The sequence below is a fragment of the Klebsiella sp. C349492 genome (assembly GCF_042055345.1).
Classification (GTDB): Bacteria; Pseudomonadota; Gammaproteobacteria; order Enterobacterales; family Enterobacteriaceae; genus Klebsiella; species Klebsiella scottii.
This window is the reverse complement of the sequence record NZ_JANQCE010000012.1, coordinates 1-56,906: the sequence shown is the minus strand read 5'-3', so window position 1 is coordinate 56,906 and position 56,906 is coordinate 1. Positions and strand designations below refer to the sequence as shown.

The 56,906-nt window shown below is 56.5% G+C and carries 52 protein-coding genes, 2 tRNA genes and 2 pseudogenes (1 of these 56 running past the window's edge); 22 read left to right on the top strand and 34 right to left on the bottom strand.

Annotation, left to right across the window (positions count from 1 at the left end):
- Window positions 1-233: the 5' portion of a DUF1294 domain-containing protein gene (locus NWP14_RS27085; RefSeq protein WP_095105435.1), read on the bottom strand. The gene continues 103 nt to the left of window position 1, outside the view; 233 of the gene's 336 nt are visible here — the first part of the coding sequence; its start codon is at window positions 231-233; its stop codon lies beyond the left edge, outside the window.
- Window positions 234-297: 64 nt separating this feature from the next.
- On the opposite strand from NWP14_RS27085, the pseudogene NWP14_RS27080 reads away from it, so the two are divergent.
- Window positions 298-746: pseudogene (locus NWP14_RS27080) on the top strand (Hcp family type VI secretion system effector); the annotation flags it as partial.
- 258 nt (window positions 747-1,004) lie between these two features.
- On the opposite strand, the gene NWP14_RS27075 reads toward NWP14_RS27080, so the two are convergent.
- The gene (locus tag NWP14_RS27075; RefSeq protein WP_375216260.1) at window positions 1,005-1,397 is read right to left on the bottom strand and encodes a nuclear transport factor 2 family protein; all 393 of its coding nucleotides are present in this window, start codon (window positions 1,395-1,397) and stop codon (window positions 1,005-1,007) included.
- A 111-nt stretch (window positions 1,398-1,508) separates the two neighbouring features.
- Here NWP14_RS27075 and NWP14_RS27070 point away from each other — a divergent pair, with 111 nt between their 5' ends.
- Entirely contained in the window at window positions 1,509-2,246 is a 738-nt protein-coding gene (locus NWP14_RS27070) for a helix-turn-helix transcriptional regulator (protein ID WP_331833640.1), read from the top strand.
- Between the two features lie 192 nt (window positions 2,247-2,438).
- Entirely contained in the window at window positions 2,439-3,506 is a 1,068-nt protein-coding gene (locus tag NWP14_RS27065; RefSeq protein ID WP_375216259.1) for a LacI family DNA-binding transcriptional regulator, read from the top strand.
- Window positions 3,507-3,561: 55 nt separating this feature from the next.
- Here the strand turns inward: NWP14_RS27065 and NWP14_RS27060 are convergent, their stop codons facing one another.
- From NWP14_RS27060 to NWP14_RS27040, 5 genes are all read right to left on the bottom strand, one after another.
- Window positions 3,562-3,981 (bottom strand): RbsD/FucU family protein, encoded by a 420-nt coding sequence (locus tag NWP14_RS27060; RefSeq protein ID WP_095105595.1) that lies wholly within the window; start codon window positions 3,979-3,981, stop codon window positions 3,562-3,564.
- 47 nt (window positions 3,982-4,028) lie between these two features.
- Window positions 4,029-4,793: an SDR family NAD(P)-dependent oxidoreductase gene (locus NWP14_RS27055; protein WP_095105593.1), complete on the bottom strand. Its 765-nt coding sequence runs from the start codon at window positions 4,791-4,793 to the stop codon at window positions 4,029-4,031.
- A 173-nt stretch (window positions 4,794-4,966) separates the two neighbouring features.
- The gene (locus NWP14_RS27050) at window positions 4,967-6,841 is read right to left on the bottom strand and encodes a TRAP transporter large permease subunit (protein WP_375216268.1); all 1,875 of its coding nucleotides are present in this window, start codon (window positions 6,839-6,841) and stop codon (window positions 4,967-4,969) included.
- 76 nt (window positions 6,842-6,917) lie between these two features.
- Window positions 6,918-7,958 (bottom strand): TRAP transporter substrate-binding protein, encoded by a 1,041-nt coding sequence (locus tag NWP14_RS27045; protein WP_095105589.1) that lies wholly within the window; start codon window positions 7,956-7,958, stop codon window positions 6,918-6,920.
- Window positions 7,959-8,279: 321 nt separating this feature from the next.
- Window positions 8,280-8,612, bottom strand: coding sequence for a nuclear transport factor 2 family protein (locus tag NWP14_RS27040; protein ID WP_375216258.1), 333 nt, complete (start codon window positions 8,610-8,612; stop codon window positions 8,280-8,282).
- Window positions 8,613-8,887: 275 nt separating this feature from the next.
- On the opposite strand from NWP14_RS27040, the pseudogene NWP14_RS27035 reads away from it, so the two are divergent.
- The 4 genes and pseudogenes from NWP14_RS27035 to csiR all read left to right on the top strand — a co-directional run bounded on the left by NWP14_RS27035 (window position 8,888) and on the right by csiR (window position 12,809).
- A pseudogene (locus tag NWP14_RS27035) lies at window positions 8,888-9,260 on the top strand (carbon starvation induced protein CsiD).
- A gap of 27 nt (window positions 9,261-9,287) precedes the next feature.
- A complete protein-coding gene (gene lhgO / locus NWP14_RS27030; protein ID WP_346432056.1) occupies window positions 9,288-10,556 on the top strand; it encodes an L-2-hydroxyglutarate oxidase in 1,269 nt (422 codons plus the stop codon).
- Window positions 10,557-10,579: 23 nt separating this feature from the next.
- Window positions 10,580-12,028, top strand: a complete 1,449-nt coding sequence (gabD, locus tag NWP14_RS27025) for an NADP-dependent succinate-semialdehyde dehydrogenase (RefSeq protein WP_375216257.1) — start codon at window positions 10,580-10,582, stop codon at window positions 12,026-12,028.
- Between the two features lie 88 nt (window positions 12,029-12,116).
- Entirely contained in the window at window positions 12,117-12,809 is a 693-nt protein-coding gene (gene csiR / locus NWP14_RS27020) for a DNA-binding transcriptional regulator CsiR (protein ID WP_095105581.1), read from the top strand.
- A 113-nt stretch (window positions 12,810-12,922) separates the two neighbouring features.
- Here csiR and NWP14_RS27015 read toward each other — a convergent pair whose 3' ends face one another.
- The 4 genes from NWP14_RS27015 to gpt form a co-directional block, all read right to left on the bottom strand.
- On the bottom strand, window positions 12,923-15,208 hold the full coding sequence (locus NWP14_RS27015) for an FdhF/YdeP family oxidoreductase (protein WP_375216256.1): 2,286 nt from the start codon (window positions 15,206-15,208) through the stop codon (window positions 12,923-12,925).
- Window positions 15,209-15,819: 611 nt separating this feature from the next.
- Window positions 15,820-16,218 carry a sigma factor-binding protein Crl gene (crl, locus tag NWP14_RS27010; protein WP_095105578.1) on the bottom strand — a complete coding sequence of 133 codons (399 nt, stop codon included), beginning with the start codon at window positions 16,216-16,218 and terminating at the stop codon, window positions 15,820-15,822.
- Between the two features lie 57 nt (window positions 16,219-16,275).
- Window positions 16,276-17,520 (bottom strand): esterase FrsA, encoded by a 1,245-nt coding sequence (gene frsA / locus NWP14_RS27005; RefSeq protein WP_095105577.1) that lies wholly within the window; start codon window positions 17,518-17,520, stop codon window positions 16,276-16,278.
- Window positions 17,521-17,626: 106 nt separating this feature from the next.
- A complete protein-coding gene (gpt, locus tag NWP14_RS27000; protein ID WP_041144180.1) occupies window positions 17,627-18,085 on the bottom strand; it encodes a xanthine phosphoribosyltransferase in 459 nt (152 codons plus the stop codon).
- A 257-nt stretch (window positions 18,086-18,342) separates the two neighbouring features.
- On the opposite strand from gpt, the gene pepD reads away from it, so the two are divergent.
- Complete coding sequence (pepD, locus tag NWP14_RS26995; RefSeq protein WP_375216255.1) at window positions 18,343-19,800, top strand: cytosol nonspecific dipeptidase; 1,458 nt, start codon at window positions 18,343-18,345, stop codon at window positions 19,798-19,800.
- 40 nt (window positions 19,801-19,840) lie between these two features.
- On the opposite strand, the gene NWP14_RS26990 is transcribed toward pepD, so the two are convergent.
- The 9 genes from NWP14_RS26990 to NWP14_RS26950 all read right to left on the bottom strand — a co-directional run bounded on the left by NWP14_RS26990 (window position 19,841) and on the right by NWP14_RS26950 (window position 27,554).
- Window positions 19,841-20,293 (bottom strand): GNAT family N-acetyltransferase, encoded by a 453-nt coding sequence (locus NWP14_RS26990; RefSeq protein ID WP_375216267.1) that lies wholly within the window; start codon window positions 20,291-20,293, stop codon window positions 19,841-19,843.
- A gap of 5 nt (window positions 20,294-20,298) precedes the next feature.
- Window positions 20,299-21,354, bottom strand: coding sequence for a DNA polymerase IV (gene dinB, locus NWP14_RS26985; RefSeq protein WP_095105573.1), 1,056 nt, complete (start codon window positions 21,352-21,354; stop codon window positions 20,299-20,301).
- A gap of 139 nt (window positions 21,355-21,493) precedes the next feature.
- On the bottom strand, window positions 21,494-21,709 hold the full coding sequence (nqrM, locus tag NWP14_RS26980; RefSeq protein ID WP_095105570.1) for a (Na+)-NQR maturation NqrM: 216 nt from the start codon (window positions 21,707-21,709) through the stop codon (window positions 21,494-21,496).
- Between the two features lie 3 nt (window positions 21,710-21,712).
- Window positions 21,713-22,936, bottom strand: coding sequence for an NADH:ubiquinone reductase (Na(+)-transporting) subunit F (gene nqrF, locus NWP14_RS26975; protein WP_095105565.1), 1,224 nt, complete (start codon window positions 22,934-22,936; stop codon window positions 21,713-21,715).
- An 11-nt stretch (window positions 22,937-22,947) separates the two neighbouring features.
- Window positions 22,948-23,547, bottom strand: coding sequence for an NADH:ubiquinone reductase (Na(+)-transporting) subunit E (gene nqrE, locus NWP14_RS26970; protein ID WP_095105563.1), 600 nt, complete (start codon window positions 23,545-23,547; stop codon window positions 22,948-22,950).
- Between the two features lie 3 nt (window positions 23,548-23,550).
- Window positions 23,551-24,189 (bottom strand): NADH:ubiquinone reductase (Na(+)-transporting) subunit D, encoded by a 639-nt coding sequence (locus NWP14_RS26965; RefSeq protein WP_095105562.1) that lies wholly within the window; start codon window positions 24,187-24,189, stop codon window positions 23,551-23,553.
- Entirely contained in the window at window positions 24,182-24,976 is a 795-nt protein-coding gene (locus NWP14_RS26960) for a Na(+)-translocating NADH-quinone reductase subunit C (RefSeq protein WP_346432062.1), read from the bottom strand. Before NWP14_RS26960 ends, NWP14_RS26965 begins: the two co-directional genes overlap by 8 nt.
- Entirely contained in the window at window positions 24,969-26,207 is a 1,239-nt protein-coding gene (locus NWP14_RS26955) for an NADH:ubiquinone reductase (Na(+)-transporting) subunit B (protein ID WP_331833656.1), read from the bottom strand. Before NWP14_RS26955 ends, NWP14_RS26960 begins: the two co-directional genes overlap by 8 nt.
- Before the next feature lie 3 nt (window positions 26,208-26,210).
- Window positions 26,211-27,554 carry a Na(+)-translocating NADH-quinone reductase subunit A gene (locus tag NWP14_RS26950; RefSeq protein ID WP_346432063.1) on the bottom strand — a complete coding sequence of 448 codons (1,344 nt, stop codon included), beginning with the start codon at window positions 27,552-27,554 and terminating at the stop codon, window positions 26,211-26,213.
- A gap of 412 nt (window positions 27,555-27,966) precedes the next feature.
- Here NWP14_RS26950 and dpaA point away from each other — a divergent pair, with 412 nt between their 5' ends.
- A complete protein-coding gene (gene dpaA, locus NWP14_RS26945; protein ID WP_095105556.1) occupies window positions 27,967-28,707 on the top strand; it encodes a peptidoglycan meso-diaminopimelic acid protein amidase in 741 nt (246 codons plus the stop codon).
- On the opposite strand, the gene NWP14_RS26940 is transcribed toward dpaA, so the two are convergent.
- The gene (locus tag NWP14_RS26940) at window positions 28,678-29,445 is read right to left on the bottom strand and encodes a class II glutamine amidotransferase (RefSeq protein ID WP_095105555.1); all 768 of its coding nucleotides are present in this window, start codon (window positions 29,443-29,445) and stop codon (window positions 28,678-28,680) included. The genes dpaA and NWP14_RS26940 overlap by 30 nt on opposite strands.
- Window positions 29,446-29,596: 151 nt before the next feature.
- Entirely contained in the window at window positions 29,597-30,178 is a 582-nt protein-coding gene (gene lpcA, locus NWP14_RS26935; protein ID WP_004099149.1) for a D-sedoheptulose 7-phosphate isomerase, read from the bottom strand.
- Window positions 30,179-30,416: 238 nt separating this feature from the next.
- On the opposite strand from lpcA, the gene fadE reads away from it, so the two are divergent.
- From fadE to NWP14_RS26905, 6 genes are all read left to right on the top strand, one after another.
- Window positions 30,417-32,861, top strand: coding sequence for an acyl-CoA dehydrogenase FadE (fadE, locus tag NWP14_RS26930; RefSeq protein WP_095105554.1), 2,445 nt, complete (start codon window positions 30,417-30,419; stop codon window positions 32,859-32,861).
- Between the two features lie 276 nt (window positions 32,862-33,137).
- On the top strand, window positions 33,138-33,926 hold the full coding sequence (locus NWP14_RS26925; protein WP_375216254.1) for an IclR family transcriptional regulator: 789 nt from the start codon (window positions 33,138-33,140) through the stop codon (window positions 33,924-33,926).
- A gap of 4 nt (window positions 33,927-33,930) precedes the next feature.
- Window positions 33,931-34,836: a dihydrodipicolinate synthase family protein gene (locus NWP14_RS26920; RefSeq protein ID WP_095105551.1), complete on the top strand. Its 906-nt coding sequence runs from the start codon at window positions 33,931-33,933 to the stop codon at window positions 34,834-34,836.
- An 11-nt stretch (window positions 34,837-34,847) separates the two neighbouring features.
- Window positions 34,848-36,815, top strand: coding sequence for a YjhG/YagF family D-xylonate dehydratase (locus NWP14_RS26915; protein ID WP_375216253.1), 1,968 nt, complete (start codon window positions 34,848-34,850; stop codon window positions 36,813-36,815).
- A gap of 44 nt (window positions 36,816-36,859) precedes the next feature.
- Complete coding sequence (locus tag NWP14_RS26910) at window positions 36,860-38,209, top strand: GntP family permease (protein ID WP_095105548.1); 1,350 nt, start codon at window positions 36,860-36,862, stop codon at window positions 38,207-38,209.
- Between the two features lie 270 nt (window positions 38,210-38,479).
- Window positions 38,480-39,250, top strand: coding sequence for an amidohydrolase (locus NWP14_RS26905; protein WP_331833657.1), 771 nt, complete (start codon window positions 38,480-38,482; stop codon window positions 39,248-39,250).
- Window positions 39,251-39,310: 60 nt separating this feature from the next.
- Here NWP14_RS26905 and NWP14_RS26900 read toward each other — a convergent pair whose 3' ends face one another.
- The 4 genes from NWP14_RS26900 to NWP14_RS26885 all read right to left on the bottom strand — a co-directional run bounded on the left by NWP14_RS26900 (window position 39,311) and on the right by NWP14_RS26885 (window position 42,361).
- Window positions 39,311-39,919 (bottom strand): prolyl oligopeptidase family serine peptidase, encoded by a 609-nt coding sequence (locus tag NWP14_RS26900; RefSeq protein WP_331833652.1) that lies wholly within the window; start codon window positions 39,917-39,919, stop codon window positions 39,311-39,313.
- A gap of 11 nt (window positions 39,920-39,930) precedes the next feature.
- Complete coding sequence (locus tag NWP14_RS26895; RefSeq protein WP_375216252.1) at window positions 39,931-40,887, bottom strand: glutathione S-transferase family protein; 957 nt, start codon at window positions 40,885-40,887, stop codon at window positions 39,931-39,933.
- A gap of 10 nt (window positions 40,888-40,897) precedes the next feature.
- Window positions 40,898-41,305: a DoxX family protein gene (locus NWP14_RS26890; protein WP_375216251.1), complete on the bottom strand. Its 408-nt coding sequence runs from the start codon at window positions 41,303-41,305 to the stop codon at window positions 40,898-40,900.
- Between the two features lie 147 nt (window positions 41,306-41,452).
- Entirely contained in the window at window positions 41,453-42,361 is a 909-nt protein-coding gene (locus NWP14_RS26885) for a LysR substrate-binding domain-containing protein (protein ID WP_346432067.1), read from the bottom strand.
- A 170-nt stretch (window positions 42,362-42,531) separates the two neighbouring features.
- Between NWP14_RS26885 and fdnG the strand changes: the two genes are divergently transcribed.
- From fdnG to fdoI, 3 genes are read left to right on the top strand one after another with little or no spacing between them, the layout of a single operon-like run.
- A complete protein-coding gene (gene fdnG, locus NWP14_RS26880) occupies window positions 42,532-45,582 on the top strand; it encodes a formate dehydrogenase-N subunit alpha (RefSeq protein WP_375216250.1) in 3,051 nt (1,016 codons plus the stop codon).
- 12 nt (window positions 45,583-45,594) lie between these two features.
- Window positions 45,595-46,497 (top strand): formate dehydrogenase subunit beta, encoded by a 903-nt coding sequence (gene fdxH / locus NWP14_RS26875; protein ID WP_375216249.1) that lies wholly within the window; start codon window positions 45,595-45,597, stop codon window positions 46,495-46,497.
- Complete coding sequence (fdoI, locus tag NWP14_RS26870; protein ID WP_346432069.1) at window positions 46,494-47,132, top strand: formate dehydrogenase cytochrome b556 subunit; 639 nt, start codon at window positions 46,494-46,496, stop codon at window positions 47,130-47,132. The genes fdxH and fdoI overlap by 4 nt, the downstream gene beginning before the upstream one ends.
- Window positions 47,133-47,357: 225 nt before the next feature.
- On the opposite strand, the gene NWP14_RS26865 is transcribed toward fdoI, so the two are convergent.
- A tRNA-Asp gene (locus tag NWP14_RS26865) sits at window positions 47,358-47,434 on the bottom strand.
- Between the two features lie 134 nt (window positions 47,435-47,568).
- A complete protein-coding gene (dnaQ, locus tag NWP14_RS26860) occupies window positions 47,569-48,300 on the bottom strand; it encodes a DNA polymerase III subunit epsilon (RefSeq protein WP_095105793.1) in 732 nt (243 codons plus the stop codon).
- Here dnaQ and rnhA point away from each other — a divergent pair.
- The gene (rnhA, locus tag NWP14_RS26855) at window positions 48,254-48,832 is read left to right on the top strand and encodes a ribonuclease HI (protein WP_331833423.1); all 579 of its coding nucleotides are present in this window, start codon (window positions 48,254-48,256) and stop codon (window positions 48,830-48,832) included. The two genes, dnaQ and rnhA, sit on opposite strands and share 47 nt — an antisense overlap.
- Here the strand turns inward: rnhA and NWP14_RS26850 are convergent.
- Window positions 48,829-49,551 (bottom strand): class I SAM-dependent methyltransferase, encoded by a 723-nt coding sequence (locus tag NWP14_RS26850; RefSeq protein WP_095105785.1) that lies wholly within the window; start codon window positions 49,549-49,551, stop codon window positions 48,829-48,831. The genes rnhA and NWP14_RS26850 overlap by 4 nt on opposite strands.
- Before the next feature lie 33 nt (window positions 49,552-49,584).
- Between NWP14_RS26850 and gloB the strand changes: the two genes are divergently transcribed.
- Window positions 49,585-50,340, top strand: coding sequence for a hydroxyacylglutathione hydrolase (gene gloB / locus NWP14_RS26845; RefSeq protein WP_375216248.1), 756 nt, complete (start codon window positions 49,585-49,587; stop codon window positions 50,338-50,340).
- 71 nt (window positions 50,341-50,411) lie between these two features.
- Window positions 50,412-51,779 carry a murein transglycosylase D gene (gene mltD, locus NWP14_RS26840; RefSeq protein WP_095105779.1) on the top strand — a complete coding sequence of 456 codons (1,368 nt, stop codon included), beginning with the start codon at window positions 50,412-50,414 and terminating at the stop codon, window positions 51,777-51,779.
- A 56-nt stretch (window positions 51,780-51,835) separates the two neighbouring features.
- Here mltD and NWP14_RS26835 read toward each other — a convergent pair whose 3' ends face one another.
- The 3 genes from NWP14_RS26835 to NWP14_RS26825 form a co-directional block, all read right to left on the bottom strand.
- Window positions 51,836-52,606, bottom strand: coding sequence for a class I SAM-dependent methyltransferase (locus NWP14_RS26835; RefSeq protein ID WP_375216247.1), 771 nt, complete (start codon window positions 52,604-52,606; stop codon window positions 51,836-51,838).
- An 84-nt stretch (window positions 52,607-52,690) separates the two neighbouring features.
- Window positions 52,691-53,488, bottom strand: coding sequence for an endonuclease/exonuclease/phosphatase family protein (locus NWP14_RS26830; RefSeq protein ID WP_095105790.1), 798 nt, complete (start codon window positions 53,486-53,488; stop codon window positions 52,691-52,693).
- Between the two features lie 103 nt (window positions 53,489-53,591).
- Window positions 53,592-54,779: an MFS transporter gene (locus tag NWP14_RS26825; protein ID WP_346432073.1), complete on the bottom strand. Its 1,188-nt coding sequence runs from the start codon at window positions 54,777-54,779 to the stop codon at window positions 53,592-53,594.
- Between the two features lie 104 nt (window positions 54,780-54,883).
- Here NWP14_RS26825 and yafC point away from each other — a divergent pair, with 104 nt between their 5' ends.
- Complete coding sequence (yafC, locus tag NWP14_RS26820) at window positions 54,884-55,786, top strand: DNA-binding transcriptional regulator YafC (protein WP_375216246.1); 903 nt, start codon at window positions 54,884-54,886, stop codon at window positions 55,784-55,786.
- Between the two features lie 33 nt (window positions 55,787-55,819).
- Here yafC and dkgB read toward each other — a convergent pair whose 3' ends face one another.
- Both dkgB and NWP14_RS26810 read right to left on the bottom strand, forming a co-directional pair.
- Window positions 55,820-56,623 (bottom strand): 2,5-didehydrogluconate reductase DkgB, encoded by an 804-nt coding sequence (dkgB, locus tag NWP14_RS26815; protein ID WP_375216245.1) that lies wholly within the window; start codon window positions 56,621-56,623, stop codon window positions 55,820-55,822.
- Between the two features lie 163 nt (window positions 56,624-56,786).
- Window positions 56,787-56,863, bottom strand: a tRNA-Asp gene (locus tag NWP14_RS26810).
- Window positions 56,864-56,906: the final 43 nt, after the last annotated feature.

The following is a 56,906-nucleotide window of genomic DNA, read 5'->3' as shown; positions in this document are numbered from 1 at the left end:
AAGAGCTGCTGGCCCATAATCGCCCCAGGCCATCCCCCCACCAGCCCAAAAACGAGCAACGTCAACTCGGGGACTCTGCGCCAGGCTTTGCGGGCCGCCATTTTATCGACGCCATAAATCGCCAGCGTCAGCGCGTTAACCAGTAAGAACCACATAGCCAAAGCATGGGGAAGAAATAAGCAGCCCAGAGCCGCTAAGCCGAGAAGAATGTAACAAAAGCGATTGAGGTTCATTAGCCAGAGGTAACATTTATAAGCTGAAACAGGAGGCCACTATACCTCTGGACGATGGCGATGTGCAGATCTCAAAGGATCTGTCGATGTTAAAGACCGTAAAGGAAGTACAGAGATCATCGGATTGAGTCACGGTATTAACTTACCTGTAGGCAGCGCCAAGGGTAAATCACTGGCACACGTCAGCATTCATCACTGATGATTGAAATGGAAGTTGATAGATCTACACTCTACCTTTGCAAAGCCGCTGCAGCTGGTCAGACGCTTAAAAGTGCTGAAATCAAGTTCTATCATATCAGCCATGCAGGGCAACAAGTGGCCTATTATTCCGTGTTGATGGAGAACGTAAAGATCACAGGCGTTAACTGTGGTGCGCCTAATTGCAAACTTTCAGCAAATGACCAAATGAACCACCTTGAAAGCATCAGCTTGCAGTATGAGAAAATTAGCCGGGAGATCCACGACGGGAATATTCAGTTTACAGACGCCAGGAATCAGCGACCAACAGCATAATAAAAAGGTTAATCGCAACGATCGGCAACCTGTTTTCCCGCATCCATTTTGCGCTGTTCAGGATAATACAGTTCATGAGTACTTTTTTAAGCCATCGGAAATAGCTTTGAGAGGCTGTTAAACCCTGGTGATTTAACGAGCCGAAAAAGTGTGATCTCTGTTATCGGTAAAAGATCGCTATTCTGCCTGCCGTGGGGCCAGGAATGGATAAGAGCGATCTTTACTTGCGGTACAGACTTCCTGAGCGCTGATGACGATCTACCCGCGGCTGCCTAAATCGCGATCCTCCGGCTCCCCAACGAGAAGGCGAGTAAGCTCATCGCAGCGCACGATGCGCCCGGACGCCAGGGTAAAGCGCGCCATCACGGCAATTTCGCTCTGCTGGCCGCTTTTTTTATCCACTTTGACATGGTGATGAGTGAACACCGTATTCTCATCGCCGGCTATGGCCAAAACCGAAAGGGTCATGCCTGTAGTCAGCGCCTTAAGTAAGGCCATATGCCCGACGAATCCTCGATAGTCGAGGCTCTTTCCATCCACCTGCTGCTGATAGTCAGGAGAGAAATAGAGGGCAATTTTGTCCTCCTCGTGCTGCGGGTTCGTAATGATTTCCCGCAGGGCGTCCATAACGATCTGACTTTGTTTGTTCATCTTATTCCTTAATTAATCTATGCGAAGCGTGGCGACAGGTTGAATTAAGGTTAGAGGATCGCGGTCGTGGTACGATAGCCGTATCTGGACATTATATACGGCCAATCAGCCATGATGATGCGCATCGAAACCTTTGATTATCAGCGCGGCCATGTCACAGAGTGGCATGAGCATAACAGCGGTCAGATCTACTGGCTTAAAGCCGGCATCATGGTAGTTGAGACCGGCCAGGCGCAGTGGACGGTCACGCCGGGCTCGGTGGGATGGTTTCCCGCCGGCCTGCGCCACAGGGCCCAGGTGCCGGGCAAGCTCAGCGGGACAAGCCTCTATCTTCATTTATCGACCTGCGCGAGACTCCCGCAAACGCCCGGGATCTATGGTAGCGATAGCTTTGTTCAGGCCCTGCTGGAGCGCCTGTGCGCCGGCCCCCGGCCGGGCTTTCCCGCTGATTACTCGTCCAGCCTGCTGTCGCTGCTGGCGGCTGAAATCGCCCACGCGGCCGAACTTCCGCTCCAGCTGCTTTTGCCGACCGATCGCCGCGCGCGTAACGTTGCCGACCAGCTACTGGCCCATCCGGATAACCTGCAGACCCAGGCGCAGCTGGCCCAGCGCTGGGGGATCAGCGTTCGCTCTCTCAGCCGCCTGTTCCGCGAACAAACCGGCCTGAGCTTTTGCCAGTGGCGACAGCAGGCTAAGGTGGTCACTTCGCTCCAGTGGGTGCTGGCAGGGGAGCCGATCGCCGAGGTCGCCGCGCGCAGCGGTTACGCCAACGTCAGCGCCTTTATCGAGGTATTTCGCGAGCGGTTTGGCCACACGCCCGGTCAGCTACAGCTCGGTATCGCTAAATAACCCTTTGTCGACGCAGAGCGCCCGCCCGTCCCGGCGGGATTCGCGCAGCAAAAAAGCCGGCTAAAGCGCCGGTTTGCCAGCCGCATTAGGCCATTGACAGCGCTAACTGTAACGTTACACTAAACCGTTGTAGTTTATGAATCCCATCAAAAAAGCGATGCTGAATGCGACGAAGACTCTGCCATTCACAAATTGCTGCAAAGGAGATGTATGGCAAATATTCGTGATGTCGCAAAGCACGCCGGCGTTTCGGTGAGTACCGTATCCAACGTGCTTAACGGGCGCACCGATCAGATGCGCGTTGAAACCCTGGCGCGTATCCAGCACAGCATGCAGGCGCTGAATTACCTGCCGAATCGGGTCGCCCAGCAGCTAAAAACGGGACAGGCAAAAATGATTGGGCTGCTGGTGCCCTCGATCGTTAACCCCAGCTTTGCCTCGCTGGTCCGCGAGGTCGATCTGGCCGCGAAAAAGCGCTTTTATCGGGTGCTGATCGGCAACACCTATCGGCAGATTGAAGAAGAAGAAGCCTTTATTGCCGATATGTTTGCCCACGGCGTGCGCGGGATTATCGTTGCCGCCTGCGACATTGAAAAACCGCATTTTGCCCAGGCCGCCGCGCAGGGCATGATGATGGTGAACTACGACAGCCGCATGCCTACCGGCGTTGAATCCGGCGGCCTGGCCCTCGACAGCGTCTCGATGGATAACATCGAAGCAGGCCGTATGGCCGCGGAGCATCTTATTGCCCGCGGATGTCGGCGCCTGATCTTCACCACCGTCGCCGGCATGACCTCCAGCCGGGCGCACAAAATTGAAGGTTTTCTTAGCGCGGTGCGCCGCCACGGTCTTTTTTACGACGGAATGATTGTCGAAGAGAAAACGATGGCGGCCTATGGCGACACGGAAATGACCGAGCTGGGTCGCTCGCTGGCGAAAAAGATCTGCCAGCAGTCGCAGCGTCCTGACGGAGTTGTCGCCATTAACGATGCCCTGGGCATTGGGCTGATGGCCGGCCTGCACGAGGCCGGGATCAGCGTCCCGGGGGAGATCTCGATTATTGGCATTGATAATATCCCGCTCTCCGGGCTGGTTTATCCCGGGCTGACCTCCATCATGCCGCCGCTGGCAGAGATGGCCGAGGTGATGGTCGAGCGGTTAATTGAGCGGATAGAGAACCCGACGCTTTCGCCGGCAGAGTTTCTGTTCCCTCCCGCGCTGGTCCGCCGGCAATCGGTACGCGAGGCGCCCGCTTCCTGAAGCTGGCGCGTTCCGTTGCGATAAAAAGAGAAGCCCCCAAGGCGCTTCTCTTTTTTCATACCAGCGTCGGCCCGACGGTAAGCAGAATATTGGCAAAACGTCGGGTTTCGCCAGAAGCGATGGCTAACAGCGTATCCGACGATTTTGCCTGGGCGTAAAAGGCGTTTCGCTCAATATATTCAAGCTCAGTCGCTTCTGTCAGAATGCGACGATATTCACGCGCAATAGTATTATCAAACTCAGGCGGGCTGGTCATCAGCGTTGCTTTTTCAACATTAAGATAGCCAAGAATTTTTTGCAGGATCGTCACGCTGCCAATTAAGCCGGGAGAAAAGTTCAGGTACACAATCCGCGCCTGCGCTGCGGTGTTGGTCAAAATAGAATAATTAGCATCGGCAATAAGAATATTGGCCTTATGCCCGCACAGCGCCAGCGCCTGGAGTAAATCAGGATGGATAATATCGGACTTAATCATCAATATGCTCTCTTAAATACGGGCGGCGTTAACCGCCCGGCTCTCCGTTACGCCCGGTAAATACCGCCGTTAATATCAATTGTCGCCCCTGAAATAAAGCCATCGTACTCAGAGGCAAGGAAACAAATGGCTCTGGAGACATCTTCCGGGGTGCCCGCTCGTCCCAGAGGGATTTCCTGGATCGTGCGATCGGCAGAAGCCTGGGTGGTGTGCTGATTATGGAAACGCGTTCCCAGAATCAGGCCTGGGGCGACCGCATTGACCCGAATGCCAAACTCCCCGAGCTCCGCGGCAAGCGATCGCGTCCACGTCAGCACGGCGCCTTTTGTGGTGGAGTAAACCAGCGACCCCGAGTGGCCGCCGGAGCGCCCGGCCAGCGAGGCCAGATTCACGATGCTGGCGCCGTCCGGGGCGGATTTCAGCCACGGCAGCGCCTGCTGGGTCACGTTGAGCATGGTGGTCATATTGACGTCAATCACGGTCCGCCAGAAGCGGGCGTCGATCTCGCCGAGCCACTTACGGCCGATGATGCCGCCGACGTTATTGATCAAAATATCGATACCGCCTAAAAACTCTGCCGCCGCCGCCACGCAGCGGGCCGCTTCCGCTTCATCCGTTAAATCGGCATGGCCGCAGGCCGCTTTGCGTCCTTTTTGTTCGGCAATAGCCATCAGCTCTTTGGGCCCGTCTTCGCCGCTGAAATAGTGAATATAAATATCGCATCCCGCCTCAATTAATTTTCTTGCGGTCTCTTTTCCAATACCTTGTTCAGCACCGGTAATAAATACTTTTTTTCCCGTTAACGATCCCATTTCAGACTCCTGTTATTCAGACTCAACGCCACCAGAGAATAATATTTATCGCCAGGGCCAATTTCGGAACGTGGACGTCCCTACCCCCTGGCATAGTAAATTTCAGCTTCTGGGCAGTGATTCCGGCGGCATAGCCATCATGCCACCGCCTTGTACTACGATTAACGCAACGCTTAGTAACCCGCCAGGCCCGGCAGCCAGGTGGTTAACGGTGGCACCATCGCCACGATAATAATGCCGACCAGGACCACCGCCAGATATTTCGCCATTGGCCGGATAACGTGCTTCATCTCCACGCCGCAAATGGCGCAGGTGGTATATAAGCCCAGCCCAATGGGAGGTGAAAATAACCCAAAGCCCATTGCCAGAATCATGATGATGCCGAAATGTAATGGATTAAATCCAAGCTGAACGGCAATCGGAACCAGAATCGGGGCAAAGATAATAAGGGCCGGCGCGCCTTCCAGCACTGCGCCGAATATAATCAAAATCACGATGGTGAGCAGCAGGAATAGCCAGGCCCCCTGCTCAACGCCAATACCGACCAGCAGCCCGGCGATTTGCTGCGGGATCATCTGAATGGTCAGCGCATAGGAGAGGCTGGTGGCGCAGGCGACGATAAACAGCAGCACTCCGGACATCGCGGCGATATCAATAAACATCTTCACCGTGGCTTTAAACGTCAGCTCGCGAAAAGCCAGCCGCCCGACCACGATGGCGTAGATCACCGCAAAGGCGGAGATCTCGGTCGACGTGGCGATCCCCATCATCACGCCACGGCCGATCATAAAGATCATCACCAGACCGACGGCGGCGCCCAGATAAAGCTGGGTGCGCGGGCGCAGAACGGGGTAGGCCTCGCTGACGTTAATTTTGCCGCCAAAGCGGTTGGCGGCAATCATCAGCAGCACCAGCAGACAGGCCGCAGGCACCAGGCCGGCAATAAACAGCGCCCCGATCGAGATATTGGCCACGAAGCCCATCACGATCAGGTTTACGCACGGTGGGATGGTTTCAGCCATTACCGCCGAGGCGGCGAAAACGCCAGCCGCTTCCTCTCCATCCTGCTTCGCCCGCCGTACCGCCGGCATCAGCACGCCGCCAACCGCGGCGACGTCCGCCAGCTTGGAGCCTGAGATGCCCGAGAAGAAAGCCATCGACAGGACGGTGGTCATGTTTAACCCCCCGCGAAAGCGCCCCATTCCCCGCACGATGAGCTCAACGAGGCGCGTGGACATGCCGTTGATCTCCATTGCCGCTCCGGCGAGCAAAAAGAAGGGGATCGCCAGCAGGACGAAGTGATCGACCCCGGCCGCAACCTGCTGAGAGAAGAAGACAAACGGCAGCGACGGATCGCAGATAAAGAACACCATCGCCGACATGCCGAGGGTGAAGGCAATCGGCACGCCGGCGAGAATACCGAGGACGAAGCAGATAAGCATCAGCCCCGCCGCCGCGCTGGCCGGATCGGCCATCAGCGAAAGCTTCACGTAGCCAAGCGCGGCAAGAGCGAGGATCCCGACGCCGCTGAGCAGCACGACCCTGGCGCGTTCGCGTAAGGCAAGCTCTAGGGCGGCGACCATCATCACCACCGATCCAATCAGCACCGGAATAACGTAGATAATCTGCGGTAAACCGGTTTCGGTAGTCTGCACGCGCGCGGCCTGGACCAGGTCATAGCTGGAAATCACCAGCCCGACGGAAACCAGAAACAGGACCCAGCGGCTGGCGTGCACCACGTACGGCCGGACGTGCGGCGGAAGAAAGCGCAGGAACAAATCGACGCCAATATGTCCCCCTCTTGCCGTCGATGTCGCAACGCCAAAAAAGACCAGCGCAATCATCAGCGCGCGCGCCACCTCTTCCGCCCAGTGAATGGGGGAATGCAGCGCATAGCGCCAGATAACGGATGCGAAAACCACCAGCACGTTGATAAACAGCACCAATGCCCCGGCCCAGGAGGTCAGGGTCGTCAAAAATCGACTCAACCTGCCGAGTAGCGCCAGCGCGACGCACCCATCCTTTGCTTTAATCGAGATATCAGCCATCTTGAACTCTCTGTGTAAGGTCATGGATATCACCGCCGTTCACCCGCGAGGGCGGGCAAGCCGGCGGTTCCCACAGCTACTGGTTGTCCGACGCGGCGGCGGCGATCTCGTCAACGATAGGTTTCATATCCGGATACTGGTCAAGGAACGCCTGCCAAACTGGCTGCACCTGCTGATAGAAATAGTGGCGATCGGTTTCGCGGAACGTCACGCCTTTCGCCTGCAGGTTCTTAATGGCCTCCTGCTCTTTTTTAGCGGCCTGCTGGCGTTCGTAATCGGTCGCCTCCTTTGCCGCAGCCAGCACTTCGCCGCGCAGCTCCGCCGGGATTTGCTCGAAGCTTTTCTTATTCATGGCGATCATCAGCGGGTTGTAGCTATGGCGGGTCAGGGTGCCATTTTTGACGATTTCATAATATTTACTCGAGTAGATCGTCGGGGCGTCATGCTCTACGCCGTCAATCACCCCCATCTGCAGGCTCGAATAGACCTCCCCGCCCGGCATAGGAATGGCCACCGCCCCCATATGGTTGAGGGTGGCGATGAAGTTAGGCACCGGTAAAACGCGAATTTTCAGATTCTTTAAATCTTCAGGTTTTTCAATAACCTTCTTGGTATAAATATTACGCGCGCCGAGGTTATAGCCGTAGCCCAGCACCATCACGTTAGCCTTATCCAGCATTAAAGCCGCCAGCTTTTCACCCGCTTTTCCGTCGAGGGTTTTACCGACCTGAGCGTAATCTTTAAATAAATAGCCGAGATCCAGAACGCCAATTTCAGGCACCAGCGTTGCCCAGATAGATGTCCCGGAGATCATCATATTAATTGCGCCAATACGTACCTGCTGGGTGGCGTCGGCCTCTTTACCCAGCATACCGTTGGCGAAATAGTTGAGCTTGATCTGTCCCTTCAGCTTCGGGTTGTTGTTGAGGTTTTCCTGAAAACGGCTGTACCAAATGTAGTGGGCGGAGGAGTCGTCCCCCGGCAGCGAAGAGTAGACTCGAAAGTTAAGCGCCGCGTGGGCCAAAGAGGTCACGGTGCTGCCGGCTAACAGGGCCGCGCCCAAACATGCAAAAGCAAAAATACGACTTACTGAACAAAACGGTTTCATTTTCATCATCGTTATCCTTTCACGTCCCGTTGAGATAGATGTCACCCTCTCAGGCCTTGCTGAATCGGCGGGGGAGTTAAACAAAAAAGTAGCTTCACGCTTCTACTGTAACGTTTTAGTGTAACGTTACAGAAACTATCCGGCGCCTTATCTAAAAGCAAGGTACTTAACGGGCTCATGGCGGATGAGATGTGAATTTTGTGGCGGACATCGCTAATTTGCGGGCGGGCGTTACACAATAAAAACCGGGGCGTCGCTGTTTAGTCACTGTTTAGCGCAGAGAGGGAGGAAGCGGCAGAGCGTTAGCCCCCGCCGCGCTGGCGATGGGCCTCAGGCGGCAAAGAAAAACCATGCGGTCTTAATAAGCTGATTCTCAACCTCAAAAACCGCCATGCTCTCAATCGGCTCTGCGGAGAGTCCGTAAATCAGCTCATGGTCGAAAATCTTATTCCCGAGAACGGTACGGAAAATAACCTCCGCGCGCAGTTCTGCGATATTAAAACGCTGGTTGACGTAAAACTCTCTTAACGCCGGAATGCCGATCAGGGAGGGGGTTTCCGCAGGCATGCGATACGCTTTGAAATCTTCGGAAAAGCAGGCAATAAATTCATCAATATCGTGGGCGTTGTAGGCCTTAAACTGCTTCTCAACCGGGCATTCCATGACGCTTTCCTTTCCACCAAAAATAATTATAAATTCACAATAACTGAATTTATATTCAAAGACCAACCCCTATTTTTGTCAGTCATTCCCCGACAATCCTCCCCTTTACGCCCGATAGCCATATACAACAAGCGGCTCTGTTTTATCGCCTCAGATCACAAAAAAATAAACAATCAGCGCAATTATTGCGCACTTTATAAAAATGTCGATATTTTTAATTTATGGCGACGAAATCAACATCGCTGTGCCTGAGCCCACCGCGAGGATCGATTCTGATGAATACTTTCACTGCCGTAAAACCCAATGCCGATGAGAGCGCCCGCGGCGACAGCGGGTTCACCATCGCCCCCTCCTCCCGGTCGCCGCGTCTGCAGGATCTCACCTTTTCCGCGCAGATCGCCCAACGGTTTATGCAGCAGACCGCGCAGTGGCCGGTACAGGCGCTGGAGTATAAATCCTTCCTGCGCTTTAAAATCGCGAAGACCCTCGACGATCTCTGCGCCGGTCGGCAAACTGCTGTTAATTAACAATCTGTTCTGGCTGCACGGCCGCGACCGCTTTATCGCGCATCCGGATCTGCGCCGGGAGCTGATGCGTCAACGCGGCTATATCAGCGATGCCGCCCGCCACGAGCGGCCCCATCAATAAGCGCTATCAGGGGAAGGAACCGAGCGGATGTATGATTTTGTGATTATTGGCGGCGGCATTATCGGCATGTCGACCGCCATGCAGCTGCTGGAGGTCTACCCGGACGCCAGAATTGCGCTGCTGGAAAAAGAGTCCGGCCCGGCCTGTCATCAGAGCGGCCACAATAGCGGCGTGATTCATGCCGGGGTCTACTACACTCCCGGGAGCCTCAAAGCGCAGTTCTGCCTTGCCGGAAATCGGGCGACCAAAGCTTTTTGCGATCGGCACGGTATCCGCTATGACCGCTGCGGAAAAATGCTGGTCGCCACCTCGCCGCTGGAGATGTCGCGGATGCGGGCGCTGTGGGATCGCACCGCGGCCAACGGGCTGGATCGCGAATGGCTCAGCGCGGAGGCGCTGGGGGAGCGGGAGCCGAATATTACCGGCATCGGCGGCATCTTTGTCCCCTCCAGCGGAATTGTCAGCTATCGCGAGGTCACCGAGGCGATGGCGAAAACCTTCGTCGCCGGCGGCGGCGAAATCGTCTACGCCGCCGAGGTTAGCGCCCTGAAAGAGCACGCCGCCGGCGTGGTCGTCTACACTAAACAGGGACAGGTGTTTGAAGCCGCCACATTAGTGAGCTGCAGCGGGCTGATGGCCGACAGGGTGGTCAAAATGCTCGGCGTCGATCCCGGTTTTATTATCTGCCCGTTTCGTGGGGAGTATTTCCGCCTGGCGCCTCGGCATAACCAGATAGTGAAACATCTGATCTATCCGATCCCCGACCCGGCCATGCCGTTCCTCGGGGTCCACCTCACGCGCATGATCGACGGCAGCGTGACCGTGGGCCCGAATGCGGTACTCGCCTTGAAGCGTGAAGGCTATCGCAAACGCGATTTTTCACTCTCCGATACGCTGGAAATCCTCGGCTCGCCCGGTATTCGTCGCGTGCTGCAGGGCAACCTGCGCTCGGGATTACGCGAAATGAAAAACTCCCTGTGCAAAGACGGCTACCTGCGGCTGGTGCAAAAGTACTGCCCGAGCCTCGTTCTGCAGGATCTCCAGCCGTGGCCTGCGGGCGTTCGTGCACAGGCGGTTTCTCCGCACGGCAGGCTGATCGACGATTTTCTGTTCGTCACCACGGCGCGCTCCATTCATACCTGCAATGCGCCCTCCCCGGCGGCCACATCGGCTATCCCCATCGGGGCGCATATCGTCGGCAAAGTACAGACGCTGCTGGCCAGCCAGCATAATCCCGGCCGCAGCCTGCGCGCCGCCCGTAGCGCGGACTCTCTGCTTGCCGCATACACTCGTTAAACGTTTTGAAACAGGAAACCATCATGCAACTCAACGACCCAACTTTGTTCCGCCAGCAGGCATTTATCGACGGCCAGTGGCGCGATGCCCTCAGCGGCGAGGTGATTACGGTCACCAACCCGGCTAACGACCAGCGGCTGGGCAGCGTGCCGAAAATGGGCGCCGATGAGACCCACGAGGCCATTGATGCCGCCAACCGGGCGCTCCCTGCCTGGCGGGCCTTAACGGCTAAAGAGCGGGCCACGATCCTGCGCCGCTGGTTCGATCTGATCATGGCGAACCAGGACGACCTCGCCCGCCTGATGACGCTGGAGCAGGGGAAACCGCTGGCGGAAGCCAGGGGCGAAATTAGCTACGCCGCCTCGTTTATCGAATGGTTTGCTGAAGAGGGTAAGCGAGTCTACGGCGATACCATTCCCGGCCATCAGGCGGATAAGCGCCTGATCGTTATCAAGCAGCCAATTGGCGTCACCGCGGCCATCACGCCGTGGAACTTCCCTGCCGCCATGATCACCCGTAAGGCCGGCCCGGCGCTGGCCGCAGGCTGTACCATGGTGCTCAAACCCGCCAGCCAGACCCCCTTCTCCGCCCTGGCGCTGGCCGAGCTGGCCCAGCGGGCCGGCATTCCTGACGGCGTATTCAGCGTGGTGACCGGCTCCGCCGGAGCGGTAGGCAATGCGCTGACCAGCAACCCGCTGGTACGCAAGCTGTCGTTTACCGGCTCGACGGAAATCGGCCGCCAGCTGATGGCGCAGTGTGCGCAAGATATTAAGAAAGTCTCCCTCGAGCTGGGCGGCAACGCGCCGTTTATCGTATTTGACGATGCCGATCTCGATAAAGCGGTTGAGGGCGCGCTGGCCTCCAAGTTCCGTAACGCCGGGCAGACCTGCGTTTGCGCCAATCGCCTGTACGTGCAGGAGGGCGTTTACGGACGCTTTGCCGCGAAGCTACAGCAGGCGGTGGAAAAGCTGCAGCTCGGCGATGGCCTGCAAAGCGGCGTCACCACCGGGCCGCTGATTGATGACAAGGCGGTCGCCAAAGTGCAGGAGCATATTGCCGATGCCGTCGCCAAAGGCGCGCGGATCGTGACCGGCGGAAAGGTGCACGAGCTTGGCGGTAACTTCTTCCAGCCGACGATCCTGCTGGACGTTCCCGACAGCGCGAAGGTTGCCAAAGAGGAGACCTTTGGCCCACTGGCCCCGCTGTTCCGCTTTAAAGATGAGGAGGACGTTATCCGTCAGGCCAACGATACCGAATTCGGCCTGGCGGCCTATTTCTATGCCCGCGACATAAGCCGCGTCTTCCGCGTCGGCGAGGCGCTGGAGTACGGTATCGTCGGGATCAACACCGGCCTTATCTCCAATGAAGTGGCGCCTTTTGGCGGCGTCAAAGCCTCCGGGCTCGGCCGCGAAGGGTCGAAGTATGGAATAGATGATTACTTAGAAATCAAATATATGTGCATTGGTCTGTAGGGCCGCGCCGGCGGCGATGCCGTAAATCCCCCCTTAATACGCGTATCCCGGTGCGGGAAGGCCGGGATAGCCGTTCAGGAGTAAGCCCATGACCGCCACCTCCCAGCCGACGGCCATAGACGGATACCGCTGGCTTAAAAACGACATCATTCGCGGCCGCTATCAGCCGGATGAAAAGCTGCGTATGAGCCTGTTGACCTCGCGCTATGCGCTTGGCGTCGGGCCGCTGCGCGAAGCGCTCTCCCGGCTGGTTGCCGAGCGCCTGGTTACCGTGATTAATCAAAAAGGCTATCGGGTTGCCTCGATGTCAGAGCAGGAGCTGCTCGATATCTTCGACGCCCGGGCCAATATGGAGGCGATGCTGGTGCGTCTCGCCATTGAGCGCGGCGGCGACGAGTGGGAAGCGGAGCTGCTCGCCCGGGCGCATCTGCTCAATAAGCTGGAGTCCAGCGACGCCAGCGAGAAGCTGCTGGATGAGTGGGACAGGCGCCATCAGGCGTTCCATTCCGCCATTGTTGCCGGCTGCGGTTCACAATATCTGCTGCAAATGCGCGAACGTCTTTTCGACCTCGCCGCGCGCTACCGGTTTATCTGGCTGCGCACGACGGTGCTGTCGGTTGCCATGCTGGAAGATAAACGGCGCCAGCATCGGAGGCTAACCGAGGCTATTCTGGCGCGTGACGCCCCGCTTGCCGGTGAACTGATGCGCCAGCATCTGCTGACGCCAATTCCGGTGATTCAGCGGGCGATGGCGGGAAAACTGCAGCAGAAAGCCTCCTGAAAAGATCGGCACGTCGCCGTTTTGAAAGCGGGCGATCCGACACGGTGCCCTGCTTTTACTCTGCTAAAGTCGCGAAGACGGCAGCGCGCTATCCCCCGCGCCCTCCGGCGCGGTCAGGACCTGTAGATCCGCACCGGGGCGCTCTTATAGGCCGGCGTCAGGCTCTGTTTATCAACCGAGTCCAGCGACAGTAAAATGTTGGCCTCCGGCAGATAGGCGGCAATAGACGATGCGGCCATCGGCACAATATAAACCGTCTGGTTGCGCATCACCTTCTCTTCGCAGGCATTGCCCTCATCATCCAACGCCACAATATTGACCACATCGCCCTGCGCCAGCTGGCGCTTTTGCGCTTCCTGACGGCTCAGGAAAATGACGTCGCGGCGTCCGGTAACGCCGCGGTAGCGGTCGTCCATACCGTAAATCGTCGTATTGTACTGGTCGTGGCTGCGAATCGTGGTGAGCACCAGGCAATCTGACGGCATAGCCGCGCTATCAAGCGCCTCGGTATCGCAGACGTGGAAGGTCGCCTTGCCCGACGCCGTACGGTATTCGCCGCGCGAGGCCGGGTTATCGAGACGGAACCCGCCGGGGGCAGCGATGCGTTCGTTGAATTGATGGAACTCCGGTATCACGGCTTCAATCGCCTCGCGAATCAGTCGATAGTCCGCCACCAGCTTCTCCCAGGCGACCGGGCTGCGCGGCAACGTGGCGCGCGCCAGCCCCGCCACAATGGCGGGTTCGGACAGCAGCCACGGCGAGGCCGGCTTCAGCGAGCCGGTTGAAGCGTGCACCATGCTCATCGAGTCCTCTACGGTGACGGACTGCACGCCCGCGCGTTGCACATCGCGCTCGCTGCGTCCTAAGGTCGGGAACAGATAGGTGTTTTTACCCGCCAGCAGGTGGGAACGGTTGAGTTTGGTCGCAACGTGGACCTGGAGATCCAGCCGACGCATCGCCGGGAATGTCCGCAGCGGGTCGGGCATCGCCACGGCGAGGTTGCCGCCCATGCAGATAAGCCCGCGGGAAACCCGGTTTTCGATAGCCTTAATGCTGTCGATGGAGGATCGTCCGTGCGCCCGCGGGACCGTAATGCCGAAATAGTTTTCCAGCCGCAGGTTAAACGCTTCGTCCGGCGCTTCGTTTATCCCCACCGTCCTGTCGCCCTGGACGTTAGAATGGCCGCGTAGCGGACAAATACCGGCGCCTTCACGCCCCATGTTCCCGCGCATCAGCAGCAGATTAATCAGCTGCTGGACGTTCTGCGTGCCGTTACGATGCTGGGTAATTCCCAGGCCATAGCTCACGATAACCCGCCGGTGGCGGCTATAAATATCGGCGAAATATTCGATAGCGCTGCGCTCTACCCCCGCCCCACGCTCAATGTCCGCCCAGTCGAGGCCGTTCAGGTCGTCAACCAACGCCTGATATCCCGACGTTTGCGAGGCGATAAATTCGCTATCAATGACCGGCTCCTGCTGCTGGACCCGACGCTGCGCATCCATCTCCAGCAGCGCTTTCATGGCGCCGCGGAAAAACCACGCATCGCCCCCAACGCGGATCTGGAAGTAATCGCTGGAGAGATCCGTGTGCCCGCCCATAAGCATATCCGTCGGCGATTGGGGGAAGCTAAACCGCTCCAGGCCGCGCTCGCGTAGTGGATTCACCGAGATGATCTTCGCTCCACGCCTGGCAACTTCGCGCAGGGTCGTCAGCATCCGCGGGTGGTTGGTGCCCGGGTTATGCCCGACGCAAATCACCAGGTCCGCGGCGGCAAAATCGCTTAGCTCAACGGTGCCCTTGCCGATGCCGATAGAAGATCCCAGCCCGGTGCCGGTCGGGCTGTGGCACATATTCGAACAGTCGGGGAAGTTGTTGCTGCCGTATTCGCGCGCATACAGCTGATAGAGAAACGCCGCTTCATTTGAGGTGCGCCCGGAGGTGTAAAACTCCATCTCATCGGGGGAGAACCCGCGCATGATGTCGCCGATTTCGGCAAACGCCTGCTCCCACGCGATGGGCTGATAGGTATCGCTGATAATATCGTATTTCATCGGATGAGTGAGCCGGCCGTGGTTCTCCAGCTCAAAGTCACTTTGTCGCCAAAGCTGGCTCAGCGTGTGGCGAGCGAAGAATTCCGGCGAGGTTTTTTTCGCGGTGGTTTCCCATGAAACGGCCTTGACGCCGTTTTCACATAGCTCCATCGCAGAGCGATGGTCCGGATCGGGCCACGCGCAGCCGGGGCAATCAAACCCTTTAGCCTGATTCATTTTAAACAGCGCAATAGTGTCGCGTACCGGCGTTTTTTGTCCCAGTACGTGCGCAGTACAGGCTTTAACGGCTCCCCACCCTCCGGCGGCGCCCTGGTACTCTTTTAATCCACGGGTAGTATCAGTCATCAGATCGTATCAGTTATATTTTCAATGGTGCTTTATTAACACAGGCGCCCCGTCGCGCTGATTCCTATCAAGGGGTACGGCGCTAACAGAAAATAATAAGAAAGAAGTATTTCGCTTACGTGGGAATAAAGTTCAGCGGGTATTTATGGCGAGATGAGCATCAGCGCTGGCGAGACAATCACGCCTCTGCGGGCAAGCTTAAAAGAATTTTACTCTTTCATAACAGCAGGATATCTATTTATTTTTTTGGTAAAGCTACCCTTAACGGGTCACATCGCATCGGGAATAATGAGTAAAGAAGCCGCCTGCGCATTCACCTGGCAGGAGCTGGTTGCCCGCCCAGGATGCCGCTACAGGTTAAAAAAACGGCCGATACGCATCCTAAAATAAACCCGCAGCCGGACCAGAATATTGACCGCCGTTTAATAAACGAATTCGTAGGCGGCTATTTTCCAGCCGCAAAAAATATCTACCCACTTTAATCCGGGTTATTAAAACAGGGTGATGAAACGGGCCAGCAGAATTTACAATTAGTAAAAGATTTTCTACGCAAAAAAATCCATGCCGTAGGGCATGGACATTTTCGCTCGGTGCGGACTACGGACGAGGCGTCAGGCTCTCAGCCTGACGGGCTCGCTAAAGTCATCAGCCGGTTCAAGCTTCAGGCTGAACGTCGCCAGCAGCGCGTTGGCCCTGTTGTGGAAATCACGTAGCGTTTTTTCAAGCCGTTCGCTAACTTCAGGATCGTCGATGACCACCGACTGCCATACCCCTTCTTTATCGAACAAACCAAAATGATAGCTGTAAGTAAAGCGCGATGCCTGTGCTTCCATCTCCATCCACCATCCCCAAAACTCTCGTTTTTCCGGCGCCGGTTTAACGTTGACGCAAACTGCCAGGCAATCGAAAAAGAAGCGGTTGTCTTCACACTGCTCTTCGCGGATATAGGGGCCAAGAGCCGTGAATTTCTTAATCAGCTTACTCTTCAGGTGTCCACTCGGTAACGTCATTGCGATCTCCTTTAGTGATGCAACTGTTTTACCAAATCAATAAAATTTAGCAATAAATTAACTAAATCTCTGGTTGATCCACCGGCTAATCTGTCGCAATGCGTGATCAAAATTGCGATAAATCGGCTTCGTTGGGATCTCAAGCAGCTTGCCATCGGCAGATGACGAGGTAATTAAACGCGACTCCTCTTCCGGACTGAAAGGATCGTTTTTCCAGTAGCCTGAGAACATCGGCGTCGGACAGCGGCGGCCCAGAAGTCCCTGCGTTTTTAACGAGTAGCGGTTCAGCTCAATGCGCAATGCTTCGTCAGAGGCATCGTGCATTCCCAGACGCGACGCCAGGACATCAAGATACATTTCAGGCACTCGCCCCTGGTGCAAAGGGTCAACCAGCAGGTTGTGCACCACCGGCCCCAGACAGGCAACGGCCTTCAGGCGCTGCGACTCCAGATAGCCGAGTCGGACGGCAATATTGGCACCAAAGCGGAAGCCGAACGCCGCGACCCGGGTATGATCGACCCACGGGACGTTCTGCAGATGCCGCAGCGCGTGCTGGTGCAGCAGGCTGGAGTCCTGGGTTAGCTTCCATTTCGATGAAAAGCCGATGGAAGGCAGATCGAGGGTCAGCATCGCAATCCCCTGCGGGGCAAAATAGTCTTCATACAGGCTGTAGTAATCGGTCTGCAGCGAGTCCAGGCCGCCGCACATCATGACCACCGGGAACGGGCCTTCCCCTTTTGGCAGATGTAAAAAACCGCTGACCGGCGCGCCGCCGGGAACCGGGAACTCGATCTCACGTAGCCCGCCGGGCAGACGCTGCGCGGCCTCTTCATAGGCCCGGTTGGCCAGCGCCTGTGCCTGATCGGCAAGCTCATCGCCTTTAATATGCGGATATGCGGCAATGCTGTAGAGGTTGGACGCGTGCAGCCAGTGGCGGCCGCTGAGTTCGAGGTCCGTTTCCTGACCCGCCATTTGCTGCCAAATCATGGCCTGTTTAGACCATTCGAAAATCCAGTTGCCGCCGCGATACCCCACGACGGTGTCATACAGCTCCGGATTGGTGCGTTCCGCATCGCTCATGACGATGCGCGCCTGCACGTCAAGGATCTCCTGCGGCGTCACGCCGCGCCGGATCCACATCAGGCGATTGATCAGGCGATACCAGCGATCGACGTTGCTCCCATCGAGCGCAGAGTGGATCGGCTGCTGCGAGCCGGACGCGAACCGACGCACCAGCGTAGACGTTTCTGGATGTTTGAATCGAGGTTTAAACAGCGTTTCGCTAAGGTTAGCCTGTGACATGTGCAGTCTCCATCGTGTCGCCACTAAGGCTATTGTAACCTGCTAACAGGCAAAAAAAACCACGCCCGGCAAAACCGGGCGTGGTAAATAGCACTCGCCTTGAAAATTAACGGCCTGAGATAGGCGGTACGAAGACCACGCCCATATCCCACGGCTGTTCAATCCAGGTTTCCTGCGGAATATCAACCACGTAGTCATCAACCAGCGGACGACCGGCTGGTTTAGCGAAAATAGTGACGAAGTGTGCTTTTGGATACATTTCGCGGATGGCGACCGCGGTGCCGCCGGTATCAACCAGGTCATCAATCACGATGAACCCTTCACCATCACCTTCAGCACGCTTAAGGACGGTCAGCTCACGCTGGTTATCGTGGTCATAGCTGGAAATGCAAACGGTATCAACATGACGAATACCCAGCTCACGCGCCAGCAGCGCGCCCGGTACCAGACCACCGCGGCTAACGGCAATAATGCCTTTCCATTGTTCAGAAGGCATCAGGCGACTTGCCAGTTTGCGGGCGTGAATCTGCAACATGTCCCAGGTGACGACGTATTTTTCGCTCATGTGAAGTGTCCCAGCCTGTGTTATACGGCTTAAATGATGTTCGAGGGGGAAAATGGTTGCGCGAGATTATAGAGATCTGAAGCGCTAAAAACCAGTATTAAGCGGCCCTGGCGACGCTTTTTGCGTTGTTTCCACTACCCGTTAGCGTGGAAAGTGGTATTCTCAACCCCACCGCGCAAGCCCTCGCTTGACGTGTATTCTATTGCTAACCCTCGACCTGCAAAAGAATTTTGCAGGCGATCGTAAGGAGACTCATCGTGTCTGAACTGTCTCAATTATCCCCGCAGCCGCTGTGGGATATTTTTGCCAAAATCTGCTCCATTCCCCACCCTTCCTATCACGAAGAACAACTCGCTGAACACATCATGGGCTGGGCAAAAGAAAAAGGCTTACACGCAGAACGCGACCAGGTTGGCAACATTCTGATTCGTAAAGCCGCTACCGCCGGGATGGAAAACCGTAAACCGGTCGTGCTGCAGGCGCACCTCGATATGGTGCCGCAGAAAAACAACGATACCGTTCACGACTTTACTAAAGATCCGATTCAGCCGTACATCGACGGCGAGTGGGTCAAGGCCCGCGGTACCACCCTGGGCGCGGATAACGGTATCGGTATGGCTTCCGCTCTGGCGGTGCTGGCTGATGACTCCGTCGAACACGGTCCGCTGGAAGTGCTGCTGACCATGACCGAAGAAGCCGGCATGGACGGCGCGTTTGGCCTGCAGGCCAACTGGCTGCAGGCAGATATCCTGATTAACACCGACTCGGAAGAAGAAGGCGAAATCTACATGGGTTGCGCCGGGGGGATCGACTTCACCTCCAACCTGCCGCTGGCGCGCGAAGCGATCCCGGCCGGTTTCCACAGCTTTAAGCTGACGCTAAAAGGGCTGAAAGGCGGCCACTCCGGCGGTGAAATCCACGTCGGTCTGGGGAATGCCAACAAGCTGCTGGCCCGCTTCCTCGCCGGTCACGTCGCTGAGCTGGATCTGCGCCTGGTTGATTTCAACGGCGGCACCCTGCGCAACGCCATTCCGCGTGAAGCCTTCGCCACCGTTGCGGTAGCCGCCGATAAGAGCGATACCCTGGCGGCGCTGGTGAATACCTATCAGGAAATTCTCCAAAACGAGCTGGCGGCCAAAGAGAAGAATCTGGTCCTGCTGCTGGAGTCCGCTGCGACGGATAAACCCGCGCTGACGGCGCAGTCTCGCGACGGCTTTGTTCGTCTGCTGAACGCCATGCCAAACGGCGTGATCCGTAACTCCGACGTAGCGAAGGGCGTGGTCGAAACCTCCCTCAACGTCGGCGTGGTAACCATGACCGATGATAACGTCGAAATCCACTGCCTGATCCGTTCCCTGATCGACAGCGGCAAAGACTACGTCGTCAGCATGCTGGATTCGTTAGGCAAACTGGCGGGAGCGAAAACCGAAGCCAAGGGCGCTTACCCGGGCTGGCAGCCGGATGCAAACTCACCGGTGATGCATCTGGTCCGCGAAACCTACCAGCGTCTGTTTAATAAAACGCCGAATATCCAGATTATTCACGCCGGTCTGGAATGCGGCCTGTTCAAAAAGCCGTACCCGGATATGGATATGGTTTCCATTGGGCCGACCATTACCGGGCCGCACTCCCCGGATGAGCAGGTTCATATCGAAAGCGTTGGCCAGTACTGGACGCTGCTGACTGAACTACTGAAAGCGATTCCGGCGAAGTAAGTTCCGCCGCGAAAAGAGCTCGGGTACGGCGCGTTACGCCCTATTCGGGCTCCCTCACCTTCTCCATGCGATAATTGATAAACCTCTCGCCGCGGACTTCCACCTGCTGTTCTTCCACCACCCTGAAGCCATGACGCGCAAAGCACGGTTTCGCCGTGATGCTGGCCGCAACCATCAGCGTCCCTTGCGGAATTTGCCTGAACAGCTCAGCGAGCAACGCGCCGGCAATCCCCTGACGGGAGCGTTCGGGAGCGACAAACAGGAGATCGATATAGCTGCCGATGGCGCTAATAAAGCCGACCGGCTGCCGCTCGATCGCCGCCACCAGCACCCGGGAGTCGCGCATTTTTTGCCGCCAGCGGGCCTCATCGACCTGCGCCCAGGCGGCAATTTGCGGCGCCGAATAGTCGCCGCTGGCGCTCTCCTGAATCGCGCGCATGAAAATGGCGCACAGCGCGGAAAAATCGTCATCCTGGTAATGTCTTATCTGCAGCATAGCTATAATCCCAGAACCAGCTGCCGCTCCAGCTGAGGGTCGAGTAACGTAACGTGCAGCCCCACCAGCCGCACCCCGCGGCCGCCGCGCCGCTCATGCCAGGCTTTGTAGGCCGTGGCGAGCAAATCATCTTTATTCAGGCGCGGCCAGACGTGCTCCTGCGTGGTCAGCTGAAAATCATTAAACTTGAGCTTTACTCCCTGGCGGGCAATCAGCAGATCCGGTTTAACCTTGATCAGCCGCCGCTCCAGCTCCTGGTAGAGGCTTTCAATAATCGCCTCACAGTCGCCCCACTGGTGAATATCCTCCACCAGCGTACGCTCGACGCCAACCGATTTACGCTGCCGCGTATTGTTGATTTCCCGCTCGTCGATGCCCTGGCTTCTCTCCCACAGGATCCGGCCAAATTTGCCAAAGCGCTTGAGCAGCATCGCCAGATCGCTTTTCTGCACATCTTCGCAGGTGCGCAGCCCCATATTTTCCAGCTTTGCCGCGGAGACTTTCCCCACGCCGGGTATTTTCGCCAGCGGCAGGGTTCTGACGAATTCTGCGACCTGATGCGGCGCAATCACAAACTGGCCGTTGGGTTTATTCAGATCGGAGGCGATTTTGGCGAGAAATTTCACCGGAGCGATGCCGGCGGAGGCGGTCAGCTGCAGCTCACGCTGAATGGTCTGGCGGATCTCCTCCGCCATCAGCGTCGCCGAGCCCTGGCAGTGGACGCTGTCGCTGACGTCAAGAAACGCCTCATCGAGCGAGAGAGGTTCGATCAGCGAGGTGTAGCGCGAGAAAATTTCCCGGATATGGGCCGACGCCTCTTTATAGGCGTCAAAGCGACCCGGAAGCAGCGTCAGATGCGGGCAAAGCTTAAGCGCCATCGCCGTTGGCATTGCGCTGCGCACGCCAAACTTACGCGCCGGATAGTTGGCGGTACTGATGACGCCCCGCTGTACCCGGCTGCCGCCGATCGCGATGGGAATATCCCGCAACGCCGGGTTATCGCGCATTTCGACCGCGGCAAAGAAGCAGTCCATATCAACATGGATGATTTTGCGCATAGCTAGCCCTCACTGACCACTGGACAAGTATACAGCATAATTCTGTTCAATGAGAAGAGAGGGAAGCCAAAATGCGCCGTAGCTGAACCCCGGCGTCGCTGAGTGCGGCCGGGGCGTTTATCAGGCTAGTCAGAAGTGATTACAGGATCCGGTCCTGCTGCCGCTGCGCTGCGCGCGCCAGGCGTTTTTTCCGCGCATCGCACGGTTCCGGACAGTCGCAGACCTTTTCCAGACCCAGCGAGGCGATCCCGCCGCAGCTCCCCTGCAGGCTTTTGCGCTTCACCAGATAGCCCACCGACATCCCCAGAATAACCAGGGCGAAAATCACAAAGGTCGCGAGAAACAGGGTCCACATCGATCAACCTCCAAAGTCATCCAGCATGATGTTTTCATCCTCAACGCCGAGATCTTTCAGCATCTTAATGACTGCCGCATTCATCACCGGCGGCCCGCACATATAAAACTCGCACTCCTCCGGTGCCGGATGATCGCGCAGGTAGTTCTCATATAGCACGTTGTGGATGAAGCCGGTGTGACCATTCCAGCTATCTTCCGGCAGCGGATCGGACAGCGCCACGTGGAAGGTAAAGTTAGGATTTTCCCGCGCCAGCTGTTCAAATTCATCGTCGTAGAACATTTCGCGCAGCGAGCGCGCGCCGTACCAGAAGCTGATTTTACGCCCGCTGTGCAGCCGCTTGAGCTGGTCGAAAATATGCGAACGCATCGGCGCCATGCCGGCCCCGCCGCCGATAAAGACCATTTCTGCATCGGTATCTTTGGCAAAAAATTCGCCGAACGGCCCGGAAATCGTCACCTCATCACCGGCTTTCAGCGACCAGATATAGGAAGACATAATGCCCGGCGGAGCGTCCGGCACCTTCGGCGGCGGCGTGGCAATACGCACGTTGAGCATGATAATGCCCTTCTCGTCCGGGTAGTTAGCCATCGAGTATGCGCGCAGGGTCGGCTCTTTTACCTCGGAGACGTAGCGGAACAGGTTAAACTTATCCCAGTCGGCGCGGTACTCGTCCGGCACGTCGAAGTCAGCATACGCCACCTTGTGCGACGGACACTCGATCTGGATATATCCCCCGGCGCGGAACGGCACAACTTCGCCGTCCGGCACGCGCAGCTTCAGCTCTTTGATAAACGTCGCTTTGTTATCATTGGAGATTACTTCGCATTGCCATTTTTTGACCCCGAAGATCTCTTCCGGCAGCTCGATCTTCATGTTTTGCTTCACCGCGACCTGACAGGCCAGCCGGCAGCCCTCTTTCGCCTCACGTTTGGTGATATGGGAAAGCTCGGTCGGCAGGATATCGCCGCCGCCCTCTTTCACCGTCACCCGACACTGGCCGCAGGAACCGCCGCCGCCGCAGGCGGAGGAGACAAAGATTCCGTTGCTGGACAGCGTATTCAACAGCTTATCGCCCGCCGATGTGCGGATCTGTTTATCCGCTTCGTTATTGATTTCAATAACCACATCACCGGCGTTGACCAGCTTCGAACGCGCCGCCAGAATCAATCCTGACAGCACCAGCACGATCAGCGTAAACATAACGACGCCAAGAATAATTTCCATACTTTCCGCCCTTATAGCTGCACACCGGAGAATGACATAAAGCCCAGCGCCATCAGACCCGTGGTAATAAAGGTGATCCCTAACCCGCGCAGGCCGGCGGGCACGTTGGCATATTTCATTCTTTCCCGGATGCCCGCCAGGGCGACAATCGCCAGCGTCCAGCCGATACCGGAACCGAAGCCATAAACAATGGATTCCGGGAAGTTGTAGTCACGCTGCACCATGAAGGAGACGCCGCCAAAAATCGCACAGTGCACGGCAATCAGCGGCAGGAAGATCCCCAGCGCGTGGTATAACGCCGGGAAATATTTATCGAGGATCATCTCAAGGATCTGCACCAGCGCGGCGATCACGCCGATAAAGGTAATAAAGTTGAGAAAACTTAAATCGACGCCCTCCGCCAGCGCCCCGTCGCGCAGCACCAGGTTATAGATCAGGTTATTGATCGGTACCGCCAGCCCAAGCACGATGGTGACCGTCAGGCCGAGACCAAAGGCGGTGGAAACCTTTTTCGACACCGCCAGGAAGGTACACATCCCGAGGAAGAAGGCCAGCGCCATGTTCTCTACGAATACGGCGCGGACAAACAGGCTGATATAGTGAGCCGTCATCGTTTACTCCTTTTCCTGCTGTTCCGGCTTCCAGCTGCGCAGCGCCCAAATCAGCAAACCGATAATAAAGAAGGCGCTCGGCGCCAGCAGAAACAGGCCGTTCGGCTGATACCAGCCGCCGTTCTGCACCGTCTCCAGCACGGTGACGCCGAACAGCTTGCCGCTGCCGATAAGCTCGCGCAGGAAGCCGACCACGATCAGAATGGCGCCATAGCCCAGTCCGTTGCCGATACCGTCCATAAAGCTGGCCAGCGGCGGCGACTTCATGGCGTACGCTTCCGCCCGCCCCATCACGATGCAGTTGGTGATGATCAGCCCGACAAATACCGACAGCTGCCGGGAGGTCTCATAGGCAAAGGCGCGCAGCAGCTGGTCCACCACAATCACCAGCGAGGCGACGATCGTCATCTGCACGATAATGCGCACGCTGTTGGGAATATGGTGGCGGATCATCGAGATAAACATGCTGGAGAAGGCCGTCACCAGCGTTACCGCGATGGTCATCACCAGCGCGGTTTCCAGTTTGGTGGTCACCGCCAGCGCCGAACAGACCCCCAGCACCTGCAGCGTAATGGGGTTATTGGCCAGCAGCGGCCCCACCAGCACGCGCTTCATCTCTTTCGTATCGCCTGCTTCAGCCATTATTCAGCTCTCCGTCACGCACTCTTTTCAGAAACGGGCCGAAGCCCAGCTCGCCCATCCAGAAATCAAAGCTATGCTGCACGCCATTCGCGGTCAGCGTCGCCCCGGACAGGCCGTCAACGGCGTGGATATCCCCCGGGTGCGCCCCGCCTTTCACCACCTTCAGCGCCGGATGGCCGCTATCGTCAAGCACCTGCTTGCCGATAAACTGCTGACGCCAGTTGGGGTTTTCCACCTCGCCGCCCAGCCCCGGCGTTTCGCCATGATCGTAATACGTCAGGCCCTTTATCGTACGACCATCGGTACCCAGCGCCACGAAGGCGTACATCATCGACCACAGACCGTTGCCGTAAATCGGCAGGATCACTTCCTGAATCTGCTGCTGCTCATCGCGCACCAGGTAAATTTCGACAATATTGCTCCGATGCTTGATGCCCGCCGGGTCCTGGCTGACGTCCAGCGAGATGCTTTGCGCAGGATCTTTCAGCGCCTGCGCCTGATTGAATTTGCCCGGGTCTTTATCCAGCAGCTCGCCGCTGGCTAAATCCACCAGCCGCGGGGAGATACGGGCGGCAAAAACGCTCTCCACCTCCTCGGCGCTCATCTTCGGCGTCACCAGCCCGGACACGGCGAGGATATTGCGCTGTTTATCCAGCTCGCGCTGCTCCTGCTGCCGTGACTTCAGACCCACGGCGGACCCGGCGACGATAATGGAGCAGACCAGGCAAAGCACCAGCACCACCAGCAGCGTTTTGCCGATGCTATCGTTACCTTTATTCTCAGCCACGCGACTTCCTCCGCTTAATATTGGCCTGCACCACCAGGTAATCGAACAGCGGCGCAAAGAGGTTGGCGAAAAGGATCGCCAGCATCATCCCTTCCGGATAGGCCGGGTTGACCACCCGAATCAGCACGCACATCACGCCGATCAGCAGGCCGTAGCCCCATTTCCCTTTATCGGTAAACGACGCGGACACCGGGTCCGTCGCCATAAACATCATGCCGAAGGCAAAACCGCCGAGCACCAGATGCCAGTACCACGGCATGGCGAACATCGGGTTGGTGTCCGAGCCGATGAAATTAAACAGCGTCGCGGTCGCCACCATGCCGATCATCACTCCGGCAACGATGCGCCACGAGGCAATGCGCCCGAAGATAATGATCGCGCCGCCGATCAGGATCATCAGCGTTGAAACTTCGCCGATGGAGCCGGGAATGTTGCCGAGGAAGGCGTCCATCCAGCTAACCGGCTGGCCGCTGGTAACGTTCACCAGCGCTTCACCGCCGCCGCTCGTCCACTGGGACAGCGGCGTCGCGCCGGAAAACCCGTCCGCGGCGGTCCATACCAGGTCGCCGGAAATCTGCGCCGGATAGGCAAAGAACAGGAACGCGCGCCCCGCCAGCGCCGGGTTAAGGAAGTTACGCCCGGTGCCGCCAAAAATCTCTTTGGCGATAACCACGCCGAAGGAGATGCCCAGCGCGGCCTGCCACAGCGGTAGCGTGGGAGGAACGATCAGCGCGAAGAGGATCGAGGTGACGAAAAATCCCTCGTTGATTTCATGCTTGCGCACGATGGCGAAGAGAACCTCCCAGAAACCACCGACGATAAACACGGTGATATAGACAGGCAGGAAGAACACCGCGCCGAGGGTCATCATGCTCAGCCAGCCCGCATCCGCGGCGAAGCTCACCCCCAGCCACTGCGCAAGGCTGTAGTGCCAGTCGTTGGCAATAATCTGCTGCAGCTGCTCCGCGCCGTACAGCTTGTGCAGCGCGGGGAGCGTTTGCAGGCCAACGTTATACATGCCCCAGAACATGGCCGGGAATACGGCGAGCCAGACCAGGATCATCATTCGCTTCAGATCGATGGCATCACGTACGTGAGCGGCTCCGCGCGTCACCTGACCGGGGGTGTAGAATAGCGTCGCCGTCGCTTCGAACAGCGGGTAGTATTTTTCCAGCCTGCCGCCGTGCGTAAAGTGCGGCTCAATTTTGTCAAACAGCTGCTTTAAGCCCATCACCTATCCTTCCTGCTCAATCTGGGTTAACACGCTGCGCAGCGCCGGGCCATATTCATACTTGCCGGGGCACACGTAGGTACAAAGCGCGAGATCTTCCTCATCCAGCTCCAGGCAGCCCAGCGCCTGCGCGCTTTCGCTATCGCCCGCCAGCAGATCGCGCAGCAGCAAGGTGGGGAGAATATCCAGTGGCATTACCCTTTCGTAGTTGCCAATCGGCACCATTGCCCGCTCGCCGCCGTGGGTATCGGTCGAAAAGTTGAAGACTTTACGCTTCAGGAAGTGCCCCAGGGTGGTACGCGTGATGGAGAATTTATCTTTCCCCGGCATCACCCAGCCAAACAGCTCTTTGTCGCGCCCCTCTTTAACCACGCTCACCTGCAGGTGGAAACGCCCGAGAAAAGCTCGCGGGCCAAAGGCGCGGGTACCGCTAAGCACCGAGCCGGAAATCACCCGATTTTCGCCGGCCATCAGCCCATCCGCCAGCAGCTCATCAAGGCTGGCGCCGCAGCAGGTTTGCACCAGCCGTGGCTCCTTGACCTGCGGGCCGCCAAGCGCAATAACGCGCTCGCTGTAGAGCTCCCCGTCGAGGAACAGTCGCCCGATGGCGATAACCTCCTGATAGTTCAGGTGCCAGACCTGTTTTGTCAGGCTCACCGGTTCGAGGAAGTGGATGTGGGTTCCCGCCAGCCCCGCCGGATGCGGACCGGAAAACTGGTTGAAGGTAACCTGCCCTGAACGATGGCCCCCCAGCTTACCGCCGCTGGCCTGGCACACGTGGATCTTGCCGTCGGTGAGGATGGTCAGCACCGTAAGACCGGCGTCAAAGGCCTCGCGCCGGGCGAGGATAATGGGCTGAGGATCGGCGGCCAGCGGGTTGGTATCCATTGCGGTGACGAAAATCGCGGCCGGCACGCTGCCCGGCGCCGGCGTTTTGCTGAACGGTCGGGTGCGCAGCGCCGTCCACTGGCCGGACGCCAGCAGCTGACGCTGTACGGTTTCACGCGACAGTCCGGCAAGGTCGTCCGGCGCGTAGCGGGGAAACTGCACGGCGTCATTGCCGTCTACGTCAATCACCACCGACTGCAGCACCCGGCGTTCGCCGCGGTGGATCGCGCTGATAACGCCGCTCGCAGGCGCGGTAAAGTGGACGCCGGGGTTCTTTTTATCTTCGAACAGAGGCTGGCCTTTCTGCACCCGGTCGCCTTCTTTAACCGCCATTGAGGGGCGCATACCGATGTACTCCTCGCCCAACAGCGCAACGCGTTTGACTGCAATCTGAGAAGTCGTCTGCTGTATTGGCATGCCAGCTATGGGCAGGTCCAGCCCTTTTTTGATTTTAATCATATTGTTAGCAGGTATCCGTAACCTAAACCCCGGCATCAGGCCGAGGCCAGCAACATTGATGGAAAGTCAGAGAAAGAAAGGAAAAACGAAGGTCCTGCTCATTCACAAGACGGGAGAGAAGCATCCTTTCTTACCCTGGTCACTAAGCGGTGTAAGTGTAACATTTTGTGAGCGGCGGCTGTAGGTAAACCCCATCAGGCGGCTCTAAAATGGGAGCTATTGCGCAAAGTTCTCACTGCGCTTTGCCGCCAGATTCGCTATAAAGGACAACTAAATTGTAAACGCGATACGCCGCGCTTGCGAAAAAATGCCGTGATGCTAATGTGAGCGCTCTAAATCCAGAAAACTCTGATTTTGGGTCTCTCTTGCCGTCCTGGCAATGTGGTTTTGGTTTTATCAAGGAACAAGCAGTATGCGCAAAATCGCATTATTTATTGCGATGCTTCTGTTGCCGTGCGTTTCGTTTGCTGGGCTTCTCAGCAATAACAGCTCGACGACGCCGGTTAGCAAACAATATAAACAGCAATTAATGGGTTCTCCGGTCTACATTGAGATCTTTAAAGAGGAGCGAACGCTCGATCTTTACGTCAAAATGGGCGAAACCTGGCAGCTCCTCGACAGCTACCGGATCTGTAACTACTCCGGCGGGCTGGGGCCGAAACAGCGCCAGGGCGACTTCAAGAGTCCGGAAGGGTTTTATAACGTTGCGCGCAACCAGCTAAAACCTGATAGCCGCTTCTATAAAGCCATTAATATCGGCTTCCCGAACGCCTACGACCGCGCGCACGGCTATGAAGGTAAATACCTGATGATCCACGGCGCCTGCGTATCTATCGGCTGCTATGCCATGACCGATACCGGTATTGATGAGATTTTCCAGTTCGTTACCGGCGCGCTGGTGTTTGGCCAGTCAAACGTACAGGTCAGCATTTATCCTTTCCGCATGACCAACGCCAATATGGAGCGCCACAAGTACTCCTACTACGCGGACTTCTGGAAACAGCTGAAACCAGGCTACGACTATTTCCAGCAAACCCACAAGCCCCCGGTTATCTCGGTAACGGACGGCCGCTATGTGGTCAGCAAGCCGCTTAGCCATGAACTTATTCAGCCGCAGCTGGCGTCAAACTACACGGTCCCCCAGGCAAAATAGCGCCCACTCGCCCGGCATGATTTTATTCCAGGTCTCATTGCCGGTTAAAGGCTGAGTGGCGATAACGGAGACCACATCGTTCGGTGTGGTCTCGCGTTGAAAGTCGATCTCCACATCCTGATCCAGCAGCGTCGCTACGCCAAACGGCGCCCTTCGCGTAATCCAGTACAAATTCGTCGAGCAGTACGCCATCACGTAACGCCCGTCAGACAGCAGCATGTTGAAGACGCCCTTCTCCCGCAGCTCGCCCGCCAGCTCAGCGATATAACCGAAGATTTCAGGTATCGAGTCAGGGGTGCCGGGATAGCGCTCGGTCAGGCGATGCAGCAGCCAGCAGAAGGCCTTTTCGCTGTCGGTTTCGCCGACCGGATGAAGATTTCCCGTATCAAGAGACTCATATCCTTCCAGCTGGCCGTTATGCGCGTAGGTCCAGTTGCGTCCCCACAGCTCACGGGTAAAGGGGTGGGTATTTTCCAGCGCCACTATGCCGCGATTAGCCTGGCGAATATGGGCGACGACCGAGCAGGATTTGATGGGATAGTCCTGTACCAGCTTAGCGATTGGCGACTGAAAGCTGGGTTGCGGATCTTTAAATGTGCGACAGCCTTTACCTTCATAAAAGGTGATACCCCAGCCGTCTTTATGCGGCCCGGTGCCGCCACCGCGCTGAACCAGCCCGGTAAAGCTAAAGCAAATATCTGTTGGCACATTAGCGCTCATCCCGAGCAGTTCGCACATATCTCACCTCATACCACACGGCTTAAATACCAAAGGCGTCATTGCGGCGGCCAGCCTGAACACGGCCAGCGCACAAAAACCGGATCGTACCTGACGTACGCGAGGAGATTGAGCGCTGCCCGGGGTTCAACACCGCCAGCAAAACGGCCTGTTAAGCTTTAACCATCTCTTTTTCGATCAGCATAATCAGAATATGAATCACTTTAATGTGAATTTCCTGAATACGGTCGGCATAGCCAAAATGCGGCACGCGGATTTCAACATCGGCGGAACCGGCCATTTTACCGCCGTCTTTACCGGTCAGGGTGATCACTTTCATCCCCTGCGCGCGGGCGGCTTCGATCGCTTTGATAACGTTACCTGAGTTGCCGGAGGTGGAAATCCCCAGCAGCACATCACCGGCACGGCCGACTGACTCAACGTAGCGGGAGAAAACGTACTCGTAGCCGAAATCATTGCTGACGCAGGAAAGGTGGCTGACGTCTGAAATCGCAATTGCCGGGTAGCCCGGACGGTTTTCACGATAGCGCCCGGTCAGTTCTTCGGCAAAATGCATCGCATCGCAGTGGGAACCGCCGTTACCGCAGGAAAGGACTTTACCGCCCGCCTTAAAGCTATCTGCCAGCAGCACCGCGGCACGCTGAATAGCGTGAATATTGGCTTCGTCCTGCAGAAAGTTAGCCAGCGTTTCCGCTGCTTCGTTCAGTTCGTTACGAATAAGATCCTGGTACATGAGGATAATCCTTCAGTATTGGTGGAATAACCCTGGCAGTGTACCGGATAGCCGCTAAAGCGAGAAGCAGCAGGCGCTGTTATCCCCTTAGGTTTTGCTTTTACGTGCCGCATTTACGTACAACAATGTGAGCAAGGTTGTAATTATTTTGTAAACACATTGCTAAAACAAATTACATCCACTACAACCATATCATCACAAGTGGTCAGACCTCCTACAAGACAGGGAGCATTTCGTTATGATGATTTTGAGTATTGTTGCAACCGTTGTTCTACTCGGTGCGCTCTTCTATCACCGAATCAATCTCCTGCTCAGCAGCGTGATTTTGCTCGCCTGGACCGCCGCCCTTAGCGTGGCCGGGCTGTGGAATATCTGGCTGCTACTGCCGTTAGCGATCGTTCTGCTGCCGTTTAACTTTGCGCCGATGCGTAAATCTATTTTTTCAGCGCCCGCGTTCCGCGCGTTCCGCAAGGTGATGCCGCCGATGTCGCGGACGGAAAAAGAAGCTATCGACGCGGGAACCACCTGGTGGGAAGGCGATCTGTTTCGCGGCAACCCGGACTGGCAAAAGCTGCATAACTATCCGCAGCCGCGCCTGACCGCCGAAGAGCAGGCGTTTATCGACGGCCCGGTGGAAGAAGCCTGCCGCATGGCGAACGATTTCGAAATTACCCACGAAATGGCAGACCTGCCTCCGCAGCTGTGGGCCTATCTGAAAGAGCATCGCTTCTTTGCGATGATCATTAAGAAAGAGTACGGCGGCCTGGAGTTCTCCGCCTACGCTCAGTCCCGCGTGCTGCAAAAAATGTCCGGCGTTTCCGGGATCCTGGCGATCACCGTGGGCGTGCCCAACTCTTTAGGCCCGGGCGAACTGCTGCAGCATTACGGTACCGATGAACAGAAAAATCACTATCTGCCGCGCCTCGCGCGTGGTCAGGAGATCCCCTGCTTTGCGCTGACCAGCCCGGAAGCGGGCTCCGACGCCGGCGCCATTCCGGATACCGGCGTGGTGTGCATGGGCGAATGGCAGGGCGAGCAGGTTCTGGGCATGCGCCTGACCTGGAACAAGCGCTACATTACGCTGGCGCCTATCGCGACCGTCCTGGGGCTGGCGTTTAAACTCTCCGACCCTGACCGCCTGCTGGGGGGAGAAGAGGAGCTGGGTATTACCTGTGCGCTGATCCCAACCTCGACTCCTGGCGTTGAAATTGGCCGCCGCCACTTCCCGCTTAACGTACCGTTCCAGAACGGACCGACCCAGGGTAAAGATATCTTTGTCCCTATCGACTACATCATCGGCGGCCCAACGATGGCTGGTCAGGGCTGGCGGATGCTGGTGGAGTGCCTGTCCGTCGGTCGCGGGATCACCCTGCCGTCAAACGCCACCGGCGGCCTGAAGTCCGTGGCGATGGCCACCGGCGCCTACGCCCATATCCGCCGCCAGTTCAAGATCTCCATCGGTAAAATGGAAGGCATCGAAGAGCCGCTGGCGCGTATCGCCGGTAACGCCTACGTGATGGACGCCGCCGCGTCGCTGATTACTTACGGCATCATGCTCGGTGAGAAGCCGGCGGTTCTGTCAGCTATCGTGAAGTACCACTGCACCCACCGCGGCCAGCGTTCAATCATCGACGCAATGGATATCACCGGCGGGAAAGGCATCATGCTTGGTGAAGGCAACTTCCTCGCCCGCGCCTATCAAGGGGCGCCGATCGCCATCACCGTCGAAGGCGCCAACATTCTGACCCGCAGCATGATGATCTTCGGTCAGGGCGCAATCCGCTGCCATCCGTACGTGCTGGACGAAATGGCCGCCGCGCAGAATAACGACGTTAACGCTTTCGACAAGCTGCTGTTCAAACACATCGGTCACGTCGGCAGCAATAAGGTCCGTAGCTTCTGGCTGGGCCTGACCCGTGGGCTGACCAGCGGCACGCCAACCCGCGACGCGACCCGCCGTTACTACCAGCATATGAACCGCCTGAGCGCGAACCTGGCGCTGCTGTCCGACGTCTCAATGGCCGTTCTTGGCGGCAGCCTGAAGCGCCGCGAGCGTATTTCCGCGCGGCTGGGCGATGTGTTAAGCCAGCTTTACCTCGCCTCTGCGGTGCTGAAACGCTATGACGATGAGGGGCGTAACGAAGCCGATCTGCCGCTGGTTCACTGGGGCGTTCAGGATGCGCTGTATCAGGCTGAGCAGGCCATCGACGACCTGCTGAAAAACTTCCCGAACCGCTTTGTCGCAGGCGTCCTGCGCGTTGCCATCTTCCCGACCGGCCGCCACTACGACGCGCCGTCCGATAAGCTGGACCATAAGGTCGCAAAAATCCTGCAGATCCCGAGCGCAACGCGTTCGCGTATTGGCCGTGGCCAGTACCTGACCCCGAGCGAGCACAACCCGGTCGGCCTGCTGGAAGAGGCGCTGCTGGACGTGATGGCCGCCGACCCGATTCACCAGCGTATCTGCAAAGAGCTGGGCAAAAACCTGCCGTTCACGCGCCTTGATGAACTGGCCGGCAATGCGCTGGCTAAAGGGTTAATCAATCAGGATGAAGCCGCTATTCTTACCCGAGCCGAAACCAGCCGCCTGCGCAGCATCAACGTTGACGACTTCGCCCCGGATGAGCTGGCCACCCGGCCGGTAAAGCTGCCGGAGAAAGTCCGCAAGATTGAAGCGGCCTGAAGAGTAAATTAATCACATCACGATCGGGGCGGGGGCTTTCCTCCGCCTCTTTTTTTTACTCCGCTTTGCCCTCCGGCTTCGCACAAATCATTTCCCGCATTAGCGCCATAGGCTGCCAATCGGCCAGCGCCACGCGCAGCAAATTCCCGCTCAATAATTAAAATACCTACGTGGATCACGTTTCCCCCCTGTAACTCGGTTCAGCCTGCTGAACAAGGCGTATTTTCCGCTTTCCAGAGTGGATAGGCTTTATATCAACGAGAAACGGGAGCCGTTATGGGCGGTAAAGGATGTAATTCATTAATCCGGGCAGAAAAAATTCTGACCTACATTGCATATGTCGGAGCGGCCAGTTTTATGGAGCTGCTAAAAGAATTTCATTACCCGAAAAGTAGCCTGCTGAATTTATTAAATGCCATGGTCGATTGCGGCTTTTTAATAAAAAGCGAGCGTAATCAATACTCGCTTGGCATAAAAAATTACGAGCTTGGATGCCAGTCGCTGCACCGGAAAAACATATTCGAGGTGACGAAGCGCCCGATGCAGGAGCTTTCGTTGAAAAGCGGACTGGTCTGCCATTTAGGGGCAATGGAGAGTTATTCCGCCATTTACCTGGATAAAGTCGAGAGCCCGGATTCCGTGCCGACTAAAAAAAGCTGGATCGGTAAAAAATTAGAATTGCATATCACCGCGCTCGGTAAGGCGCTGCTGGCCTGGAAGCCGCGAGAAGAGATGGATTATTTTCTCGATGCCTTAATTCTGAAAAAGCACACGCAAAATACCTTCACCGATAAAAAGTTATTTCGTGAAGAGCTACAGAAAACCCGCCTCAGGGGATGGGCGATAGATAATGAAGAATCAACCTACGGGGCGGTATGCCTGAGCATGCCTATTTTCGATATGTATCATCGCGTGAATTATGCAATTTCATTATCGGGAGACCCGATAGTTTATTCGGGAAAGAGGATCGATGGTTATCTCGAACTGCTCAGGCAATGCGCCGATCAGATCTCGCATGGTCTGGGTTATAGAAACGAAAATGAATATTTAAGAAAAGGAAATTGATCTAATGAAAAAATTCAGGGGAATTATTCCACCGGTCTCCACGACGCTCGATAGCGACGGCAACATTGATAAAACGGCCTTAACGCAAGTCGCCGATTTTCTTATTAAGAAAGGCGTCGACGGCTTGTTTTATCTGGGAACCGGCGGTGAATTTAGTCAGATGAACGCCGGGCAAAGGATGGACTTCGCCGAGGCGGCAATCGCGGCGGTTGGCGGACGCGTTCCGGTATTAATTGGCGTTGGCTCCCCCTCCACTGACGAAGCGGTCAAACTGGCAAAACACGCCGAAGCCTGCGGCGCGGACGGCATCGTTATTATTAACCCCTATTACTGGAAAGTTGCCGCCAGCAATCTGGACGACTATTACCATCGCATCGCCAGCAGCGTTCGCCTGCCGGCGATCGTTTATAACTTCCCGGACCTCACCGGCCAGGATCTCACCCCTGATATCGTCAAACGGCTGGTGCTGCAAAATGAAAACATCGTCGGTATTAAAGACACTATCGACAGCGTCGGCCACCTGCGGGCGATGATCAACACCGTCAAAGCCGTGCGCCCCGAGTTCTCCGTGTTCTGCGGCTTCGACGACCATTTACTCAATAACCTGCTGCTGGGCGGGGATGGCGCTATTACCGCCAGCGCAAACTTCGCGCCGGAACTGTCCGTAGGCATTTTTAGCGCCTGGCAAGATGGCGATCTCGCGACAGCGGCGACGCTCAATAAAAAATTGCTGCAGCTACCGGCTATTTACGCCCTGGAAACACCGTTTGTCTCCCTCATCAAATATGCCATGCAGCGTGTGGGGCTGCCGGTAAATACCTATTGCCTGCCGCCGATTCTGGATGCGTCGGAAGAGGCAAAGGCGCGGGTGCGCGAGCTGCTGGCCTCGCAGGGCATTTTAAAATCATGAGGAGGCATTCGATGTCCATTGACGATATTTTTGCTAGCGATAACCCGGATATCTACCGCGTCAGAACCCATGCGCCGGGTCCGCAGGGCGAGCTGCCGCTGACCCCGGATATGTTAATCAACCGCCCTAGCGGCGATATTTTTGGCATGACCATGAATGCCGGGATGGGCTGGTCGCCGGATGAGCTGAATCAGGACGGTATCCTGCTGCTTAGCACGCTGGGCGGGCTGCGCGGGCCGGACGGCAAACCCGTCGCGCTGGCGCTTCATCAGGGACATTACGAGCTGGATATCCAGATGAAAGCAGCGGCGGAGGTCATCAAAAACCATCACGCGCTGCCTTACGCGGTGTATGTCTCCGATCCCTGCGACGGACGCACGCAGGGCACCACCGGCATGTTCGATTCATTACCTTATCGCAATGATGCCTCTATGGTGATGCGCCGCCTGATCCGTTCCCTGCCGGGAGTTAAAGCGGTGATCGGCGTGGCAACCTGCGATAAAGGGCTGCCCGCCACCATGATGGCGCTGGCATCGCAGCATGATAAAGCGACGGTATTGATCCCCGGCGGGGCCACGCTGCCTGCTTTACATGGCGAAGATAACGGCAAGGTGCAGACTATCGGCGCGCGCTTTGCCAACGGCGAATTGTCGCTGCAGGGCGCTCGTCGGGCGGGCTGTCAGGCCTGCGCTTCGTCGGGTGGCGGCTGCCAGTTCCTCGGAACCGCAGGCACCTCGCAGGTCGTCGCTGAAGGCCTCGGCCTCGCTATTCCGCATTCTGCGCTGGCGCCTTCGGGCGAACCGGTCTGGACGGAGATCGCCAGGGCATCAGCGCGGGCCGCGCTGCTGCTGAGCCAGAAGGGCATCACGACGAAGGATATCCTCACCGATCGCGCTATTGAAAACGCCATGATGGTCCATGCGGCATTTGGCGGCTCCACCAATCTCCTGCTGCACATCCCGGCGATTGCCCATCAGGCGGGCTGCCATATTCCGACGGTGGAGGACTGGATACGCATTAATAAACAGGTGCCGCGCCTGGTCAGCGTACTGCCCAATGGCCCGGTTTATCACCCAACCGTACGGGCCTTTATGGCTGGCGGCGTACCTGAAGTGATGCTGCATCTGCGCCAGCTGGGTCTTCTGCATGAGGATGTCATTACCGTCACGGGCAAGACGCTAGGGGAAAATCTCGACTGGTGGGAGCGCTCCGAGCGTCGGCAGATATTTAAAAATCTGCTGCTCAGTCAGGAGCAGGTTGATCCCCAGGAGGTCATCATGTCTCCGCAGCAGGCGCAAAAACGCGGGTTAACCTCCACGATTACCTTCCCGGTCGGAAATATCGCTCCGGAGGGCTCGGTCATAAAATCCACGGCCATCGACCCCTCGGTCATTAATGAAGAGGGTATTTATTATCATCAGGGCGTGGCGAAAGTGTACCTCTCGGAGAAAACCGCCATTTATGATATCAAACACGACAAAATTAAAGCGGGCGATATTCTGGTTATTATCGGCGTAGGGCCATCCGGCACCGGAATGGAGGAAACGTATCAGGTTACCAGCGCGCTGAAGCATTTATCCTATGGGAAGCATGTTTCGCTTATTACCGACGCCCGGTTCTCCGGCGTTTCCACCGGCGCCTGTATTGGCCACGTTGGGCCGGAGGCACTGGCAGGCGGCGCCATCGGGAAATTACGCACCGGGGATCTCATTGAAATTAAAATTGACTGCAAACAACTCCAGGGAGAAGTCAATTTCCTGGGTCTCGCTAACGCTCAGGAACTCCCCTCACGCGAGGAGGCTAGCGTTATATTAAACGGCAGAAGCAGCCACCCTGATTTAATGCCCGATCCTGATTTACCAGATGATACCCAACTCTGGGCGATGCTCCAGGCGGTAAGCGGCGGAACCTGGCGCGGCTGCATCTATGACGTTAATAAAATAAGCGCTGCATTGCACCAGCAGATGACTAAATCCTGAAGAAATAATTAAAACCATTATTACATTATTAATGAGAGGACGTTATGCCACTATTAATTGTTGTGGCAGGTATCGCTGTACTCCTGCTTTTAACCATAAAAATAAAACTCAATACTTTTGTTTCATTAATTATTGTCTCGCTGGCCGTAGCTATTGCCAGCGGCATGGAGCTGAATAAGGTCGTCGCTTCTGTCGAATCCGGGCTGGGCGGCACCCTGGGTCATATCGGCTTGATATTCGGTTTTGGCGTAATGCTGGGACGGTTATTATCCGATGCCGGCGGCGCGCAGCGTATTGCATTGACCATGCTGAACTATTTTGGTGTCAAAAGGCTGGACTGGGCGGTAGTAACTTCGGCATTTATTGTCGGTATCGCGCTATTTTTCGAAGTCGGTTTAATTCTGCTGGTACCGATTTTATTCGCCATCGCCAGGGAAGCTAAAATATCACCGATGTATATGTGCGTACCGATGCTGTCGGGTTTGTTAGTGGCGCACGGTTTTCTGCCGCCGCATCCCGGCCCTACCGTCATCGCCAGAGAATATGGCGCAGATGTTGGCGTCGTGCTGATTTATGGCATCATCGTGGGCATTCCAACCTTTATTCTCTGTGGCCCGCTGCTGAATAAAGTATGCCAACGGCTGATCCCGGAGGCATTTACCAAAGAAGGCAACATTGCTTCCCTTGGGGCGACAAAGAGCTTTACCGAAAGCGAAATGCCGGGGTTTGGGATAAGTTTTCTGACCGCCATGCTGCCGGTGATCCTGATGGCTCTGGTCACCATTATGCAAATGGTCCGGCCAAAAGACGCAGGCGACCCCGGTATGCTCTATTCCGTGTTCCTGTTTTTGGGAAACTCGACGATCGCGATGCTGATTTCGCTGCTGTTCGCCATTTGGGCGATGGGTCTCGGGAGAGGAAAAACGATCCCGGAACTGATGGACTCCTGCGGGAAAGCAATTGCAGGCATTGCCGGTCTGTTATTGATTATCGGCGGCGGCGGCGCATTCAAACAGGTGCTGATTGATTCTGGCGTCGGCCAGTATATTTCGACGCTGGTGGCAGGCACGGATATCAACCCCATTCTGATGGCCTGGGGAGTGGCGGCCTTTCTGAGGATTTGTCTGGGCTCCGCAACGGTTGCCGCCATCTCCACCGCCGGCCTGGTGATCCCTTTGCTGTCTGCACACCCAAACACAAACCTGGCCTTGATTACTCTTGCGACGGGCGCAGGCTCCTGCATTTGCTCCCATGTCAATGACGCAAGCTTCTGGATGATAAAGGATTTCTTCGGCCTGACCATCAAGGAAACCCTACTGTCCTGGACGCTAATGTCTACAATGCTATCCCTTTGCGGCCTGATCTTTATTCTGCTGGCCAGCATGGCGATTTAAGCCACGCGGCCATGCTTCACGCAGTGCCCCTTAAACTCCCCCTCGCGGGCCAGGGTTTACGGGGTACGCCCCTGGCCGCGTGCATAAATCCGCGCCGGCCCGTCTTTGCGGCTTTCAGCCCCCCACGCCCTTGTAACTCTGGCGGCCTCTTTCCCGCACAAATCGTTTCCAGCATTAGCATTTTTTTAACAAAATATTCCGCTGACTATCCAGAGACTGATATGGTGTTAAAGTGACTATAACAGCCTAATGATAATGGAGTTCACCACCGTGCCTGGCCTGAAAATTACGCTATTGCAACAACCGCTGGTGTGGATGGACGGTCCCGCCAACCTGCGCCATTTCGATCGCCAGCTGGAAGGTGTCAGCGGGCGTGACCTGATTGTTTTGCCGGAAATGTTTACAACCGGTTTTGCCATGGAAGCCGCTAAACAGTCGCTGCCGCAGGAAGAGGTCATTGACTGGATGCTGGCGAAAGCGGTGCAGACCAATGCCCTTATTGCGGGTAGCGCTGCGCTACAAACCGAACGCGGCCCGGTTAACCGCTTCCTGCTGGTGGAGCCCGGCGGTAAAAGCCATTTTTATGATAAGCGGCACCTGTTCCGGATGGCCGAAGAGCATCATCATTATACGGCGGGCGACGAGCGGGTCGTTTTCGAGTGGCGCGGCTGGCGGATCCTGCCGCTGGTCTGCTACGACCTGCGCTTCCCGGTATGGTCACGCAACCATAACGACTACGATTTAGCGCTGTACGTGGCCAACTGGCCGGCGCCGCGCTCGCTGCACTGGCAGTCGCTGCTGGTAGCCCGGGCAATTGAAAACCAGGCCTACGTCGCCGGTTGCAATCGGGTCGGTACCGACGGTAATGGCCACCACTATCGGGGCGACAGCCGCATTATCAGCCCCCAGGGAGAGATTCTGGCAACGGCGGAACCTCACCAGGCCACGCGCCTCGACGCGGAGCTGTCGCTCACCGCGCTCAACGAGTATCGTGAAAAATTCCCCGCCTGGCAGGATGCCGATCCGTTTAGCCTGGATTAATTTCCACTCCCCCATCCGTTTTATTTCGCCGACGCAATCATTACGCAACGGCGTCTAGTTCTAGTGGTCAGAGTCCAGCAGCGGCGCTAAAAATTGCGCCGCTTTTCTGGCGCCATTCGCGGTAATGGTATGACCGACGCCGGGTTCGAAATAAGTATCGACATCGACACCGATAGCGGCGAGTTTTTGTGCGGCGGTTTCGCTTTCGCGGATAGCGATCGTCGGATCGTTGACGCCATGGACCAGCAAAGTCGGCGTCCCGTTATTGGCTTGCCACGGCGCCGGGGAGGCCAGACGGCCGGAAAACGAGATCGCGGCGGTGAGCGGAAACGCTCCGCTGACCAGCGCATCGAGGGTCATAATGGCCCCCTGAGAGAAGCCGGCAAGCACCAGCCGATCTTCGCCAGGCGAGAGCTGATGTTGGCTGATAATCGCCTCAATGCTGGCACGAAAGGCGCGGCGCGCGCCGGCAATCCGCTCCGGCCGCGTGGCGTCGCTGATGCCGTTGAGGCTGAACCACTGGTAGCCCGGCCCCATATCAAAGCTGGCCGTGCCGTTAGGGGTCGCGATCGTCACGCCGGGAAGCTGCTGACGCCAGAAGTGGCCGAGGCCCTCTAAATCGTCGCCGCTGCTGCCGACGCCGTGTAGCAAAATAATCAGTTTTTTCATCTCTGGCTCGCTTAAAGTCCGTAACCGCTCAGATCCGGCCCTGCAGGCACAATCCCGTTTGGGTTCAGCGCCTTGATGGAGTAGTAGCCCTGCTTAATATGGTCGATATTCACCGTTTCGCGAACGCCCGGAATGGCCAGCAGAGCGCCAAGATAACGATCGAGGTTGCGGTATTCCGCCAGCCGGCGAAGATTGCATTTGAACAGGCCGTGGTACGCCGCATCGAAACGAATCAGGGTGACGAAAAGACGAATATCCGCCTCGGTCAGCGTCTCGCCGCTCAAAAAATCGCGCGTCGATAGGTGCTGTTCGAGCCAGTCCAGCATCGAGAAAACATCATTGACCGCTTCCTGATAGCTCTCCTGGGTGGTGGCGAATCCGGCGCGATACACGCCGTTATTGAGCTTCGGATAAATATCGCTATTGAGCCGGTCGATCTCTTCGCGCAGCGCCTGCGGATATAGATCGATGCGGCTGTCCGCCAGTTCGCCGAAGCCGTTGTTAAACATCCGTACGATATCGGCGGACTCGTTGTTCACGATGGTGGCGGTCTTTTTGTCCCACAGCACCGGGACCGTGGCGCGCCCGGTAAAGGTCGGGTCCGCCCGGGTATAGAGCTGATGCAGCCACTCGACGTTATTCAGCGTATCGCGGTTAGCGCCGGGATAGTCGCCAAAATGCCAGCCTTCGTTGAGCAGCCAGGGCTCAACCACAGATACGCTGACCACCGCCTCCAGCCCTTTCAGCCGGCGGGCGATTAGCGTACGCGATGCCCACGGGCAGATCAGCGCAACGTACAGGTGGTAGCGATCCGGCTCGGCCTGAAACCCGCCGCTGCCGGTGATCCCCGGCTCACCGTTCGGCGTGACCCAGTGGCGAAAGCTCGAGGTCTGGCGCAGGAAACCGCCTTTTTTATCGGTCGCCTGCACCGGGTGCCAGTCGGCGGTCCATTTTCCATCAATCAGCATAAAACCCCCGTTACGATTTCAGCGGCGTCGGTTTTAACGCGTATTTACCGCCCCCGGTGAGCGCCAGCACGATCAGGCCAACGATCCAGAAAGCGGGGAATTCCCAGCCGCCGTTCGGGTTGGTAAAGAAAAACCCGGCCGAACCGTGCACCGTGAAGATCGCGCCGAGTAAAATGGGGATCAGCACCACGGCCACGATACGCGTATAGATGCCGAGGATCAGGGCGATAGCGCCAAAGAATTCAACGGCCATCGTGATATAGGCCAGCCAGCCCGGAAGGCCAAGCGAGGCGAAGAATTTTGCGGTGCCCGCGGGGGTGAAGGCGAAGAATTTCAGGCCGAAGTGCGCCAGAAACAGGATGCCGAGCGCCAGGCGCATGACCAGAGCGGCATAGGGAGTGGTACGTTGATCAATCATGGTGAAATCCTCTTGGGTGATTAGCATCTCTTCCTGCGCAACGATGGCGGCGGGGAAACGACCTTAAGTAAGAGGACTGTACAATATTTTGTGGGCCTGATTATCCCGTCAAAATGGGCATACTTATTTCCATAATGGAAATAATCATCAGCACCGCGCCCGTTCTTCCTCGGCAGAAAAGGCCTCGACGAGGAAATCGATCATCACCCGCGATTTGTGCGCCAGATAGCGGGCAGGCGGAAATACCGCAAACAGCGCCAGCGGCGGGGCTTCATATGGCGCCAGCAGCGAAACGACCCGCCGCTCATCCAGCGCTTTTCGGGCAATAAAGAACGGTAAACGGGCAATCCCCAATCCGGCGCAGGCGGCGGCAAGACAAACCTCGGCATTGGAGAATTTCAGCTTGCCGTACACCGGCTGCGTGTGGAGCTGCTGCTGTTCATCGAGGAAGGGCCAGTTCCAGGGATCGCGAAAGTTGGTATCGACAATCAGCGCGTGCTGGCTCAGAGCGTCCCAACGTTGGGGCTCGCCGTTAGCGGCCAGGTAATCCGGAGACGCCACCACCACGCTACGTATCGGGCACAGGCGACGGGCGAGCAGCGTGCTATCGGTCAAATTGCCGATACGCAAGGCGAGATCGAAACCTTCATCTACCACATTCACCAGGCGGTCGGAAAAACTGACATCCAGCTCGATATCCGGATAGCGACGGGCGAAGGTGACCAGGTGGGGAGCCAGCTGAGTGGAGCCAAAGCTCACCGGCGCGGAGATGCGCAGCTGCCCGGATGGGGCGTTGGAGAGCGTGCGCACCGAGTCGTTGAGCTCATCGTAGTCAATTAACAGCTGGCGGATACGTTGATAGTAGGCCAGCCCGACGTCGGTGGGGGTGAGCGAACGAGTGCTGCGCCTTAACAGCTGTACGCCAAGGTCGCTTTCAAGGCGGGAAATCAGCTTGGAGGCCTGGCCGTGGCTGGTTCCGCAGCGCTGGGCGGCATTGGTAAAACTGCTGGTTTCCATTACCGCAACGAACATTCGATCGCAATCCAGCCGTTCCATAAAGCGTTTCCCACTCTTTTTTGAAAACGCCACCATAGCAAAATGCCTCGGATGAGCCTAGCTGTGCTCGCGGTCACAGCATTAATACGCCGGTTTTCTGGCGCAGCCCCGCAAAATAACCTTATAATTGCTGCACCTTTTTCCTGTCTTAAGTTTAAGCTGGAGATACAATGGAGCTCAGTCGCAGGCAGTTCTTTCGCATCTGCGTGGGTGGGATGGCAGGGACAACCGTAGCATCGCTTGGTTTTCTCCCTGCGTTTTCCGCTAACGCCGAGACGCGTCAATATAAACTATTAAAATCCAAAGAAACCCGTAATAACTGCACCTACTGCTCGGTGGGCTGCGGCATCCTCATGTATAGCCTTGGGGATAACGCGAAGAACGTGCGTGAAAGTATTTACCACGTTGAAGGCGATCCCGATCATCCTGTGAGCCGCGGCTCTTTGTGCCCGAAAGGCGCCGGAGTGCTGGACTATATCCATAGCGAAAACCGTCTGCGTTATCCCGAATATCGGGCGCCGGGGGCGGATAAATGGACGCGCATCAGCTGGGACGAGGCGATTAATCGTATCGCGCGGTTAATGAAAGACGACCGCGACGCCCACTTTATCGAAAAGAACGCCCAGGGCGTCACCGTTAACCGCTGGACCTCAACCAGCATGCTGTGCTCTTCGGCGGCGAGTAATGAGACCGGGATCCTTGACGGCAAATTTACCCGCGCGCTGGGGATGGTGTCGATTGACTGCCAGGCGCGTCTTTGCCATGGCCCGACGGTCTCGGCGCTGGCGCCGACCTTTGGCCGCGGGGCGATGACCAACAACTGGGTGGATATTAAAAACGCCAACGTCGTGCTGATTATGGGCGGCAATGCGGCGGAAGCGCATCCGGTTGGCTTTAAATGGGTTATCGAAGCCAAAATTAAGAATAATGCGACGGTCATCGTCGTGGATCCGCGTTTTAACCGCAGCGCGGCGGTAGCCGACCTGTACGCGCCGATCCGCGCCGGTTCCGACAGCGCCTTCCTGCTTGGCGTCATTCGCTATCTGATCGCGCACGATCGGGTGCAGCACGAGTACGTGCGCCACTACACCAATGCCAGCATGATCGTGCGTGAAGACTATGCTTTCGATGCCGGGCTGTTCAGCGGTTTTGATCCTGAACAACGCCAGTACGATAAAACCAGCTGGAACTACGAGCTGGATGAGAACGGTTTCGCCAGACGCGATGAAACCTATCGCCACCCGCGGTGCGTCTGGAACCTGATGCGGCAGCATGTCGAGCGCTACACCCCGGAAATGGTCAACCGCCTGTGCGGAACGTCGATCGACGATTTCCTGCGTATTTGCCAGCTTTTGGCCAGCACCAGCGCGGCGAATCGCACCGCCACGATCTTATATGCCCTCGGCTGGACCCACCATACGGCGGGAGCGCAAACCATCCGCGCCGCGGCGATGCTGCAGCTGCTGCTGGGCAATATCGGCATGGCCGGCGGCGGGATTAACGCGCTGCGCGGGCACTCCAATATTCAGGGCTATACCGACCTGGGGCTACTCTCCACCAATCTGCCGGGATATATGCCGCTACCATCGGAAAAACAGCCCGATTATCAAACCTATATTGCGCAAATCACCCCTGCGGCCTTAGGGGCGGATGAAGTTAACTACTGGCAAAATACGCCGAAATTTTTCGTCAGCATGATGAAAAGCTTCTGGGGCGATGCTGCAACGGCGGAAAACAACTGGGGCTATGACTGGCTGCCGAAATGGGACCGGCTATACGATGTGATGACCCAGGCCGAGCTGATGACGCAGGGAAAAATCAATGGCTATATTGTCCAGGGATTTAACCCGCTGGCGGCGTTTCCCGACAAGAACAAGTCGTCCAGAGCGCTGGCAAAACTGAAATATATGGTGGTCATCGACCCGCTGGTGACGGAGTCAGCCAACTTCTGGCAAAACCACGGGGAAATGAACGATGTCCGCCCCGCCGATATCCAGACCGAAGTGTTCCGCCTGCCGTCCTCCTGCTTTGCGGAAGAGGACGGTTCGATTGCTAACTCAGGCCGCTGGCTGCAGTGGCACTGGGCGGCAGCGGAGCCGCCGGGAGAGGCGTTGCATGACGGCAAAATTCTGGGGCGGCTGTTTACCCGTCTGCGCGAACTGTATCAGCAGGAAGGCGGCGCCAACCCGGCGCCAGTCCTCAATATGTCGTGGGATTACCACGATCCCCGCGATCCGCTGCCGGAAGAGGTGGCCCGTGAGGCCAATGGTAAAGCGCTGCGCGATATTGTTGATGACCAGGGTCAGGTGATCGTCAAAAAAGGCCAGCAGCTCAGCAGCTTTGCACAATTGAAGGATGATGGTTCCACCAGCAGCTACTGCTGGGTCTATTGCGGCTGCTGGACCGAACAGGGCAACCAGATGGCGAATCGTGATAATAGCGATCCTTACGGGCTGGGCTGTACGCCCGGCTGGGCCTGGTCATGGCCGGCTAACCGCCGCATTCTCTATAACCGCGCGTCGGCCGACCCGGCAGGCAAGCCTTGGGATCCGCAGCGCGCGCTGCTGCACTGGGACGGTAAACGCTGGGCGGGAATGGATGTCGCCGACTATAACCAGGCGGCACCGGACAGCAACGTCGGGCCGTTTATCATGAACCCGGAAGGGGTCGGCCGTTTGTTCGCCTTGAACAAAATGAACGATGGCCCCTTCCCTGAGCACTATGAGCCGATAGAGTCCCCGATTGGCACTAACCCTCTCCACCCGAAGGTGGTCTCCAGCCCGGTGGCGCGGATCTTTAACGGCGATCTGGCGAATATGGGCCATGCGGATGAGTTCCCGTACGTGGCGACCACCTATTCGATCACCGAACTGTTCCGCCACTGGACCAAACATGCGCGTCTGAACGCAATCGCGCAGCCGGAGCAGTTCGTGGAAATCGGCGAGAAGCTGGCTGAAGAGAAAGGCATTTTGAGCGGTGACGTAGTCAAAATCGTCTCGAAACGCGGTTTTATCAAAGCCAAAGCGGTGGTGACGAAACGTCTGCAAACGCTGACCATCGACGGGCGTACGGTCAATACGATCGGCATCCCCTGTCACTGGGGTTTTGAGGGGGTGACCCGAAAAGGGTTCCTGGCGAACACGCTGACGCCTTCGGTGGGCGATGCGAATTCGCAGACTCCCGAATACAAGGCCTTCCTCGTGAACGTGGAAAAGGTGTAAGGGAGACGGCTTATGGCTTATCAATCGCAAGACATTATTCGTCGTTCCGCGACTAACGGTTTCACCCCCGCGCCTCAGGCGCGGGACCACCAGCAGGAGGTCGCAAAGCTTATCGACGTCACCACCTGTATCGGCTGTAAAGCCTGTCAGGTGGCCTGTTCAGAGTGGAACGATATCCGTGATGAGGTCGGTCACAACGTCGGGGTGTACGACAACCCGGCCGATCTGACCGCCAAATCCTGGACGGTGATGCGCTTCTCGGAAGTGGAGCAAAACGACAGGCTGGAGTGGCTGATCCGTAAGGATGGCTGTATGCACTGCGCCGACCCGGGCTGCCTGAAGGCCTGTCCGTCGGAAGGGGCTATCATTCAGTATGCCAACGGTATCGTCGACTTCCAGTCCGGGCAGTGCATCGGCTGCGGCTACTGCATCGCCGGCTGCCCGTTCGACGTCCCGCGCCTCAACCCGGAAGACAACCGCGTCTACAAGTGCACGCTGTGCGTCGACCGCGTTACCGTCGGCCAGGAGCCGGCCTGCGTGAAGACCTGCCCGACCGGCGCTATCCACTTTGGCTCCAAAGAGGATATGAAGGTGCTGGCAGGCGAGCGCGTCGCCGAGCTGCAAACCCGCGGTTATGACAATGCGGGCCTGTACGATCCGGCGGGCGTCGGCGGCACGCACGTGATGTACGTCCTGCATCATGCCGACAAGCCGAATCTGTACCACGGCCTGCCGGAGAACCCGGAAATCAGCGCCACCGTGAAGTTCTGGAAAGGTATCTGGAAACCGCTCGCGGCGGTGGGCTTTGCCGCGACCTTCGCCGCCAGCATCTTCCACTACGTCGGCGTCGGTCCGAACCGTGCGGAAGAGGAAGAAGACAACCTGCATGAAGAGAATGACGAGGTGCGCAAATGAAAAGACGTGACACCATCGTGCGCTACACGGCGCCGGAGCGAATCAACCACTGGGTCACCGCCTTCTGCTTCATGCTGGCGGCGATAAGCGGGCTGGGGTTCTTCTTCCCGTCCTTCAACTGGCTGATGCAAATTATGGGCACCCCGCAGCTGGCGCGAATTCTGCACCCGTTTGTGGGCGTGATCATGTTTGCCTCGTTCATCATCATGTTTTTCCGCTACTGGCATCACAACCTAATCAATCGGGATGATATCTTTTGGGCGAAGAATATTCGTAAGATCGTCGTCAACGAGGAGGTAGGTGACACCGGGCGCTATAACTTCGGCCAGAAATGCGTGTTCTGGGCGGCGATTATTTTCCTGGTTCTGCTGCTGATAAGCGGCGTGATCATCTGGCGTCCGTATTTTGCGCCTGCGTTCTCAATCCCGGTGATCCGATTTGCGTTAATGCTGCATTCATTTGCCGCAGTGGCGTTAATTGTGGTTATCATGGTGCATATCTACGCCGCCCTGTGGGTGAAAGGCACCATTACCGCGATGGTGGAAGGTTGGGTTAGCAAAACATGGGCGAAGAAACATCACCCGCGCTGGTATCGCGAAGTCAAAGAGAAGCAGCCTTCGGCCACGAAAGATTGATGAAGTAAATACGAGAGATTTTCTGACTAACAGGAATGTTAGCGTAGTGACCGCGCGTAACAGGATGGAAACAGCGATGCTGTTACGCGCTATTTTGCTCGGCGATTGCCGGGGCGCTGACATAAATAAAACCGGTCATAACCGCGCAAGCCAGACGGCAATGGCGTACAACAAAACGCAGATATGAAAAAGGCCCACGTTAATTAATAACATGGGCCTGAATAGTGGCGGAACGGACGGGACTCGAACCCGCGACCCCCTGCGTGACAGGCAGGTATTCTAACCGACTGAACTACCGCTCCACTTTCACTGTTCCCTTGGGAACGAGGCGAATATTACGGATTACCGCTAACTCCGTCAACGCTTTTTCTTCACTTTTGAACCGTTTGCTGTAAAAATCGCCCGCCCGCCTATTTTTACAGCGTATTGCGGCGTATCAGCTCCGCCACAGGCAGCTTCCGCCTTTCTTTTGTACCAAATCGAGCCGCGATTCATGGTTTAGCAGCTCGTCATCAGAGGCGTAAACGACGCGCAGCCTGCTGGCAGCCCGAACAACGCGCTGTATTCCTATCTCTCCTGCCTGCATCTGGCCTTCGCCTTCCGTCGAAAATGCCAGCGTCGTCTGGCCGCCGGTCATCATCAGATAGACATCAGCCAGAATCTGGGCATCGAGTAACGCCCCGTGCAGCGTTCGCTTGCTGTTATCTATTTCATAACGCGAGCACAGCGCATCGAGGCTGTTACGCTTGCCGGGGAACATTTTCCGCGCCAGCGCCAGGCTATCGGTGACCTTGCAGAAGGTATTGGTTTTGGGAATATCGCGCTTTAGCTTGCCAAACTCATAATCCATAAAGCCGATATCGAACGATGCGTTATGGATGACCAGCTCCGCCCCGCGGATATAGTCCATGAACTCATCGACTACGTCGGCAAACACCGGCTTATCCATCAGAAACTCATCGGCAATCCCGTGAACGCCAAAAGCTTCAGGGTCCACCAGCCGGTCCGGCTTGAGATAAACGTGGAAGTTATTCCCGGTGAGGCGGCGGTTGATCACCTCCACCGCACCGATCTCGATGATTTTATGTCCTTCGTAATGCGCACCGAGCTGGTTCATACCAGTGGTTTCAGTATCGAGAACAATCTGTCGCGTAATTGCAGTGCTCATATCAGTCATTTATGTCAGACTTGCCGTTTACATATCGATGTCAATTACAGGAAGTCTACCAGAGATGCTTAAACAGGTAGAAATTTTCACCGACGGTTCATGCCTGGGTAATCCAGGACCCGGCGGCTACGGCGCCATTTTACGCTATCGCGGGAAAGAAAAAATCTTTAGCGAAGGTTATAACCTTACGACCAATAATCGCATGGAGATGATGGCGGCTATCGTTGCGCTGGAAGCGCTGAAAGAGCAGTGTGAAGTCGTACTCAGCACCGACAGCCAGTACGTGCGTCAGGGGATCACCCAGTGGATCCACAACTGGAAAAAGCGCGGCTGGAAAACGGCTGATAAAAAACCGGTCAAAAATGTTGATCTGTGGCAGCGCCTGGATACCGCGCTTGGTCAGCACCAGATCAAGTGGGAATGGGTTAAAGGCCACGCCGGCCATCCGGAAAACGAACGCTGCGACGAGCTGGCGCGCACTGCCGCCTCCAGCCCTACGCAGGACGATATCGGTTACCAGCCAGAACGTTAATTCAGCCCGTTTCGCGACTGTCGCGTGGCCCCTACCGTCTGACGCAGCCGGGCCTTCGCTTTTCCCGACTTCAGCGGATTTAGCGTTAACGGGATAGTGCGTTTGCGGGCCACGATCAGCTGCAGGCAGCCCAGCGCCGGTAGGTGGGTACTGAGCATCTTACCGCCGTGTCGGGACCAAGGCAGCACCTGATAGCGGCCGTAGTGCAGAACCTCAAAATTGAGCAGCGCCAGCCAGTCGAGCTGGCGCGTTAGCGTAAACATCCGGCTGCTGTACGGCACCGTTTTACGCAATACCGGCATCAGCTTGCGCAGCCCCATCAGGCTCACCGGATTAAAGCCGGTCATAATTATCCAGCCGTCGTCAATCAACACCCTGTCGGCTTCGCGCAGCAGGCGGTGAGGATCGCTGCACCAGGGTAAGGTATGCGCCAGCAGGCAGGCGTCAACCGACTTTTCGGCAAAAGGCAGATGGAGGGGATCGGCCTTCACCTGAATCGGCGTCCCCTGTAGCGAAACGTTCACCTGATGCGAGATAGCGCAGGATTCGGTATTGATTTCCGCGCTCAGATTGCCAATCTTAAGCAAATGAAAGCCATATAGCTTGGCCAGCCACGGTTTCATCTGCCGCTCCAGCGATTCGCGATAGTATTCGCCCCAGGGCATACTGGACCAATGCTCTGGCGCTGTGACTATCTGAGATATCCTTGCCGGCTTCATCGCAACCTTCCGCTACGCTTTTAGGAGTAATAAATGAATCTTATCAGCATTCCTGCATTTCAGGACAACTACATCTGGGTTCTTAGCGCGGAAAACGGCCGCTGTCTGATCGTCGATCCTGGCGAAGCGGCGCCCGTACTGGCCGCAATCGCGGAACACGGCTGGCAGCCGGAGGCCATTTTTCTCACCCACCACCACCACGATCACGTTGGCGGCGTAAAACAACTGCGCGAAACATTCCCCGACATCGTTGTTTACGGACCGGCAGAAACCCAGGATAAGGGAACGACCCATCTCGTTGCCGACGGCGATCGGGTCGTTGTTTTAGGCCACGAATTTTCTATTTTCTCTACGCCAGGTCACACTTTAGGACACGTCTGTTTCTTCAGTGAACCTTATCTATTTTGTGGCGATACAATGTTTTCCGGCGGCTGCGGCAGACTCTTTGAAGGGACCGCAGAGCAGATGTATCAATCATTTCAGAAAATAGCCGCGCTACCCGACGATACGCTGGTATGTTGCACACATGAATATACTTTAGCAAATATGAAGTTTGCTCTGAGTATCCTGCCACAGGATATGGCTATAAATGATTACTACCATAAAGTTAATGAGTTACGTGCAAAAAAACAAATGACACTCCCGGTAAATCTGAAAAATGAGCGCCGTATAAATTTATTTTTACGCACGGATGACAATGATTTAATTAAAGAAATATCCAAAGAAACAAATTTGCAACACTCTGCGCAGCGATTCGCCTGGTTAAGGTCAAAGAAAGATGACTTCTGACATTTAACTCTTGTCATTCGCTAACTTCACCGTTATTCTTGCTCGTCTTTTAAGCAACTATTGACACACACATGAAGGCACGAGCGATTTTACTCGTCTCTGTCCTGCTGGTGGGGTGCCAGTCGTCTAAGCACGATGGCAACGTTCAACAGCACGCACAGAGCCTTTCTGCAGCTGGTCAAGGGGAAGCAGGTAAGTTCACAAGTCAAGCGCGCTGGTTAGATGATGGAACCTTCTACGCGCAAGACCAGGATCTGTGGACTTCCATAGGCGACGAGCTAAAGATGGGAATACCGGAAAATACCCGGATTCGCGAACAGAAACAGAAGTACTTACGTAATAAGAGCTATCTCCACGATGTAACTTTACGGGCAGAGCCGTATATGTACTGGATAGCCGGGCAAGTTAAGAAACGTAACATGCCAATGGAACTGGTATTACTACCCATAGTGGAGAGCGCTTTTAACCCGCATGCAACGTCTGGCGCCAATGCCGCAGGCATCTGGCAGATCATTCCGAGCACCGGGCGCAATTATGGTTTGAAACAGACCCGCAGCTACGATGCGCGTCGGGACGTCGTCGCCTCTACTACGGCGGCACTGAACATGATGCAGCGTCTGAATAAGATGTTTGACGGCGACTGGTTATTGACCGTCGCGGCTTATAACAGCGGTGAAGGCCGGGTACTGAAGGCAATGAAAGCGAATAAATCACGCGGTAAGCCTACTGATTTTTGGTCGCTTTCATTACCACAGGAAACCAAGGTTTACGTACCTAAGATGCTGGCTTTGAGCGACATTCTCAAAAACAGCAAGCGTTATGGCGTGAAGCTGCCGACGGCAGACGAAAGCCGTGCGCTGGCGCGAGTTCGCCTCGATAGTCCGGTTGATATCAGCCAGCTGGCCGATATGGCAGGAATGCCCGTCGGCAAGCTAAAGACATTCAATGCCGGCGTAAAGGGGACAACCCTGGGTGCGAACGGGCCGAATTACGTAATGGTGCCGCAGAAACATGCAGCTCAGCTGCGTGAATCTCTGGCCTCTGGCGACATTGCAGCCGTACAGCCGACGCAGCTCGCGGTTAACGCGCCGTTGACCAGCCGCAGCTATAAGGTTCGTTCCGGCGATACGATTTCCGGGATCGCCTCACGTCTCGGCGTGTCGACGAAAGATTTGCAGCAGTGGAATAACCTGCGCGGATCGGGGCTGAAAGCGGGCCAGGAGCTGGTAGTTGGCGCCGGCAGCAGCGCGACCCGTCTTGCGAACAACAGCGATAGCATTACCTATCGCGTACGCAAAGGCGACTCGCTGTCGAGCATCGCAAAACGTCATGGCGTGAATATTCGTGATGTGATGCGCTGGAACAACGGCACCGATGCCCTGAAGCCGGGCGATCAGCTCACGCTGTTTGTGAAAAATAGCGACAGACCGGATTCCTGATATACCTGATAAAAAAGGCACCGTATCCCGGTGCCTTTTCTTTTTATATCGCTTTTTTATATCGCTTTATGCGCTTCAAACATGATGGTATCGCTGGTAAAGGAGCCGTCGTCCTGTAAGGCAAAGTAGGCTTTTACCTCTGCCGACGCGCTATCCTGATAGAGGCGAATCGCTGCCACCAGCGCCTCCGGCGTACGCATACGCGCCACCCATGAGCTGAACTCCAGCGGCAGGCGATCGGTCGATAAACTATTCGTGACCAGCCCGGCATCGTTCGCCAGCGCCAGCCACTCTCCGCTGGAATAGTTGCGGACGTGAGAAGTATCGCGCAGCGCTTCAACCGTTTGCAGCCATACGTCGCGAACCGGATGTCCCGGTGACATGACGTCCATAATAATCAGCACCCCACCCGGCTTGAGAACGCGCTTGACCTCACGCAGCGCCTGGCCGACATCGTGCCAGTGATGGGCAGAATAGCGGCTAATCACCACCTCAAAGCTGGCCGCCGCAAAGGGCAAGGTTTCCGCATAGCCCTGCTGGGTCTTTATATTTGAAAACCCCTTATCCTGAGCAGCCTGCGCCACAACGTCCAGCATCTGGCTGGATAAATCATATGCCGTTACCTCTGCCACCTGCCCGGCCGCAGCGAAGCTGGCATGCCCGGCGCCACAGCCCATATCGAGGACCCGCGCAGCAGGGAAATCAGCCAGCCGCTCGGCCAGCCGCTGCAGATCGCGTCCGGAGGCGTGTACGGCGCTGGTCAGGTAAGCGCTGGCCTGTGAGCCAAACTGTTTTTCGACGTTGTCATGGTGAGAGCGTGTTGTCATTGTGTTGTCCTTCGGTTGTTTGAATAATAAAGGCAGCACCTTGCTTGCGCAGGCCCGCCCCACGGCAGGCCTGACGTACCTTAATTAATCAGGCTTGCCGGGACTGAATTCGACTAGTAGCGGGTTGTGATCGGAGGCACTCGTGACCAGCACAGAGGCATCGTGCACGCTTAACCCCCGGTAGAACACAAAATCGAGCGGACGACCAAAGGCGCGGCGGCGCTGATCGTCAGAAAAACGAACCTCGCGCAGCGACATTTCTCGGGCAAAGCGATAGAGCGCGTTCATGCGCGGTCGGCTCCAGGCATTAAAATCACCGGCCATAATAACCGGGCCGCTGTGATGAGCTATCTGGTCGCCGATAGGTAACAGCTGCTTGCTGTAGACATCAACCCCAAGGCTGAAGTTAACCGCATGGATGTTCACCACCATCAGCAAACGCATATCTGGCAGCGGATAGACGGTCACTAACGCCGATTTAGCCAGTCGCAAAATGGGTTCGCGTTCGCGCAAGGGACAGCAGTAGACCGGATGAGTCGAAGCCAGCGTCATGACGCCAGATGGGTGCTGAGGCAGAACTAATGCGGGGACCTGATCGGCTGCCAGATAGTTGGTCGTGGCGAATCTGACCAGCTCGGGCGTCGTTTGTGCTTCTTGTAACAGCACCAGATGAGCGTCTTTACCGAAATTATTCAGCACGGACTTCCACTCGGCCCGCTGCTGTTTAAATATATTCCACACCAGCACGCGAATTTTCTCATCGCTGCTTAAAGGTACGCCTGCCGGGAATCCATGGCTAATGCTTGCAAATGACCCCGGAGGCAAAATTCTCTCCGCAGGCTGTCCGGCGACATAGCGCATAGCATAAGTATTCTTTCGCAATTTAGGCATCAAACCTCGATAACATGAAACCGGCCTGACTGCGGCCGGTTATTCTGTTATAGGGACTTTCGTATGCACTTTCAATGCAATTCGCGAGAAACCTTTATCCTGCGATGGAAACCGCCTTTGCCGGATGAGATTTATCGAGGCGACCGCTCAGCACGACCAGCAGTAGCGCAGCGAACACAATCCCCGCGCCAATCCACGGCGTCCCGGCCAGGCCATAGCGTTCTACGGTTTGTCCGCCAATAATAGAGCCTAATGCGATGCCGACGTTAAAAGCGGCGATGTTAAGGCCGGAGGCAACGTCTACGGCGCCGGGCGTATATTGCTCCGCTTTCTGTACGACGTAGACCTGCAGACCCGGCACGTTGCCGAAGGCGAAAATCCCCATCACCAGCACCGTTGCCAGCGCAGCATACTGGATGCTGGCGGTAAGCTGGAACACCAGCAGCAGCGCAACCAGCGCGGCAAAGATGATCTTCAGCGCGGGCACCGCCCCGCGCCTGTCGGCTAGTTTGCCGCCCCAGACGTTACCGATCGCCACAGAAACGCCGTAGCCCAGTAAAATCCAGCTCACCGCTGACGGGCTAAACCCGGCCAGGTCCTGCATCATTGGCGCGAGGAAGGTAAACGCCGTGAAGACGCCGCCGTATCCCAGGGCGGTAATCGCATAGATGATCAGCAGGCGCGGGTGGGTTAATACCTTCACCTGATCGCGCAGGCTGGCGCTGGCCCGCCCCGGAATATTATTCGGCACCAGAATCAGGCTGCTCACCAGCGCAATTACGCCGAGAATGGAAACCGCAAGGAAGGTTTCGCGCCAGCCGAAATGCTGGCCGATAAAGGTTCCGATCGGCACCCCGGTGACCAGTGCCACGGTGAGACCGCCAAACATAATGGCAATCGCCGATGCAGCCTTCTCTTTAGGCACCAGGCTGGTCGCAATGGTAGAACCAATCGAGAAGAACACGCCGTGCGCCAGGCCGGTAAGCAGGCGGGCGAAAATCAGCGTTTCATAACCCGGCGCCTGCCAGGCAAGCAGGTTGCCGGCAGTGAACAGCACCATCAGCGCCAGCAGCAGCTGTTTGCGCGGCATGCGGCCGGTCAGCGCCGTCAGCACCGGGGCTCCGATCGCCACGCCCAGCGCGTAGATAGAAACCAGCAGACCCGCTGAAGGCAGTGAGATGGCCAGCTGTTCTGCGATAGTCGGCACCAGGCCGACAATCACAAACTCGGTGGTACCAATCGCAAAGGCACCGATAGTTAAGGCAAGTAGCGCCAGTGGCATAATTTACTCCGTATCATCAGGATTAAGATGACACGTAGTATGCAGGGATGCTTAAATAACAAAAACTATCAAAGTCTCAATAGAATTTTGCTACAGGTGCAATAATGAGAGCGACATCAGAAGAGATTGCCATCTTTGTCGCCGTGGTGGAAAGCGGAAGCTTTAGCCGGGCGGCGGAACAGCTCCGACAGGCAAACTCCGCCGTCAGCCGGGCGGTGAAAAAACTGGAATCAAAGCTTAGCGTCAGCCTGCTTAACCGGACAACTCGCCAGCTAAGCCTGACCGAGGAGGGGGAACGCTACTTTCGTCGTATGCAGGTGGTGCTTCAGGAAATGGCGGCGGCGGAAAATGAGCTTCTGGAAACGCGGACTACGCCAAGAGGATTGCTGCGAGTGGATGCCGCTACGCCGGTGATGTTGCACTTCCTGATGCCGCTGGTGAAGCCTTTCCGCGAACGCTACCCAGAAATGACCCTCGCGCTGGTTTCGTCGGAAACCTTCATCAACCTGATTGAGCGTAAGGTGGACGTTGCGATCCGCGCGGGTACCTTGACGGATTCCAGCCTCCGCGCCCGGCCGCTGTTTAACAGCTACCGGAAAATCATCGCTTCACCTGACTATCTCTCCCGCCACGGCACGCCGCAGGATGTAGCCAGCCTTAAAGATCATCAGTGTTTGGGTTTTACCGAGCCTCTTTCATTAAATACCTGGCCTGTCTCCTGCTGCGATGGTCAGCTGCTGGAAGTCAGCTGCGAGATATCCTCAAATAGTGGGGAAACCATAAAACAGCTGTGCCTTGCCGGTAACGGCATCGCCTGTTTATCGGATTATATGGTGAATCAGGAGATTGCGAGCGGGGAGTTTGTCGAGCTTCTTGCCGACAAGCGGCTGCCGGTAGAGATGCCGTTTAGCGCCGTTTACTACAGCGACAGAGCGGTCAGCACCCGGATCAGGGCGTTTATTGATTTTCTCAGCGAGCATGTAAAACAGCTCCCGAAGGAGCTGTAGAAGGTTAAATAAGGGCTACAGAGGGTTGATTATTTAATCCCACTCAGGGGCAAGACCTTCCGGGCTAACCAGGCGATCGTTGCAATCCAGCGCGGCGATCGCTTTGCGATCCTCCTCATCCAGCTGCAGATCCTGAGCTTTCAGGTTGCTCGCCAGGTTTTCACGCTTCGTTGAAGATGGGATCACCGCGTAGCCTTCTCCCAAAGCCCAGGCCAGAATCACCTGCGCAGGGGTTGCGTTGTGCTTAGCAGCAATACCAGAAATGACTTCGTCTTTCAGAGCCTTACCATATGCTAGCGTCATATATGACGTGATATGGATACCGCGCGCTGTCGCCCAATCCACAACTTTGCGGTTCTGCAGGTACGGAGACAGCTCAATCTGATTGGTGGCAATATTTTCGGCGCCAACGGCAGCAATAGCGCGTTCCATCAGCGGGATGGTGAAGTTTGAAATCCCGATCTGTCGAGTCAGCCCCAGCGCCTTCGCTTCCAGCAGCGCCGGCATAAACTCTTCAACGGCAACGGCATCGCCCGGAGAAGGCCAGTGGATCAGCGTCAGATCGACATAATCAGTACGCAGCTTTTTCAGGCTCTCTTTCAGGCTGGCAATGAGCGAGCCCTTGCTCAGGTTTTCGATCCAGATCTTGGTTGTGATAAACAGCTCATCACGCGCTACGCCGCTTTCGGCGATAGCCTGGCCAACGGCCGCTTCATTATCATAGATCTGGGCGGTATCTATCGTACGGTAGCCCAGTTCCAGCGCCGTTTTTACCGATGCGATAACCACATCATCTTTCAGACGGAAGGTTCCAAGACCAAATGCAGGGATTGCCATAAAATTCCTCTTTTTTACTTAGTGTTAACTCATTGAGAAGATTATGGCTGAGGCGACGGAGGGGAAAAAGATCGATAAATGCAGAGGATTTTTGCTGAAACAGCAACAATAGTACGATGGAAAAAGAAAAAGCCCTGAGCAAATGCTCAGGGCTTTTAATAAGTGGCGGAACGGACGGGACTCGAACCCGCGACCCCCTGCGTGACAGGCAGGTATTCTAACCGACTGAACTACCGCTCCACCGAATTTCTCTACAACAACCGGTTTATTGCCCCGGTTTACT

Excerpts from the sequence above, each read along its gene's own strand:
- NWP14_RS27075 (WP_375216260.1), bottom strand. The coding sequence starts at position 1,397 with ATGAACAAACAAAGTCAGATCGTTATGGACGCCCTGCGGGAAATCATT.
- NWP14_RS27070 (WP_331833640.1), top strand. The coding sequence starts at position 1,509 with ATGATGATGCGCATCGAAACCTTTGATTATCAGCGCGGCCATGTCACA.
- NWP14_RS27060 (WP_095105595.1), bottom strand. The coding sequence starts at position 3,981 with ATGATTAAGTCCGATATTATCCATCCTGATTTACTCCAGGCGCTGGCG.
- NWP14_RS27055 (WP_095105593.1), bottom strand. The coding sequence starts at position 4,793 with ATGGGATCGTTAACGGGAAAAAAAGTATTTATTACCGGTGCTGAACAA.
- NWP14_RS27050 (WP_375216268.1), bottom strand. The coding sequence starts at position 6,841 with ATGGCTGATATCTCGATTAAAGCAAAGGATGGGTGCGTCGCGCTGGCG.
- NWP14_RS27045 (WP_095105589.1), bottom strand. The coding sequence starts at position 7,958 with ATGATGAAAATGAAACCGTTTTGTTCAGTAAGTCGTATTTTTGCTTTT.
- NWP14_RS27040 (WP_375216258.1), bottom strand. The coding sequence starts at position 8,612 with ATGGAATGCCCGGTTGAGAAGCAGTTTAAGGCCTACAACGCCCACGAT.
- lhgO (WP_346432056.1), top strand. The coding sequence starts at position 9,288 with ATGTATGATTTTGTGATTATTGGCGGCGGCATTATCGGCATGTCGACC.
- gabD (WP_375216257.1), top strand. The coding sequence starts at position 10,580 with ATGCAACTCAACGACCCAACTTTGTTCCGCCAGCAGGCATTTATCGAC.
- csiR (WP_095105581.1), top strand. The coding sequence starts at position 12,117 with ATGACCGCCACCTCCCAGCCGACGGCCATAGACGGATACCGCTGGCTT.
- NWP14_RS27015 (WP_375216256.1), bottom strand. The coding sequence starts at position 15,208 with ATGACTGATACTACCCGTGGATTAAAAGAGTACCAGGGCGCCGCCGGA.
- crl (WP_095105578.1), bottom strand. The coding sequence starts at position 16,218 with ATGACGTTACCGAGTGGACACCTGAAGAGTAAGCTGATTAAGAAATTC.
- frsA (WP_095105577.1), bottom strand. The coding sequence starts at position 17,520 with ATGTCACAGGCTAACCTTAGCGAAACGCTGTTTAAACCTCGATTCAAA.
- gpt (WP_041144180.1), bottom strand. The coding sequence starts at position 18,085 with ATGAGCGAAAAATACGTCGTCACCTGGGACATGTTGCAGATTCACGCC.
- dinB (WP_095105573.1), bottom strand. The coding sequence starts at position 21,354 with ATGCGCAAAATCATCCATGTTGATATGGACTGCTTCTTTGCCGCGGTC.
- nqrM (WP_095105570.1), bottom strand. The coding sequence starts at position 21,709 with ATGTGGACCCTGTTTCTCGCGACCTTTGTGATTTTCGCCCTGGTTATT.
- nqrF (WP_095105565.1), bottom strand. The coding sequence starts at position 22,936 with ATGGAAATTATTCTTGGCGTCGTTATGTTTACGCTGATCGTGCTGGTG.
- nqrE (WP_095105563.1), bottom strand. The coding sequence starts at position 23,547 with ATGACGGCTCACTATATCAGCCTGTTTGTCCGCGCCGTATTCGTAGAG.
- NWP14_RS26965 (WP_095105562.1), bottom strand. The coding sequence starts at position 24,189 with ATGGCTGAAGCAGGCGATACGAAAGAGATGAAGCGCGTGCTGGTGGGG.
- NWP14_RS26955 (WP_331833656.1), bottom strand. The coding sequence starts at position 26,207 with ATGGGCTTAAAGCAGCTGTTTGACAAAATTGAGCCGCACTTTACGCAC.
- NWP14_RS26950 (WP_346432063.1), bottom strand. The coding sequence starts at position 27,554 with ATGATTAAAATCAAAAAAGGGCTGGACCTGCCCATAGCTGGCATGCCA.
- dpaA (WP_095105556.1), top strand. The coding sequence starts at position 27,967 with ATGCGCAAAATCGCATTATTTATTGCGATGCTTCTGTTGCCGTGCGTT.
- NWP14_RS26940 (WP_095105555.1), bottom strand. The coding sequence starts at position 29,445 with ATGTGCGAACTGCTCGGGATGAGCGCTAATGTGCCAACAGATATTTGC.
- lpcA (WP_004099149.1), bottom strand. The coding sequence starts at position 30,178 with ATGTACCAGGATCTTATTCGTAACGAACTGAACGAAGCAGCGGAAACG.
- fadE (WP_095105554.1), top strand. The coding sequence starts at position 30,417 with ATGATGATTTTGAGTATTGTTGCAACCGTTGTTCTACTCGGTGCGCTC.
- NWP14_RS26925 (WP_375216254.1), top strand. The coding sequence starts at position 33,138 with ATGGGCGGTAAAGGATGTAATTCATTAATCCGGGCAGAAAAAATTCTG.
- NWP14_RS26920 (WP_095105551.1), top strand. The coding sequence starts at position 33,931 with ATGAAAAAATTCAGGGGAATTATTCCACCGGTCTCCACGACGCTCGAT.
- NWP14_RS26915 (WP_375216253.1), top strand. The coding sequence starts at position 34,848 with ATGTCCATTGACGATATTTTTGCTAGCGATAACCCGGATATCTACCGC.
- NWP14_RS26910 (WP_095105548.1), top strand. The coding sequence starts at position 36,860 with ATGCCACTATTAATTGTTGTGGCAGGTATCGCTGTACTCCTGCTTTTA.
- NWP14_RS26900 (WP_331833652.1), bottom strand. The coding sequence starts at position 39,919 with ATGAAAAAACTGATTATTTTGCTACACGGCGTCGGCAGCAGCGGCGAC.
- NWP14_RS26895 (WP_375216252.1), bottom strand. The coding sequence starts at position 40,887 with ATGCTGATTGATGGAAAATGGACCGCCGACTGGCACCCGGTGCAGGCG.
- NWP14_RS26890 (WP_375216251.1), bottom strand. The coding sequence starts at position 41,305 with ATGATTGATCAACGTACCACTCCCTATGCCGCTCTGGTCATGCGCCTG.
- NWP14_RS26885 (WP_346432067.1), bottom strand. The coding sequence starts at position 42,361 with ATGGAACGGCTGGATTGCGATCGAATGTTCGTTGCGGTAATGGAAACC.
- fdnG (WP_375216250.1), top strand. The coding sequence starts at position 42,532 with ATGGAGCTCAGTCGCAGGCAGTTCTTTCGCATCTGCGTGGGTGGGATG.
- fdxH (WP_375216249.1), top strand. The coding sequence starts at position 45,595 with ATGGCTTATCAATCGCAAGACATTATTCGTCGTTCCGCGACTAACGGT.
- fdoI (WP_346432069.1), top strand. The coding sequence starts at position 46,494 with ATGAAAAGACGTGACACCATCGTGCGCTACACGGCGCCGGAGCGAATC.
- dnaQ (WP_095105793.1), bottom strand. The coding sequence starts at position 48,300 with ATGAGCACTGCAATTACGCGACAGATTGTTCTCGATACTGAAACCACT.
- NWP14_RS26850 (WP_095105785.1), bottom strand. The coding sequence starts at position 49,551 with ATGAAGCCGGCAAGGATATCTCAGATAGTCACAGCGCCAGAGCATTGG.
- gloB (WP_375216248.1), top strand. The coding sequence starts at position 49,585 with ATGAATCTTATCAGCATTCCTGCATTTCAGGACAACTACATCTGGGTT.
- mltD (WP_095105779.1), top strand. The coding sequence starts at position 50,412 with ATGAAGGCACGAGCGATTTTACTCGTCTCTGTCCTGCTGGTGGGGTGC.
- NWP14_RS26835 (WP_375216247.1), bottom strand. The coding sequence starts at position 52,606 with ATGACAACACGCTCTCACCATGACAACGTCGAAAAACAGTTTGGCTCA.
- NWP14_RS26825 (WP_346432073.1), bottom strand. The coding sequence starts at position 54,779 with ATGCCACTGGCGCTACTTGCCTTAACTATCGGTGCCTTTGCGATTGGT.
- yafC (WP_375216246.1), top strand. The coding sequence starts at position 54,884 with ATGAGAGCGACATCAGAAGAGATTGCCATCTTTGTCGCCGTGGTGGAA.
- dkgB (WP_375216245.1), bottom strand. The coding sequence starts at position 56,623 with ATGGCAATCCCTGCATTTGGTCTTGGAACCTTCCGTCTGAAAGATGAT.